Source organism: Burkholderia sp. NFPP32, assembly GCF_900119325.1.
GTDB lineage: Bacteria > Pseudomonadota > Gammaproteobacteria > Burkholderiales > Burkholderiaceae > Burkholderia > Burkholderia pyrrocinia_C.
Genome location: NZ_FPJP01000033.1, coordinates 1 through 56,082, shown reverse-complemented (window position 1 = coordinate 56,082; position 56,082 = coordinate 1). Strand labels below are relative to the sequence as shown.

Sequence of the window (56,082 nt, the reverse complement as noted above, 5' to 3'; positions counted from 1 at the left end):
GGCATCGACAAGGTCGCCGAAACGTTCGGCTCGGTCGACATCCTCGTGTCGAACGCGGGCATCCAGATCGTCAACCCGATCGAGAACTACGCGTTCTCCGACTGGAAGAAGATGCAGGCGATCCACGTCGACGGCGCATTCCTGACGACGAAGGCTGCGCTCAAGCACATGTACAAGGACGATCGCGGCGGCGTCGTGATCTACATGGGTTCGGTGCACTCGCACGAAGCGTCGCCGCTGAAGTCGGCATACGTGACGGCCAAGCACGGCCTGCTCGGCCTCGCACGCGTGCTCGCGAAGGAAGGCGCGAAGCACAACGTGCGCTCGCACGTCGTGTGTCCGGGCTTCGTGCGCACGCCGCTGGTCGACAAGCAGATTCCGGAGCAGGCGAAGGAGCTCGGGATCAGCGAAGAGGAAGTGGTGAAGAAGGTGATGCTCGGCAACACGGTCGACGGCGTGTTCACGACGGTGCAGGACGTCGCGCAGACGGTGCTGTTCCTGTCGGCGTTCCCGAGCGCTGCGTTGACGGGCCAGTCGTTCGTCGTCAGTCACGGCTGGTTCATGCAGTAACGTCCTCGCCTCCCTAAAGGGAGGCGATTCCCACACCTGGCGAAACACGTCCGCATCGGAACTTCCTGTTCCGCTTGAGCGTGTGCTTCCATGTGTCGTTGCAGAAGTTCCAGACGTAGTTCACCGCACGGCTCTGCTTGTTCAGGAGTCCGTTGAGCGACTTCACGCGATAGCGGTAGACAAGGATCATGCTGGTCATTCTAACGATGGAATGCCGTCTGTCGACGTCACTCCTTTCCTCTCCGCCATCGATGGCGGGATTTCTCGGAGCAACTGATGAAACCGCATGCCCGTACAGAAAAGCAGGCCGTCGATGAGACGGACCTGCACGAAGCCGGCGCGCCGACCGCTGCGCGGTCATTGCCGTACGAAACGATCGCGCTCGTCCTGCAGGGCGGCGGCGCGCTCGGCGCGTATCAGGCCGGCGTGTTCGAAGGGCTGCACGAGGCGGGCATTCCGCTCGACTGGATCGCGGGCATCTCGATCGGCGCGCTCAACACCGCGCTGATCGCCGGCAATGCGCCCGAGCATCGCGTCGAGCGGCTGCGCGAGTTCTGGGAAACGATCTGCCAGCCGGCGTTCTTTCCGGCGATTCCGGCCGCGTTCGAATTCGCGCTGTTCAACAGCATCGACCAGATCCGCACGTTCTTCACCGCGTCGCAGGCTGCAAGCGCGATGATGCAGGGCCAGCAGGGCTTCTTCTCGCCGCGCTTCCCGCCGCCGCTGCCGGGCGTATCCGACCATCCGGAAAAGATCAGCTGGTACGACACGTCGGCACTGCGCACGACGCTGCTGAAGCTATGCGACTTCGACCGGATCAATTCGGGCGAGACGCGCATATCGGTTGGCGCGGTCAATGTCGGCACCGGCAACTTCGTGTACTTCGACAACACGCGCATCCGTCTCGCGCCCGAGCATTTCATGGCGTCCGGCGCGCTGCCGCCCGCGTTCCCGCCGGTCGAGATCGACGGCGAGTATTACTGGGACGGCGGTGTCGTGTCGAACACGCCGCTGATGGAAGTGCTCCGCGCACGGCCGCGCAGCGACACGCTCGCGTTCCAGGTCGATCTGTGGAGCGCACGCGGGCCGCTGCCGCGCACGATGGCCGACGTCGCAGAACGCACGAAGGACGTGCAGTATTCGAGCCGCACGCGTTTCGTCACCGATACGCTGCAGCGCGAACAGCGCTACCGCAACGTGCTGCGCCACGTGCTCGAGCAGGTGCCGGAAGAGCAGCGCAAGAGCGACCCGTGGTGCGTCGAAGCCGACGCGATGTCGAGCGGGAAGAAGTACAACATCCAGCACCTGATCTATCAGCAGAAGGCGTACGAGCATCACTACAAGGACTATCAGTTCGGTCTGTCGACGATGCGCGACCACTGGTCCGCGGGCCTCGACGACATCCGCAAGACGCTCGCGGTGAAGGACGGCCTCGCGCTGCCCAACAACGACGCGGGCTTCGTGACGCACGACATTCACCGTCGCCGGTGATGCCGTGTGCGACGGATCGGTGCGTTGCATGCGCCGGTCCGTCCTCTTCTCCGATCTCCGATTCGACATGCCGATTTTCATCGCACTGTTCGCGCTCATCGCTATTGGATGGGGCGCGGTTCACCTGTTTCACGTCATCGCCGCGCAGTTCGGCCAGCCGGTCGCGATCGCGGCCGCCGTGCTCGCCGCCGCGGTCCTGATCGCGCTGGCCGCGTGGTGGATCAAGCGCCGCCGCGACATCGCTCCGAATACCAGGGAAGAAGGCTGGACGCATATCGTGCATCGCGCGTGGGGCGAGTTGCGCCTGTCCGCGACGCAAGGGCTGCTGTGGCTGTCGCACGACGGCGCGGACGGTCGTTATACGCTGTCGCAGCTCGAAGTCTGCCGGGTCGCGCCGATCGGCGGCCGCTGGCATCTCGTCGTGCGCGTGCGCGACGCGGTGCGCAGCGAATGGAAGCTGCCGATGACGGACAAGCGCGATGCGCAGCGCTGGGCGCGTGTGCTGACGCTGGCGAAGGACAACCGGCTCTGAAACGGCGCGCGGCGGATGCGCATGTGCGCCCGGCACGAACCGCCGCGCCGGCTATCCGCATTCCACGCGCTATCGCGCCTTCAGCGCCCACAGCGCATCGAGCACGTGCTGCGTCGCCCGCTCGACCGGTCCCGCCCGATGGGCGATCCCCAGTTCCCGCCACAACGCCGGTCGCAGCGCGCGCATGACGATGCGCGCATCCGGCAGCGGCGCTCCAGCCTCGTGCGGGAGTAGCGTCGCGCCATAACCTGCGGCGACCAGGCTCTTGATCGCATCGTTGTAGTTGAGTTCGATCCGCGGCTCGGGCCGATGGCCGCCGAGCGCAAACCATTCCGTCGTGAGTCGCGACAGGCGTGTGGTCGCATCGTTGAGAATCAGCGGACGCGCGGCCAGATAGGCCGGTGTCACGCGAGCCGGAAGCCGCCAGTCCGCGGGCAGGAAGGCCATCACCGGATCGCGCCGCCATGCGCGGATCGACAACCCCGCGACCGGCGCCTGCGGCAACGCGACCAGCCCGACGTCGAGCGTGCCCTGCGCAACGCGTGCCAGCGTGTCGTGCGACGTGAGCACCGCGATCTGGACGTCGATGTCCGGATGCTGTTCGCGCAGCCGCGCCACTGCCTGCGGCAACAGGTGCGCGATCGCCCCGGTCGATGCGCCGAGGCGCACCCGTCCGGTCAACCCCTGCACCTGTCGCTGCACGTCGTCCAGCGTGGATTCGACCTCGGCCAGCAGACTGCGCGCCCGCTCCACCAGCACTTCGCCAATAGCCGACGGCCGCACGTTTCCGCGCGTGCGGGACAGCAGCGGCGCACCGACGCGACTTTCCAGCTCGGCGACATGAAGACTGACGGTCGGCGGCGCGAGATGAAGCAATTGCGCCGCCGCCACAAAGGATCCCTGATCCGCGATCGCGACCAGCGTGCGCAGGCGGTCCAGACTGATCTCGCGCATCACACACCTCTCGTTCAGAAATGCTGAATCAGATGGTCAGTAAATTCAACTTTTCCTATTCTAGGCGTTCGATGGACGATACGGTTTTCCCCGACGACCGAGCGCAAGGAACGCGACCATCATGAGCTTCCCCACTGTCTACATCGACGGCGATCAAGGCACGACCGGACTGCAGATTCACGAGCGCCTGCGCGAGCGCACCGACTTGCGGCTCGTCACGCTGCCGGATGCCGAGCGCAAGGATCCGGTACGGCGCGCCGACGCAATCAACGCCTGCGATATCGCAATTCTGTGCCTGCCCGACGCGGCCGCGCGCGAAGCGGTCGGCTTCATCCGGAATCCCGAGGTACGCGTGATCGACGCGAGTTCGGCCCATCGCACGGAACCGGAATGGGTCTACGGCTTTCCCGAGATGGTCGATGGGCACGCGCAGAAAATTGCGCACGCGCGGCGCGTCACCAATCCGGGCTGCTACCCGACCGGTGCGATCGGCCTGTTGCGACCGCTGCAACAGGCCGGCCTGCTGCCGCGCGACTACCCGGTGAGTATCCATGCCGTCTCCGGTTACTCGGGCGGAGGGCGAACCGCCATCGACGCATTCGAATCGGACGGCGCCGCGCACACGAAGCCGCTGCAGGTCTATGGCCTCGCACTCGCGCACAAGCACGTGCCCGAAATCCAGCAGCATGCCGGTCTCGCGCACCGGCCGCTGTTCGTGCCGGCTTATGGCGCCTATCGGCAAGGCATCGTGCTGACCGTGCCGATCGAGCTGCGCCTGCTCCCGGCCGGCGTGACCGGTGAGCAGCTGCATGCGTGTCTCGCGCACCACTACGCCGGCGCGCGTCACGTCGACGTCACGCCGCTCGCGGACGCGCGCGCGATCACGCATCTCGATCCGCAAGCGCTGAACGGCACCAATGACCTGCGGCTCGGCGTGTTCGTCAATGCCGATCACGGTCAGGTGCTCCTGTCCGCCGTGTTCGACAATCTCGGCAAAGGGGCATCCGGCGCAGCCGTGCAGAATCTCGACCTGATGCTCGGTGCGTCGAGCGCGGCGTAAGCCTCCCGCGGGCACCGTCGAAGGCCTGCGCGGCAGGCCGATCAGCGTCGCGTGCGGCGATGCGTCGGTGCCTGCGCACGCCCCCGTAAAAGCTCACCTTTAGCCGAATTCAGGCCGCATCGTCACCCGCTGCGGCATTCAGGCCGGCCAGCGTCTCCACCAGAAAATCCACGCACACGCGCACTTTCGCCGACGCCGCGACGCGTTCCGGATAAACCGCCCAGATGTTCGCGGGCTGGATCGCGTCCGGCAGCACGCGGCACAACGCGCCGCGTTCGATCAGCGGCCCGGCTTCCCAGATCGAACGCAACACGATCCCGCGCCCGGCCAGCGCCCATTGCACGGCCACCTCGCCATGGTTCGTCGACAGCGCGCCGCCGACCTTCACCGTGGCCGTTTCTCCGCGCACGTTCAGCCGCCACACCCCGAACGGGTGATCGCGCTCCTTGATCGCGAGACAGTCGTGCGACGCGAGATCCGCGAGCGAACGCGGCGCGCCGCGTCGCGCGAGATAGTCGGGCGACGCGCACAGCACGCGGTAGTTCGCGGCGAGGCGGCGCGCGATCAGGTGATCGGAGATCTCGTCGCCGATGCGCACGTCGAGGTCATAGCCTTCGCCCGCGACGTCGACGAGCCGGTCGAACAGATCGAGCCGCACGTTCAGTTGCGGATAGCGTGCCGAGAAGTCGAGCAGCGCCGGCGCGACGACGTGCCGGCCGAAGCCGAAGCTGCTCGAAATGCGCAGCGTGCCGCGCGGCACCGTGCGCGTCGTCGACACGTCCTCGACGAGATGATCGACGTCGTCGAGAATCTTCTCGGCGCGCGCGAACACGCGTTCGCCGGCCTCCGTGACCGTCACGCGGCGCGTCGACCGATGCAGCAGGCGCGTGCCGAGTTGCGCCTCGAGCAGCGCGATGCGCTTGCTGACATAGGCGGGCGACACCGCAAGCTGCTCGGCGGCCGCGCTGAAGCTCGTCAGACGGACGACCAGGCTGAACACGCGCAGATCGTCGAGGTTCGGTGATTTATTCACGATTCGTGGAAAGTCGATTAACCTTTCGTGCGATTTTAATCCGAATGGAAATAAATAAAATGGCGTGACGTGCCACTGCATCCCCGGCAGCAGGCCGACCAGCCAAGGAGCTTTGCATGACCGACAGGACTTACAGAATTGCCGTGATCCCCGGCGACGGCATCGGCCGTGAAGTGATGCCCGAGGGCCTGCGCGCGCTCGACGCCGTGACCGCGCGCTTCGGCATCCGCTTCGATTTCGTGCAGATCGACTGGGCGAGCTGCGACTACTACGCGCAGCACGGCCAGATGATGCCGGACGACTGGAAGGCGCAACTGTCGGGCATGGACGCGATCCTGTTCGGCGCCGTCGGCTGGCCCGCAACGGTGCCCGATCACATTTCGCTATGGGGCTCGCTGCTGAAATTCCGCCGCGAGTTCGACCAGTACATCAACCTGCGGCCCGCGCGCCTGTTCGACGGCGTACCGTCGCCGCTCGCCGGCCGCCGCCCGGGCGACATCGATTTCATGATCGTGCGCGAGAACACCGAGGGCGAATATTCGTCGGTCGGCGGCACGATGTTCGAAGGCACCGACCGCGAAGTCGTGATGCAGCAGTCGATCTTCACGCGTCACGGCACCGAGCGCGTGCTGAAATTCGCGTTCGAGCTCGCGCAGCGGCGCGCGAAGCGTCTCACCGTCGCGACGAAGAGCAACGGCATCGCGATCAGCATGCCGTGGTGGGACGCGCGCGCGGCCGAGATGGCCGAACGCTATCCCGAAATCGCCGTCGACAAGCAGCACATCGACATCCTGTGCGCGCGCTTCGTGCTGCAGCCGGACCGCTTCGACGTCGTCGTCGCGTCGAACCTGTTCGGCGACATCCTGTCGGATCTCGGGCCGGCCTGTACGGGCACGATCGGCATCGCGCCGTCGGCGAACCTCAACCCGGACCGCACGTTTCCGTCGCTGTTCGAACCCGTGCACGGTTCCGCGCCCGACATCGCGGGGCAGTACATCGCAAATCCGGTCGCGATGATCTGGTCGGCGGCGATGATGCTCGACTTCCTCGGCAACGGCGCGGGCCGCGAACGCGAAGCGCACGACGCGATCGTCGCCGCGATCGAGGACGTACTGCGCGCCGGGCCGCATACGCGCGATCTCGGCGGCAACGCGGGGACGCAGGAAGTGGGCGAGGCGATCGCCGCGCGGATCGCAGGCTGACGGTCGGGCCCGGCGCGAGCGATCGCGCCTGGAAACGACTGCATGAATCAACTTGCGGTGAGCAACATACGATGCCGCCGCGCACCCGTGCAGGTTCCGATGCGTGCGCGGTGAATTCGAGCGGTGAGTAACGACACACCGCAGCGCGCACTGCTTGCAGTGTCTGTCGTCGAAATCGGTTCGATCGGTGAGTGGTATATCACGTTCACGCACACCGATCGCCAACCACTGTCGAAACAGTTCGATCGGTGAGATGCATCCCGTCGTGATGCACACCGTTGCGCGTCGATACGTGCATCAGGCGACATGTCCGTTTTGCGCGGGGGTGATGCCGCATCGTTCCGCGCGAAGCACACCGTTCGACGCGACATGTCACGTGGTCCCGAAAAATCTCACCTTCAGCGCATCGGCTCCCGAATTTCCTCACCATCGGACTCGGATGATACGTTCGCCGATCCGCTGAACAGGCCCGTCGAGAACTTCACAGCCCGAGATCGGACAACCCTGGATGATCGTCCGGACGGCGGCCGAGCGGCCAGTGATAAAGACGGTCCGCCTCGCGAATCGGCAGGTCGTTGATGCACGCGTGACGATGCGCCATCAGCCCGTTTTCATCGAACTCCCAGTTTTCGTTGCCGTACGAACGGAACCAGTTGCCTGCATCGTCATGCCATTCGTACGCAAAGCGCACCGCGATGCGATTGCCGCCGAATGCCCACAGCTCCTTGATCAACCGGTAGTCGAGCTCGCGCGTCCATTTCCGCTGCAGCAGCCCCACGATCTCGTCGCGGCCGGTCACGAATTCCGCGCGATTGCGCCATCGGCTTTGCGGCGTGTAGGCGAGCGACACGCGCTGCGGATCGCGCGTGTTCCACGCATCCTCGGCTGCACGCACCTTCTGGCGTGCCGATTCGAGCGTAAAGGGCGGAACGGGCGGACGGACTTCGGGGGAAGCGGACATGGATTTGCTCCTGTTCAGGGTTCTGGCCGCGGACACCCGCGGCCGGTTCGGATTCGCTGCATCGACTACCGCGAAACGGTGTCGAGCAGCAGTTCGGCCGTCGCGCGCGCATCGCGCGCGGCGTTGGCATCGCCGCTGACGAGCGCCACGCCGATCGCGCCGTCGATCAGCACGAGCCACTGACGCGCAAGGCGCGCGAGCCCGCGGCGCTCGATTCCCGTTGCGTCGGCGTACGCATCGAACCGCTCGCGCACGAATGCCAGCAAGCGCGCCTTGTGCATACGCGCGACGACGCGCACGGGATCGTCGGCGTCGGGAATCTCGCCCGACGCGTTCAGGAACGCGCAGCCATGAAAGTCGGGCTGCCCGAACCAGTCGCGCAGCACGTCGAACATGCCGAGCAACTGCGCGCGCGGCGCATTGCCGCGCGCATGGGTTGCATCGACGAACCAGCGCATCCAGCGCTCGTCGCGGCGTTCGAGCGCGGCGACCACCAGCGCCTCTTTCGATTCGAACTGCGAATAAAAGCTCTTTCGTGCCGCTCCGGACCGCTTCACGATCGCGTCGACCCCCGTTGCGTGGATGCCGCCCGAATAGATCAGCGCTTCGGCCGCATCGAGCAGTCGGTCGCGAACGCCCGGTTCGCCGGAAGTATCGTGTCGTGTGTTCATGCGTTTACGGTAGAACGATCGTTCTCCGTCGTCAACTCCTGCGTGAAATGGCCATATCGGCGAAAGGGCTGAATCGCGGCCTGGCCGCGCGACGCGGCCCGCCGCGTTTACGACATTTTTTCTTGAAGCGGATGCGTGACGCTCACTACACTTCGGTCACCCTGTCTGGGCGAAAGGACATCATGCAGCGACCGGAATCCGCGCGCCCCGCGCGCGCTTATGCGGCTTATGCCAAACGGCTCGACGGCCGCGTCGTCGTGCGGCGCTTCGATCCGCGCAGCGATTCGTACGACGCGCTGACCGCGCTGCTGCACCGCGCGTTCGCGGCGCTCGGCGCGCTGGGCTTCAACTGCCCGTGCGCCGATCAGCCGGCATCGGCGACACGCGAACGTGTGCTTACCGGCGAGTGTTTCGTCGCGCTCGGCAACGCACATCTGGTCGCGACGATGACGATGCATTCGCACGATCCCGATTCGCGCTGCGATCCGTATCGCAGCCGGCACGTCGCAACGCTCGGCCAGCTGGCCGTCGATCCCGTCTGGCAGCAACGCGGCATCGGCCGCTCGCTGCTCGCGTTCGCGCAACGGCGGGCGGCCGCGCGCGGCGCGACGCACCTCGCGCTCGACGCGCCGTACGCAGCGGTCCGGCTCATCGATTTCTATCGTCGCGAAGGATTTCAACCGGTCGACGTGATGCGTTTTCCGGGACACAACTACGACAGCGCGATCCTGTGCAAATCCGTCGGCGTCGCGAACGACCGCATGCGTGCCTGCGACACGGCGCAGATCGACGTTGCGCGGCAAGCCGGTGCGGCGTCATGAAACACGAAGTGCAGAAGCATGATGGCGATGACGATCGCGCGCAGTTCGCCGTCAGGCAGGCACGCGTGCGTGCGGCGCTGCGACTGCGCGGCGTGATGAAGCTGACGATCGTCACGATCGCGGCCGCGCATGCGCTGACGTTCGCGTTCGAAGGCCTGCTCGTCGCCGCCGGCTTCGCGCCGGAAGCTGCGACATTGCTGCTGTTCCGCTTCGTGACCTGTGCGCTCGTCAGCTTCTGGCTGCAAGCCGATGCGTTGCACGCCTGTCGGTACGCGGCGCAGCACGGGTTCGTCACGGTTTCCGGCACGCACGGCGATCTGATCGACGTTGCGCCGCAGTGCCCGAAGCGCTGGCTCGTCGTGTTGCATCTCCAGCTCGAACCGCGATGGTTAAAGGGTGAACAGAACAGGTAGCGATCCGCGCACCGCTCGATGCGGATTGCGTTGTGGATGAGTGAGTCGGAACGAGGTTCAGCAGCTCACGATTGACGTCCCGGTCCGGCACGGCATCGCACGCGGTGTGTAGCGAGCGATCGCCCGACAAGCGAAGCAGGGAAGCATGCGGAAGAGGAAAAACAGGCGCCGAATGGCGTGATGGGGGAAAGCGGTGTGAGGGCTGACAGGTGAAGCGAACGTGCAATTGCGATTCACCGATGTGCGATCGCGTCGCGATTCGACGCGCAAACACAGCTCCCGAATAATCTCACCTCAAGCCCGGATTCGCGCGTTCCGATCTCGACGACACACGTGCAAACGACAGCGGGGCAGGCGGCGAACGAGCCGCGCTGCCCCTTCGGCACTCAGGCCGTCCAGTCGAGAATCACCTTGCCGCTTTCGCCGGACAGCATCGCGGCGAAGCCTTTCTCGTAATCGTCGGCCGCAAAGCGATGCGTGATGATCGGCGACAGGTCGAGGCCGCTCTGCAGCATCGCGACCATCTTGTACCAGGTCTCGAACATCTCGCGGCCATAGATGCCCTTGATCTCGAGCCCCTTGAAGATCACCTGGTTCCAGTCGATCGCCGTCTGCGCGGGCGGGATGCCGAGCAGCGCGACCTTGCCGCCGTGATTCATCGCCTCGAGCATGCTCGTGAACGCGCTTGGCACGCCCGACATCTCGAGGCCGACGTCGAAGCCTTCGGTCATGTGCAGGTCGGCCATCACGTCGCGCAGCGACTCGCGTGCGACGTTGACCGCGCGCGTCGCGCCCATCTTGCGCGCGAGTTCCAGCCGGTAGTCGTTGATGTCGGTAATGACGACGTTGCGCGCGCCGACGTGCTTCGCGATCGCGACGGCCATGATGCCGATCGGGCCCGCGCCGGTGATCAGCACGTCTTCGCCGACGAGGTTGAACGACAGCGCCGTGTGCGTCGCGTTGCCGAACGGATCGAAGATCGACGCGAGATCGTCGGAGATCTCGGGCGGAATCTTGAACGCGTTGAACGCCGGAATCGCCAGATACTCGGCGAACGCGCCTTCGCGGTTCACGCCGACGCCGACCGTGTTGCGGCACAGATGCCGGCGCCCCGCGCGACAGTTGCGGCAGAAGCCGCACGTGATGTGGCCTTCGCCGGACACGCGATCGCCGATCGCGAAACCGCGCACTTCCTGCCCCATCTCGACGATCTCGCCGACATATTCGTGACCGACGTGCATCGGCACGGGAATCGTCTTCTGCGCCCAGTCGTCCCACTTCCAGATATGGATGTCGGTGCCGCAGATCGCCGTGCGGCGGATCTTGATCAGCACGTCGTTGTGGCCGACTTCGGGGCGCTTCACGCGCGTAAGCGTGAGGCCGGGGCCGCGCTCGAGCTTTGCCAGTGCTTTCATGGTCGCGCCTCCGTCAGACGATGCCGAGCGACTTGCCGACGCGCACGAACGCGGCAACCGCCTGGTCGATCTGTTCGGGCGTATGCGCGGCGCTCATCTGCGTGCGGATGCGTGCGCGGCCGCGCGGCACGACGGGGAACGAGAAGCCGATCACGTAGACGCCTTCGCCGAGCAGCTTGTCGGCCATGTTCGTCGCGAGCTGCGCGTCGCCGAGCATCACCGGGATGATCGGATGCGCACCGGGCACGAGCGTGAAGCCCGCTTCGGTCATCTGCTCGCGAAAACGCGCGCCGTTCTCGCGCACGCGCTCACGCAGCTTCGCGCCTTCGTCGCTGCCGAGCAGTTCCAGCACCTTCAGCGATGCCGCGGCGATGCTCGGCGTGAGCGTGTTCGAGAACAGATACGGGCGCGAGCGCTGGCGCAGCAGTTCGACGACCTCGCGGCGCGCGGCGACGTAGCCGCCCGATGCGCCGCCGAGCGCCTTGCCGAGCGTGCCCGTGATGATGTCGACGCGGCCTTCGACGCCGCAATGCTCGGGCGTGCCGCGGCCGTGCGCGCCGATGAAGCCGACCGCGTGGGAATCGTCGACCATCACGAGCGCGCCGTAACGATCGGCGAGATCGCAGATGCCTTTCAGGTCGGCGATGATGCCGTCCATCGAGAACACGCCGTCGGTCGCGATCAGCTTGTGGCGCGCGCCCGCCGCATCGGCTTCCTTGAGCTTCGCCTCGAGATCGGACAGGTCGTTGTTCCGGTAGCGGAAGCGCTTCGCCTTGCACAGGCGGATGCCGTCGATGATGCTCGCGTGGTTCAGCTCGTCGCTGATCACCGCGTCGTTCTCGTCGAGCAGCGTCTCGAACAGCCCGCCGTTCGCATCGAAACAGCTCGAATAGAGGATGCTGTCCTCGGTGCCGAGAAACGCGGCCAGCGCGCTTTCCAGTTGCTTGTGCACGGTTTGCGTGCCGCAGATGAAGCGCACCGATGCCATGCCGAAGCCGTCCTGGTCGAGGCCGGCTTTCGCCGCGTCGATCAGGCGCGGATCGTTCGCCAGACCCAGATAGTTGTTCGCACAGAAATTGAGCACGCCGGCACCGCCGGCAAGCCGCACGGCCGCCGCCTGGGGACTCGCGATCTCGCGCTCGGTCTTGTAAAAACCGTCCGCGCGGATCTGGTCGAGCGTCCCGCGCACCTGGGCGAGAAAGGCATCACGCATCGCAAAGCTCCTGACAGGGATTCGCATTCCGCGGCGCGTCGCTCGTGGCGGCGGCGCAACGGCCTGCTACTGTTATAGTCGGTCGTTCGGTTGACCGCATTTATCCGATATTCCGAACTGGAATTCGAAATACCGAACAACTCTAAGCGAACGGAATCCAAATGGCAAGTTCCTCCGGATCGCGGCGCCCGCCTGCCGGCGCCGCATCGCAGCCGCCGGCCGCCACGCCGCCGCGTGTTGGCGAGCAGATCCAGCGACTGCGCAACGAGCGCAAGCTGACGCTCGACGACCTGTCGCGCGCGGCCGGCGTATCGAAATCGATGCTCTCCGAGATCGAGCGCGACAAGGCCAACCCGACGATCGCCGTCGCCTGGCGGCTGACCAACGCGCTCGGCATCACGCTCGACGAGCTGTTCTCGCAGCCGAAGGCGCCGGAGACGATCCGTGTAGACGGCCCGCACGACATTCCGACGCTCGCCGGGCACGACGGCCGGTACCAGTTGCGTGTGTGGGGCCCGATCGATCTCGCCGGCAAGTTCGAGTGGTACGAGCTGACGCTGCCGGGCGGCGGCGCACTCGTATCGAACGCGCACGAACCCGGCACGCGCGAGCACCTCACCGTGCTGCAGGGCGCGATGGAAATCGAAGCCGCATCGGCCAGCCGACGCCTGAAGGCCGGCGACACCGCGCGCTACCCGGCCGACGAGCCGCACGCGATCCGCAATCCCGGCAAGGCCGAAGCGCGGGCACTGCTGATCGTGATACATCGCTGACGGCGCGTATAGCTGGCCAAAGAGCCAGTTGCGGAAAGTACTGTATGTTTGTACAGTATATGGACATTCCGCCATGCATGGGCCGGAGCCGGCGCACGGAGGCGCCCGCCCCGGTCGACAGGAGCCTGCGATGACAGAAGAACAAGATTTGGCCGCGCTCAGCTTCAAGGCTGCCGCACACGACCTCGAGCTGATCGTTCGCCATATTGCCGGGCGCTATATACGTCAGCGCGTCCCGCTGACGTGGCGCCTGCTGCACGCGATCGAAGCCGAGGCACTCGCCGATCTCGGCTTTGCCAGCCGGCACGAGGCCGGTATGCGCCAATTGTTCGAACGGCCGTCGGACATGGCGTTTCCCGAAACGGACGATCCGATCGACTTCGGGCGCTCGAATGCGCTGCCTGCCGTCTTTTCGTTCGCGGTTCTCGCATACGAAGCGGCGGCAACGTCGCATGACACGGCGCCCCGCGAGCGCGCTCATCGCCTGTCCAAGGCGTGGGGCGACTGACTGCCAACCCAGGCCGCCGCGCATGGCGGCCTGTCCAGCCTCTTGCTGCCCGAGACGTTGCGGAAAGGGCTACCATATACGCAACTAACGGAATGAATAACATGCCCCCTCCCACCTCTCCCGACACCCCGGCCCGCCCGGAAGAGAAGGATCTGTTCGACCGTGGCGCATCCGACTGGATCGTGTCACCCGAAGCCGCATTCGATGCGTGGCTGGCCATGCAGGACTATCGCCGCTCGTCGGCCGATGTCTATCGCGCACAATGGGGCGCGTTTCTCACGTGGATGCGCGCGCATCAGAAGAATCTGGCAACGGTCGATACGGCGACGATCGCGAACTTCGTCGGCGAATTGCCGATCCGGAAAACCCAGCGATTGCGCTATCTGCGGCTGATCGAGCGTGTACTCGACCACATCCGGCGCACCGAGTATGCGTCGACCAACCCGGCCCGTTTCATTGCTCAGGATGGCGAAGCGAACTGGCGCAAGGCGCGCGACAATGAGCCGACCGGTTTCCTGACGCCGGCCGAACGCGCGACGTTGCTCGCGTATCTGTTTTCGCCGATCGGCGTGTCCGGTTCCGCGTACTGGAAAGAGCGGCGCGACCGCGCGCTCGTGGCCGCGTTTCTCGGTGCCGGCATTAAAACCGGCGAAGCGCGTGCGCTTACGATTAGTTGCGTCAATACGAGCGGAACATCGCTGCAGATCCAGTCGGCGCATCCGGCTTACGCGCGCGAAACCCATCTGGCGTCATTCGCGATCGCGCTGCTCGAAGCGTGGCTCATAGAGCGCAAGCGCCAGGAAATTCCGGGCGAGCTCGTGTTCCCTGCGTCGCATGCCGGGCGACCGATGCACAAGGCGACGATGCTGCGCGCCATCGATGCGATCGTCGAATCGGCCGGGCTCACGTCGTCGCGCACCGCGCGCGCGAGCCCGCAGACGCTGCGCAATACCTACGCGGCCGAACTGTTCGAAAATGACGCGCCGCCCGAACGAGTCGGCAAATGGCTGGGCTTCATGCGGCCGATCTCGTCGAACCGCCTGCATCGCGCATGGAAAAACTGGCGCGATGGCCTGACCGACAGCAACGGCGACGGTGACGCGTCCGACAGCGACGAAACTCACTGATCCGGAAACGGCTGCTTCCGCGACACGATCCGTGAGCAGCCTTGCGCGGCGCAGCCTCACCGTTTCACAGCTCCCGAAAAACCTCACCTCAAGCGCCCCGGATCGTCTCACCTGTGCAGGTGCCGTCGATCTTCTGGTCAGGTGTGCGCAAAACGCGCGATAGCTTCAAATCGGGACGGCCATGCGCCCGAAGCGTGCTCGCATTCCGGGCATGCCACTTCAAAACCCTCATCGCTCTGCGACAGCTCCGGTTCGCCGTCGCAACGCGGGCACTGGGCCGGCACCGGAATCTCTTGATCCAGCGACGTACCGATCGCGGCAAACGCTTCCGCATCCAGTTGCCCCGCATCGGCCAGGCGCCGGATCAGCGCGGCAATTTCCGGATTCATCCCGCGGCTCGCGCGCAACGAACTCGCGTCGCGCGTCGCACGTTCCAGTTCGTCGCTCTGGCTGCGCAACTGTTCTTCGAGCCGGTCGGCGCGTGCCTTGGCCGAGCTCAGTTGCTGAAGGAAATCGAATTCCTTGCGCTGGACGTCGCGTAAACCGCTCTGGTAGGTCGACGCCATGCTGCGCAGCGAGTCCAGCTCGACCAGCATCGGCTTGACGCGGCGTTCTGCTTCGGCCACCGCGTCCTTGATTTGCTGGGCGTAGTGCTCGGTGCGCTGCTGCAATTCGGCTTGCAGCGCATCGATGCGGTCGCGCAGCACGGCGTTTTGCGCCTGTTCGGCGTCGACGCGGCCCGCGGCGACGGCCAATTCCTTCTCCAGTCGAGCGACTGTGGTGAGCAACGTCGCTTCGCTTGCCGAACCGTGCGTCGTCTGTGATGCGAGCTGAACCTCGAGTTCGGTCACGCGCGCCTGCAGTTGCTCGTTCCGGGCTTCGCCGCGCGCGAGCGCGCTTTCGAGCGTCTCATGGCGGACGGTTGCATCGCGCAACCGCTGTTCGGCATCGGCAATGCCGGCACGAACCTCCTCGCGGTCGCCATCGAGACTGTCGCGTGCCGCTTTCAACGCTTCTTCATAAAGCGCGCCGAGCAGCGCACCGGCTTTTTCCTCGACGGCCTTCGGAATTGCCGCACCGTCGAGCCTGATCTTCGACGCAGAACGGATACGCTCCCAGAAATGATCGATGTCTTTCGGGATGTCGCTGGCGCTGCCGGTTTGGGTGAGATCGCGGACGTTGGCGGCGGACGGCCGGATACCGAGATCGAAGAACAGGCGCTTGCACGCATGCAATGACAATTCCTGGCGCCGCGCACCGCTTGCACGCAGCGATTCCAGTTCGTCCCGAATGACTTGGCGCATTTCGTCCAGGGTCATGGCAGAGCTCGTAGACATTGAAATGTGGCAATCATAACGGAATACGTATCTATTGATACCTGTTTTAGGTCGACGTTGTTAATTTACGTCGCTTCGCACAGAAATCGGGTCTGTGAGCTTATCTGGACGAACGTGATCCAGAATTCCGTGAAACAAAGCGAAGAAAGTCAGCCAAGTCTTTGTAATGTCAGCGTTTTCCTGCAGACCCCGAAAATCGGCGTTTGTTTCACATGACGGCGGATACGATTCCCTGTGGGTGTTCAGGGTTTGGGGTCTCTGTGGAAAACTCGTCAGCCGATGTCTTGAGAGTATTAGAAGTAAACACCCTTGAACCCTTAGTTAAAAACGTTAACGCCATGGCACAGCCTTATGTAGCAAGGCTTCCCGGCCGACAAGGTGAAGTTTTACGGGAGCCAAGGTGACCTTCTGCGGGAGCTGACGTGATGGGGTTCAGGGAACTGCGTGAGCCGTTGCAGGAAAGGTCGTGAGCGGATTCGGGATCACAGTGAAACACGAGATTTCCCAAAGGTGAGGGTTTTCGGGGCCTCACAGCCACAGAACCCGCGCTGTGCCTGACTGCACAGTTTTCTGCCTGTGCAGACATAGGTGAGAATTTGCGGGATCCTCTTCGCGCCCCGATTCTGCCCATCTTTTAGGCAATTTTGGCAAAAGGTGAGGTTTCACGGGACTCCACGGGAATTTGGTGTGAGGATTTCCGGGAAACGAATGCCATTTTGCACAGCAAAAGTGCTCTCCGGGGCCTGTGATGCACTAAAGGTGAGGCTTTTCGGGAGGGAAATCCGGGTTTTCCTGCTCCGATCACGCTAAGGTGAGCTTTTTCGGGGCATGGATCACAGGCTGTGGTCGTGGTCACAGGTGAGCATTTTCGGGAACGGTATTTGCTCGAAAAATGGTCAAAGGTGAGGCTTTTCGGGACCAGTGAGCGGTCGGATTCGCCGAAAAGCCCGCCAGGACTGGAGGAAATCTCGTTTTTGCTGTGCCCCTTTTTGGCACAGGTGAGAATTTTCGGGGGCTGACATGCGGTTGTCGTATGAAGGACTCCCGTCGACAGGTGAGGCTTTTCGGGGGATGTCTGCCGGGCACAGCCAAATGCTTTCTGTGCATAAGTATCGGAAGGCATTGGAGTTTTTGATACCGCGACAGTTACGGTGAGGTTTTTCGGGAGTCGTTCCCGTGGCCGTTGCCGTGCCGCATTTTTTCAATGAGGTGAGCGTTTTCGGGACGCCCCGGTAGCCAATCCCGCGTGTGCCGGACATTCGGCGGCATCGAGACTAAAGGACAAGCTGTGCTCAAGGTGAGTATTTTCGGGACCTGACTCGATTTGGGCGCTGTACAATGCGCGCCCGGGCCGGCAAAGCAGGTCCGATCGGATGGTGCGGGCCGGTTTCGACGGCGCGTTTCCGGGTGCCGGATGCGATTATGGGCTCCCGACGAGCCGTGCCTGTACATGCATACAGCCCGATGCGGCGCGATCCGGGACGTTCCGTGAGGTGCGATCGCGACCCTGTGGCGAACTCACGGATGTGCAGTCGCAAAATTGCGACAAATCGAAAGGTGAGCCGATACGGGAGCGAGTTTCGCACGTGTCATGCACAGGGGAAATTCTGTGAATCGGCGCATCCCGCGGCACGTCTGGACGAGTCTGGAGCGCCGCAATTCCGGACCGGTGAGCGTTTTCGGGAGCGGTTGGGGTGAGTGCCATTTAGCACGCGCGCTTCACCGGCTATGGTGAGCATGTCGTTCTGGACGCACATCACCGCAGGCGCTATCCTTCCGGAAAACTTCTCCTCCGACCCGACGTATGGCCACGACGAAGCGCGCCAAGAAAACCGATGTGGATGTGGTGAGTGCCAGTTCGGCCGAGTTGCGCAAGGCCGTCGAGGCGATCGCAATTCAGCCGAAGAGCGGCAAGATCACACTCCTGACCCGCAAGCTGTTCAACGTCCTGCTGGCCGTCGCGCAGCAGGCCGACGATTCGGGCGATACGTATCGCGCGCTGCTGTCGGATATCGTCGCAAACTCCGCCTTCGATTCGAACGACACCGCGCTGGTGAAGGAACACCTGCGCCGCATGGTGTCGGTGCAGGTCGAATGGAGTACGGGGACGTCGAGCCAGAAGCCGGGCCGCAAGTGGGGGATCTCGACGCTGATCGCCGACGCGGAAATTCTCGAGGATCCGGCGACCCGCCGCGTGTGGGTCGAATTCTCGTTCGCGCCGAAGATCAAGAAAAAGCTGCTCGACCCGGTCCAGTATGCGCGCCTGAGCCTGCAGTTCCAGAGCCAGCTGCGCAGCAGTGCCGGCCTCGCGCTCTACGAGATCTGCGTGCGCTATCTGACGAATCCGAGCCACCTGACGATGCGCGAGCCGTGGGAATGGTGGCGGCCGATCCTGTCGGGCACGCCCGACACCGAAGCTGGCGACGAGGCGAAGCGCGAGTACAAGTACTTCAAGCGCGACTATCTGCGTCCGGCGATCGCGGAAGTCAACGCGGTCACCAACATCTTCGTCGAGCTGATCGAGCACCGTGAAGGGCGCCGGGTCGCGGAGATCCAGTTCCGCGTGACCGAGCGCAAGCAGCCGATGCTCGCGCTCGACGAACACCCGAACGTGTTCGACAGCACGCTGGTCGACCGGATGGTGAAACTCGGGATCCCGCTGAAGGAAGCGCAGACGCTCTACGCGGACAGCGAAGAGAACCGGATTCGCGCCGCACTGCAGATGACCGAGCAGCGGATGCGCAGCACGACGCTGCCGCCGGTGCGCAGCGCGCCGGCGCTGTTCAAGGACGCGCTGAAGAAGGGTTATGCGCCGCCGGTCGAGTCGGTCGACGCGCTGCCTGCCGGCACGCCGTCCGCGAAGGTTGCAGCGGCGCAGCCGGACGATCTGAAGGCGCGCCTGCTGAGCGAATTCTCGGCGTTCCGTCGCAAGGAAGCGAAGGTGCTGTACGAGGAGCAGGGGGACGCCGAACGCGAAGTGGCCCGCGAGTCGTTCGAGTCGGAGGCGCTGCCGACGATGGGCACGCATCTGCGCGACGACTGGCGCAAGCGCGGCCTCGATTCCAAGCTGGCCGAGACGGCCTTTTTCGACTGGCTGGCCCAGAAGACCTGGGGCGAGCCGACGGACGGCGACCTGCTGTCGTTCACGCTGAACCAGTCGCGGGCCGCCTGAGGCCCACTCAGGCCCGCTGACGGGCCGGCCGGCTGCTCGGCCGGACGGGCCCGGCGTCTTCACCAGGCCTTGCCGGCCGCTTCCATCACTCCGACAACAGCATCCGCTCGAGCTGCTCGAGGATCGCGTCGCGCTTGTCCTTCGGGAGGCCGCGCAGGCGCAATTCGATGCGGTCTTCGCCATACGACTTCAGGTCGCCGACCGACTTGCCGCCGAGCTTGATCTCGAGACGCTGCGCGTAGCGCTGACGGCCCGCGGCCTTCGGCGTTTCTTGCGCGGCGACGCGGCCCTTGACGATGTCCGACACCTGGCGCGTGCTGAGATCGTCCGACACGATCTTGTTGATCAGCCGCAGCGTGGCCTCGGTGCCGCGCGCATTGTGATAGCGGCCGACCTGATACGCCATGTTCGAACCGAAGCGATCGGGACGCGCGACCATTTCCTGCATGATGGCTTCCGGCAACTTGCCGATCGACAGCGCGACGGCCACCGTCGACTCGTCGAGGCCGAGATGCTCGGAGAGTTCCTTCTGGCTCTGGAAATGCTTGTCGTCGAGGAAGCGGCGCCACACGACGGCGTTGTCGAACACCGTCTGCGAATCGCGCTGGACGTTCAGATCGTAGCCGAGCTTGTAGCTCTGGATACCGATCGGCACGTCGATCACGATCGCCTTCACCGATTCCTTGTTTGCTTCCTTCAGCGCCCGCACGCGACGGCCGCCGTCGCTGACGAAATACGTGCCCGGATTGTCGTAATCCGGAATCACGTGGATCGCCTGCTGCTGCCCTTGCTTCGCGAGGTTGACCGCGAGTTCGGCAATCGACGACTTCAGATAGAAGTGCCGCGGATTGAACGGGCTATGCTTGATCGCCTTCAGCGACAGCTCGATCACCTGCCCCGGGGCATAGCGGTTCTCGAGGCGCCATGCGCGATATTGCTGCGATTCGTCGATCGACGGATCGAGCGTGAGTTCGGGAGCGGGCGGCAGCGCGATGTCTTTCTTCGCGGATTTGGTCGGTGCCGCGGCGGGCGTCTCGGACTTGACGATGCCGTCAATCGCATTGAGCCGATCGAGCGCCGTGCGCTTCTCGCTCGTCGTGATATCCGGGCGCGCTTGGAATCCTTTTGCAAATTGGGAAGGTTTCATGTGACTCCTTTGTGCGCATAAAGTCAGGGCAGCATGGCGACGATTTCGTCGGCACATGCGCGAATTTCGGCGGCGGCGAGCTTGCCGCCGCGATCGTTCATCTGCAGCACGGTCTGACCGAGCGCCATCGCCTGCTTGTACGCTTCCCGCGTCGGGATCTGCGTTTTCAGCAACGGGAAGCCGAGCTCTTCGAGCGCGCGCTTGAGCTCGCGGGTCAGCATGCGCTTCTCTTCGGTCTTGTTCAGCAGGAATACCGCGCGGAGGTCTTCGTTCATGACCTGTGCCTGCTGGATCAGCTTGACCAGCCCGACGCTCGACCAGTAATCGGCCGGCGACGACGAAGTCGGGATCACCGCAATCGATGCGGCCAGCAGGACAACGCCGGATACCTTCTCGGTGATCGACGGCGGACAGTCCACGACGATGATGTCGTAGTCGTTGATGAACTTCTTGATCTCGCGATGGATCTGGCCGTCGGCTTCGGCAAGGTTGACGACCGGAAACGGAATGCCGGTGTCGCTGTCGCCGGATGCACTCGACCAGTGAACCAGGGTGTTTTGACGGTCTGCGTCGATGACGAGGATGCGCTTCCCTTTCTCATGGAACGCGGCGCCGAGGTGCATGGCAATCGTGCTTTTGCCGACACCACCTTTTTGTTGAGTGACTGCAATGATTTCCGCGGCCAATTTTCACTCCTATTTTGGTCGTTGGAATTCTACAGGACGATATTTATATTTCAATGAAATTGTCGTTCGACAACTACGCGTTAGCCATTCGGGCTATCGGTTTATGCGCATAAACGAACCGGCGATGATCGGACGGCGTGGCTGATGTCCGCGGACGTCGATGAACCGCGCGATGGTTGCGTCGTCACAAAGTGCATCGTCGGTACGCGCAGCGGGTTGCCGGCGATATCGAAGTGGGCTGCCCTTTCGGGTGACGGTGGTGGATGGTCGCCTGCGGCCTGGCGAGTTTGTGCGCATAAACTCTGTCGCGACCGGGGAGGCCAACCATGTAGCAGGACAGTCGCTCATTGCCGAGCGCGGGCGTGATCCTATTCGCCCAGGCCAGATATGCAGCTCGGTAGGCGCGCCATTGAGCCTATGGGCATCGGCATCACGCCATACCGAGCCGCAACGTTTATGCGCATAAACCGCGGTCTATGGATGGCGAGTGCCGAGCGATCATGTGCCGACTCTGCATGAATTCGGCAAACGGGGATGCCCCGACACGGCAGCACATCGATGCGATGATCGCTTCGGTGCCGTGACTGTCGACGCTCGTCGGCGCGATGAATCGCCCGGTGCCCTGTCGAGCGATCGCTGGCTTTATGCGCATAAACCAATCGGCGTACCACGCTAGCGCCTGCGCTTTTCGCCACCCGTGCACGCATCACGATGCGTAGGCTCACGAATCCTTATCCTTGCCGCACGACTTTATGCGCATAAACACATCAGTCCTTTGAAGCGTATCCACGATACAACGCCTCTCCCGTGACCCGTGTCGCTGGCGGAGTCTTCCCGTCAACCGGCCTCCCCAAAACATCGAATCCGCGCACGGCTACCCCATCGCCGCCCCCACCGAAACACCCAATCCAGACTGGCTACAATACAGCCCTCTCCCATCCAGACCTGAATGATGATCACGATCTATCACAACCCCCGGTGCTCGAAATCACGCGAGACGCTTGCATTGGTCGAGACGCTGAACACGACCGCCACGCCGGTGAACGTCGTCGAATACCTGAAGACGCCGCCGACGGTCGAGGAACTGGAAGCGCTGCATCGGCAACTCGGCCGCCCGGTTCGCGACATGCTGCGCGACGGAGAGGAGCCGTACAAGACACTGGATCTGGCACGCGCGGATCTGACCGATGCGCAAGCCTACGAGGCGATTGCCGCTCATCCGGTTTTGCTGCAGCGTCCGATCGTCGTCTATCGCGGGAAGGCGGCCATCGGCCGGCCGCCCGAATCGGTGCAGGCGCTGTTCGAATAATTCTTGCCCGGCGTATTTTTCTTACTGCATCAGCCCGGCGTGCACGCCAGCAATCGAAGCCGGTGGGATCGCCGGGCAGCGCAAACCCACAGCCCGGACGACAGCGGCAACGCGGGCCGGATCTAGCCCGCCCCGGACGACGTGTCGTCGTCGCCCGGTTCCCGCCCCGCCGCCGCTTTCGCGGCCGTCCGCAGCAGTGCAATCTGCCCGCGATAGGCTCTGCAGCCACTGCAGGTCGGCAGGTGCACGCGCACCTGCAGGCGCTCATGCAGGGTCAGATGCCGGTCCAGCGCATCCGACAGCAGTCGCGTCACGTCAGTACATTTCCCCGGCAGCATCTTCGGTCGTCAGTCCTTTTTCGCTCAGGCAGGTTCGCAGGCGCGTGCGCGCCCGATACAGCAGCACGCTGCAATGATTCGTCGTCAGCGTCAATTCGCTGCAGATGTCCGTCATCTCGACGTCGAGGAATTCGCGCATCATGAACACGCGCCCGATCTGCTCCGGAAGATGGTCGAGGCAGACCTGGAACAGCGTCCAGAACTGCTGCTGCTGCAACAGCGTTTCGGGGCGCGGCCACGGCCGCGGCTTCGCATGCGCGGCCCAGTGCCCGTTTTCCTTGAACAGCTCGCGATCGAGCACGGATTCGCCGTCGAGCTCGGCGTCGAGCGCGGACAGGCTCACCGTCCGCTGCCGCGCACGCAGCACGTCGATCAGCTTGTTGCGCAGGATGCCGAACACCCAGGTCTTGTGGGCCGACAGCCCCGCGAAATCGCCCGCGTGCGACCACGCGGCGGTCAGCGCTTCCTGCACGGCGTCTTCGGCCGCGTCGGCATCGCGGAGCTGGAGTCGCGCGAAGCGCAGCAGGTCGCGCCGCAGTTGCGCGAGATAAACGGGGTCGTCGTATGCGGACGGCATGTCAGGGTGGCAGTGTCTCGAGGCGATCGCGCTTGCGTCACAGGGCGGGCGCATCGCGGTGCGAGCAGCTTACTGGGCGCGCTGCCGGCCTGCAACGTCTGTTCCGTCACGAATTCACGAAACCGGCGGGCGCGCTGCGCTATGCTTGCCGAAACCCGTATCGCGCACCGAAGGCGCCGCGCGGCGGGCAGTTTGTAACATCAGAACATAACGGTCGAGTTATCCACAATTTCTGTGGAAAACCTTGTGGAAAGTCGGCCGGACGGCCCCGTCGGGCGGTTCGCGGGCTGGCTTGCCTATAAACAGACCTTTGTCACCTGTTCGGAAGCAATCGATCCGATTCCTCACTCACCGGAAGGAGAACGTCATGTCCTATCGTATTGCGGTCGTCGTCGGCAGCCTGCGCCGCGCTTCGTCGAACCGCGCACTCGCGCACGCGTTGATCTCGCTCGCCCCCGCCGATTTTTCGTTCGAGTTCGTCGAGATCGGCGAACTGCCGCTGTACAGCCAGGACTACGACGCGGATTTCCCGGAAGTCGCGAAGCGCTTCAAGCAGTCGATCGAAGCCGCCGATGCGCTGTTGTTCGTCACGCCCGAGTACAACCGGTCGATTCCGGGCGTGCTGAAGAATGCGCTCGACTGGGGCTCGCGCCCGTGGGGTTCCAACTCGTGGTCGGGCAAGCCGGGCGCGGTGCTCGGCACGTCGCCGGGCGCGACGGGCACCGCGCTCGCACAGCAGCACCTGCGCAACGTGCTCGCGTACCTCGACGTGAAGACGCTCGGGCAGCCCGAGATGTTCATCAAGCACGACCCGGCGCGCATCGACGAGCAGGGCCAGATCGTCAGCGAGGACACCCGCAAGTTCCTGCAAGGCTTCGTCGATCGCTACGCGGGCTGGGTGCGCCTGCTGAAGGCGGCCTGACGACGCCGGCCTGATCGCGGCGGCCGTTCAGGCCGCCGACGTCGGCGCCGGCCCGCAGGCAGCGGGTTACGTGCCGGTGTGTCGCGCGTCGCGCGCTTCGCGGATGCCCAGCAGGATCTCGTCGAGCAGCGCGATGTCGAACGGCTTCGACAGCACGCGGACGTTGACGGTGCGCGTGCGGTCGAGCTCCTCCGCATAACCCGTGACGAGAATCACGGGCAGCTTCCCCGGCCGCTTCTCGACCGCTTCGGCGAGGTCGATGCCGTTCAGGCGGCCCGGCATGTGGATATCCGAAATCACGAGGTCGAACGCATCGTTCGCGGCCGCGCCTTCGATCAGGCGCAACGCGTCGTCGGCGGTGGGTGCATAGGTCACGCGGTGCCCGAGCAGCGAAAGCAGCGCTTCGGTGCCGGCCGCGACTTCGCTGTTGTCCTCGACGAGCAGCACGTGCAGTCCGGCGAGCGCGCTTGCGTCTTGCACGACGGCCTGCGGCCGCACGACGACGTCCTCGGCACGCGCGCGCGGCAGGTAGAGGCGCACCGACGTGCCGGCGCCGACCGCGCTGTCGATCGTCGCGAGGCCGCCCGAGCGTTCGCAGAACGCGAACACCTGCGGCAGCCCGAGCCCCGTCCCCATCCCCTGCGCCTTCGTCGTGAACAGCGGTTCGAACGCGCGCGCAAGCACGTCGGGCGCCATGCCCGAACCCGTATCGTCGAGCGAGATCTGCACGAAATCGCCGGTCAGCGGAAAGCCGTCCTCGCGGCGCAGCGTCACGTTGCGCGCGCCGACCGTGAAGCGGCCGCCGGTCGCCATCGCGTCGCGCGCATTGACCGCGAGGTTGATCACCGCGAGCTCGAGTTCCGCAACGTCGACGCGAATCGGCCAGACGCCGGGCTCGATCGCGACGACCAGCGACGATTTCGAACCGAGCGACGTCTTCAGCAGTTCGCGGCACGTGCCGACCCATTGCCCGATGTCGATCGTCTCGTTGTGCAGCGGCTGCTTGCGCGCGACGCCGAGGAGCTGGCGCGTGAGCGACTGCCCGTTCTTCAGCGCGCGTTCGATCGCGCCGAGTTCCTTGTCGAGATGCTGGACGCCGCGCCGCCGCGCGATCTGCACGTTGCTCGAGATGATCATCAGCAGGTTGTTGAAGTCGTGCGCGACGCTGCCGACGAGGTTGCCGAGCGCCTGCATCTTGCGCGACTGCCGGTACGCCGATTCGATCGAGCGCCGCATCGACGCCTCCGCCTGCCAGCGGTCCCACGCCTCCTCTTCCGCCTTCAGCCGCTTGAGCGACAGCCAGATCACGGACCACAGCGCGATCGACGGCGCGAACATCGAGATGAACAGCACGCTCAGGTGTTCGTACCATTCATGCCAGATCGCCGACGTGCGGTACGCGCACGACACATAGACGGGATAGCTGCCGACCTGGCGGTACGCGACGATCTCGCTGCTTGCGCCGTCGTGGCGCACGCGCACGACGCCCGCGCGCGGATCGTTGCGCGCGTCGCCGAACGTGGCCGTGCGATCGGTATGCGCGAGCGACGGCGGCGGCGGATACGATGCGATCACCGCGCCGTCCGAGCGCGCGAGCGCCATCGTCATCGGCGTGCTCGCGCCGCCGAGCAGGTCGCGGTAGAACGCGTTGAAATACGACGATTTCAGCGCGATCGACACCATCCCGGCGAACGAACCGTCGCTATGACGCCGCGCGACGCCCGTGTTGAATACGGGAATGTTCTCGAGCTTGAGCGGCCCCATCATCAGCCGCGAGATGTGTTCGATGACCTTGCCGTCGCGGATGCCGGCGAAGTCGTCGCGGTTCGCGATCGACGCATAGGGCGCCGGATAGTAGAGGCTGTTGGCGAGCAGCATCCCGCTCGCGCCGAAGATCGACACGGCGGCCACCTGCGGGTAGCCGCCGCCGATCGTGTTCAGCGCTTCGTGGATGTCGGATTCCCTGTTGCGTACGGTCGCGTCGTCCATGTCCTGCACGAGATCGACGATGCGCGCATCGAGGGTTTCGCTCAGGTCGAACACCTTGAGCGCGTGCTCTTCGGCGACGCGTACGGTGCGCATCGTCACGTCGCTCGCGGCGGCCTCGCGCGCCTTCAGGTCGTTGTACGCCATCACCACCACGTAGATGCACGGCAGCACGATCGCCGCGACGAGCAGCACGATCAGCGTCACGCGGCGGACCGCGAAATCGTGCTCGGGCGCACCGGCCGCATAGGTGCCGTCGTCCTGCCAGTCGTCGGCGGGAGCGGAGGCGGGGGCGTGGGAGTCGGCAGGCCGGTCGGACGTCATCGAAGCAGCGGGTGAGGCAGAGGTGCCTGCCATCATAAACGAGTTGCGACGGCCCGCCGCACCGCGCCGTACGAGCACGATCCCGTCGATTCCGACAGGGGGAAATTGTCGGATTGAAAACGCGACGAATCCGGCAGCGCAAACGTACACAAGGAAAAATTTTGCGTACTTATCTCGAAAATGGTCGGAGCTGTTTTCGGAATGACGCGCGATCGGATCGATTCTGTTCGAAATGGTGAAAATGGCGAGTTGCACCGACTTCGGTTTACTCCGAGAATCGCGCCTTGCTTTCCCTATGACAGATATATGCGCCCGCCGGCGTTCGCCGCGCGGTGCGTCGCGCGCACCTGCGTCGCGGCGCCCGAGCACGGCCGCCAGGCGGTTGCCTGCGCCCGAACGCATGGCGCCTCAAGAAGTGCGCCGCGCGGCCGTTAACGCGAGAGAGACCACTCCGTATACCGCATCGCCCCATGCCTTTGCCGATTGTAATTGCCGACGATTCGCTGCTCGCTCGCAAACTTCTGACAAAGGCGTTGCCGGGAGACTGGGACGTTGACGTCGCGTATGCAGCGAATGGTCGCGAGGCCCTGGCGCTCTATCGTGACGGCAAAGCTTCCGTGATGTTTCTGGACCTGACGATGCCCGACATGAGCGGATATCAGGTCCTGGAAACACTGCGCCACGAAGATCTGAACACGTTCGTGATCGTGGTATCCGCCGATATCCAGCCGCAGGCGCAAGCACGCGTGCGCGAATTGGGCGCGATCGCATTCGTTGCCAAGCCCGTGACGTCGGACGCATTGCTGCCCATTCTCAAGGAGTATGGGTTGTATGCCTGAATCGGTGTTCACGGCGGAGCAACGCGACGCGTTGCAGGAAATCGCCAACCTTGCAATGGGCCGCGCCGCCGCGCGGCTTGCGTTGCTGCTCGGGCGCTTCATCGAGCTGTCGGTGCCGCGCGTGCGCGTCGTGAAAGCGGCCGACGCGGGCGACGCGCTGCGCGAGATGACGGGCATTCACGACAACGTGACCGCCGTGCGCCAGGGCTTCCGTTCCGACATCAAGGGCGAGGCGATCGTGCTGTGCCGCAGCGCGGGCGTCGCGCGGCTCATGACGATCGTCGACCGCACGTTCGGCGACGGCGTGTACGGCGGGATGGCGACGCCGGACGAGCTCATGTTCGACGTCGCGAACGTGCTGATGGGCGCATGCGTCGCGTCGATCCTCGACGAGCTCGGCCGCAAGCCCGTGTTCTTTCCGCCGGGGCTGCTCGGTTCGAACGTGTCGTTCGACGACGTATTCCAGCCGCCCGAGCTCGCGTGGAGTGTCGCGCTGCTGCTCGAGGTGAACTTCGGGCTCGAGGATCATGCGTTCCGTGCCCACTTCGTGATGCTGATGGCCGAGGATTCGATCCGGCTGATGGGCGACGCGCTCGACGCGTTGCTGTCCGCGCTATGACGGCCGCCGCGCCGTCGCTGAGCGACCTCGTGATCGAGCGGGTGGGCTTCGGCCTGTTCGTGCTCGACCGTTCGATGTGCGTGCTGATGTGGAATCGCTTCATGCAGGACCACAGTGGCATCCCGGCCGCCGACGTGATCGGCCGCAACCTGTTCGACTGCTTTCCGGACCTGCCGCGCGCATGGCTGTCGCGCAAGCTCGAGAGCGTGTTCCAGCTCGGCAGCTTCGCGTTCAGCTCGTGGGAGCAGCGGCCCTACCTGTTCCGCTTCGAGCACGACCGGCCGATCACCGGCGGGGTCGACTACATGCAGCAGGACTGCACGTTCATGCCGCTCACGCGCGGCCGCGAGGTCGAGGCCGTGTGCGTGACGATTTCCGACGTCACGCATGTGAGCGTGATGCAGCGCGAGCGCGAGGAAGCGGTCGCGAAGCTGCGCGAACACGCGAATCGCGACGGCCTGACCGGCATCGCGAACCGGCGCTTCTTCGAGGCGCGGCTCGGCGACGAATTCGCGCGCTGGCAGCGCTACGGCGGCGACATGTCGGTGCTGCTGTTCGACCTCGACCACTTCAAGACGATCAACGACCGCTTCGGGCATGCGGCCGGCGACGCCGTGCTGCGCGAGACGGCGCGCCGCGTCGCGTCGATCGTGCGTGCGCAGGATACGTTCGGCCGTTTCGGCGGCGAGGAATTCGCGCTGCTGCTGCCGTGCACGAGTCTCGACGAGGCGATGCTGGTGGCCGACAAGGTGCGCGACGCGATCGGCAGCTCGCCGGTCGATGCCGAGGGCGTCAGCGTGCCGGTGACGGCGAGCGTCGGCGGCGCGTGCGCGAAAACGGGCGCGCCGACCTGCGACGTGCTCGTCAACGAGGCCGACGCCGCGCTCTATCGCGCAAAGCGGCTCGGGCGCGATCGTTCGGTCGCCTACGCGTAGGCGCGCCCGCCCCGCATCGCGCGAAGCGGCTTCGCCCCGCGCGTGCCGCGCTCAGCTTTTCGCGATGTCGGCCAGCACGCCGGCCAGCACGGCCGGTTCCGACACGAACGGCGAATGGCTGCTGTCGAGCTGGTGCACGTGGGTCGGGTTGCCGGGCGCGAACGCGTCGGCTTCGTCGATGAAGCGCTGCTGCAGCGCGGGCAGGATCACGCGATCCTGCAGGCACTTGATGTAGTGACGGTCGATCGCGCCCCAGCGCGCGGCGGTCGTCGGGATCGCGGTCGCGAACGGCGCGGCCGGCACGTCGCAGGTCATCAGGTTCGCGACGGCCTCGAAGTCGGCCTGCGGTGCGTCGTCGTACAGCGCGCGCTTCATCGTGTCGCGATACGCGGCGTCGCCGCTGCGCGGATCGATGCGCAGCGCACCGGCGACGCGCGGGCTCGCGAGCATCAGCGCGCCGAGCATCTCGCCCTTGTTCTCGGGCGCGCGCACGTAGTCGAGGCCCGGCACGCCCGACGCAGGCATGAACGCCGCGAGATAGACGATCTTCGCGATCTTTTCCGGCGCGCGTTCGGCGGCCGCCGTGATCGCGAGGCCGCCCATGCTGTGCCCGACCAGCACGACCTTGCCGCGGCCGAGCGCATACGCGTCGTCGACGGCCTGCATCACCTGCGTCGCGTAATCGTCGAGCGTCGTGTTCGCGACCGGCGACGGCTCGGCGCCGAACGCGTCCTTGTCGAGCGGCCGTTCGAGATAAGACGCGGGAAAGCGGGCGTTGATGCCGTGCGCGGGCAGGTCGCGCGCGATCGACAGGTAGCCGCGCGCGGCCAGCGCTGCAGCGACGTGCGCGTAGCACCACGCGCCGTGCCACGCGCCATGCACGAGCACGAACACGGGGTGGTCGGCCTGCTGGGGGGCGGTTATGTTCGTCTCCATGGGGTGTTCGTGTTTTTTCGGGAAAGCTGTCATCTTAGACGAACCCGTGCGCGTCCAAGCGCGAACGCACGGTGCGATCGCGTTATCGACAGCGGTCCGTCCCTCTTGTCTCGCGCAGGCCACATTTCGTCCGGATCCGATATGAATTTGAGCCGAAGCGCGCTAATTTGTTGCTTTGCTCGCGATTGCGCCCCATGAACGTCGACTATCTCTTCTACCGGAAGCCTGACAAACCCGGCCCCTATTCGCTCGACGACCTGGGCGACATTGCGCCGCCGATCGGCCCGGGCGACCTGGTGCGCGCGGGGATCGCGCGCGTGTTCGAGCAGATCGACTGGCAGGAGTCGCCCGACGTGCCGGGCGCGTGGTTCGGCACGGGCGGCGCGGTATTCCAGTTCACCGTGGAGCCCGACGGCCGCGTGACGAGCTTCATGGGCTCGCGCCTCGAACGCCGCTCGATGCTGCAGCTCACCCGCGAAATGGGGCTCATTGCGCTCGACCTGCAGCGCGATATCGTTTACGGCTGACGGGCCGCCGGCGCCCGCTGGTGTCGAGTGGCGCCCGTTCCCGCCGAGGCCGGCCGCGCCGGCCTGCCAACGGCCCCCGGCGCCCCGCCGGACATGGCGCGTGTCCGCCATCGAACTTCAAAGATTGCTATACTTTCGCCCAATTCCGGCTTCCGGCCGGTAATTTGTGCCTGTCTGCGTCGATCGTTCGCATATCTCGCACGCATTGACACCCTGACCATCCCAGCCGGGCATGGCTTCTTCAATCGCCCCGCGTGGGTGTCTCCGTGGAGCTTGTCTTGGCCGTTTCCAATTCCGTCGTGGACGAACAAGAAACCGACGCCGCTGCCGTCACATCGGGCAGTTCCTTCTATCTTGCGATGCGCATCCTGCCGGCCGTGCAGCGCGATGCGATGTTCCAGGTCTACGCGTTCTGCCGCGCGGTCGACGACATCGCCGACAGCGACCTGCCGCGCGCCGAGCGCACCGCGGGCCTCGATCGCTGGCGTGCGGACATCGACGCGTGCTTCGCGGGCCGCCCGCCGCGCCATCTGGCCGCGCTGGATCGCGAGATCCGCGCATTCAACCTGCAGCGCGACGATTTCCACGCGATGATCGACGGAATGGCGATGGACGCGGTAGAAGACATCTGCGCGCCCGACGAGCCGACGCTCGACCTCTTTTGCGATCGCGTGGCGAGCGCGGCCGGGCGGCTGTCGGTGAGGATATTCGGGATGCCGGAAGCCGAAGGGATCGAGCTGTCGCACCACCTCGGTCGTGCGCTGCAACTGACGAACATCCTGCGCGACATCGACGACGACGCGGCGATCAACCGCTGCTACCTGCCGCGCGAGCTGCTTGCGCGCGAAGGCATCGCGATCGCCGATCCGGCGACGATCGTGCGCGATCCGGCGCTGCCGCGCGTGTGCGCGACGCTCGTCGAGCGCTCGCTCGAGCACTTCCGCCAGGCCGACGCGGTGATGGATACCTGCCCGCGTGCGCAGGTGAAGGCGCCGCGCATCATGTCGGGCGCGTATCGCTGCATTCTCGAAGCCGCGATCGCACGCGGCTTTGCCGCCCCGCGCGCCCCGCTGCGCAAGCCGAAAGCGCGCATGCTGATGATCGCCGCGCGCTACGCGCTGTTCTGAGTCGACCGAGTCGATGCCCAGAACCGTCCACGTGATCGGTGCCGGACTCGCGGGCCTGTCGGCCGCGGTCGAGCTGCAACGCCGCGGGCGGCACATCGTGCTGCACGATGCGCACGCGCATGCGGGCGGCCGCTGCCGATCGTGGTTCGACGGGACGCTGAACACGACGCTCGACAGCGGGCTGCATGTGGTATTCGCGGGGCAGGCGGCAACGCAGCGCTACCTGCGCGCGATCGGCGCGGCCGATCAGCTGGTCGGGCCCGCGCTGCCTGAATTTCCGGTCGTCGACGTCGCGTCGCAGCAGCGCTGGACGCTGCGCTTCGGCAACGGGCGCTGGCCGTCGTGGCTGTTCGACGCCGCGTCGCGTGCGCCTGGCACGACGCCGCTCGACTACCTCGCGCTCGCCCCGCTCGCGTTCGCGCGCACGGGCCGCTCGCTCGCACAGACGATGCGATGCGACGGCGTGCTGTGGGATCGTTGGCTGCGGCCGTATTTGCTCGGGGTACTGAACGTCGAGCCGCGCCACGCGAGTGCCGAGCTCGCGCGCGCGGTGCTGTGCAGCACGTTTGCCGCGGGCGGCCCCGGCTGCCGTCCGCTCGTCGCGCGCCACGGGCTCGGCAGCGCATTCGTCGAACCGGCGCTGCGGATGCTGCAGCACGGCGGCGCGCAGATCCGGCTGAACTCGCGGGCTGACGCGTTCGAGTTCGGCGCGCACGGCAATGCGATCGATGCGGTCGCGATCGGCGGCGAGCGCGTCGATCTCGCGCCGGGCGACGCGGTCGTGCTGGCCGTGCCGCCCGAGGTCGCGTTGCCGCTCGTACCCGAACTCACCGCGCCGGATACATTCAGCGCGGTCGTGACCGCGTATTTCGCGGCCGAGCCGCCGGCCGGCAGCCCGTTGCAGACGACCGTCGTCAACGGCGTCGTCGATGCGGTGCGCGCCGGCGGCGGCCAGCTCGCGGCGACGATCCGCGATGCGGGCCGCTGGCTCGACATGCCGCACGACACGCTCGCGCGGCGGATCTGGGAAGACGTCGCGCGCGTGACCGGCGCGAAGCCGGAAACCATCCCCGCGTGGCAGCTCGTCGTCGAGCCGCGCGCGGGCTTTGCGGCGGTGCCGTCGCAGGAAATGAAACGTCCGGCCGTGCGTACGCGCTGGACCAATCTTGTGCTGGCGGGCGACTGGATTGCCACCGGCTTGCCCGCCACGATCGAGGGCGCGATCCGTTCCGGCCAATTGGCCGCGGACGTGCTCCAGACACAATAAGAGAGGGACCGATGAACGATCTCACCGAAATGGCTACCCTGTCCGCCGGCATCGCGCCGGCCGGCGTCGACGCGGCCGTCGCGCGTGCGACCGACGCGCTGCTGGCTGCGCAGAACGCGGACGGACACTGGGTCTACGAACTCGAAGCCGATTCGACGATTCCCGCCGAATACGTGCTGCTCGTCCACTATCTCGGCGAGACGCCGAACCTCGAGCTCGAACAGAAGATCGGCCGGTATCTGCGCCGCATCCAGCAGGCGGACGGCGGCTGGCCGCTGTTCACCGACGGCGCGCCGAACATCAGCGCGAGCGTGAAGGCGTATTTCGCGCTGAAGGTGATCGGCGACGACGAGAACGCCGAGCACATGCAGCGCGCGCGCCGTGCGATCCACGCGATGGGCGGCGCCGAGATGTCGAACGTGTTCACGCGCATCCAGCTCGCGCTGTACGGCGCGATTCCGTGGCGCGCGGTGCCGATGATGCCGGTCGAGATCATGCTGCTGCCGCAATGGTTCCCGTTCCACCTGTCGAAGGTGTCGTACTGGGCGCGTACCGTGATCGTGCCGCTGCTCGTGCTGAACGCGAAGCGCCCGCTCGCGAAGAACCCGCGCGGCGTGCGCATCGACGAGCTGTTCGTCGATCCGCCCGTCAACGCCGGGCTGCTGCCGCGCCAGGGTCACCAGAGCGCCGGCTGGTTCGCGTTCTTCCGTGTGGTCGACCATGCGCTGCGCGCGGTCGACGGCTTGTTCCCGAGCTATACGCGCGAACGCGCGATCCGCCAGGCCGTGTCGTTCGTCGACGAGCGCCTGAACGGCGAGGACGGCCTCGGCGCGATCTATCCGGCGATGGCCAACGCGGTGATGATGTACGACGTGCTCGGCTACGCGGAGGATCATCCGAACCGCGCGATCGCGCGCAAGGCGCTCGACAAGCTGCTCGTCGTGCAGGAGGACGAAGCGTATTGCCAGCCGTGCCTGTCGCCGGTGTGGGACACGTCGCTCGCGGCGCACGCGCTGCTCGAAACCGGCGATGCGCGCGCCGAGGAAGCCGTGCTGCGCGGCCTCGACTGGCTGCGTCCGCTGCAGATCCTCGACGTGCGCGGCGACTGGATCTCGCGCCGCCCGAACGTGCGGCCCGGCGGCTGGGCGTTCCAGTATGCGAACGCGCACTACCCGGACGTCGACGATACGGCCGTGGTCGTGATGGCGATGGACCGCGCGCAGAAGCTCAGGCAGTCGGACGCGTACCGCGAATCGATGGCGCGCGCACGCGAATGGGTCGTCGGCATGCAGAGCAGCGACGGCGGTTGGGGCGCGTTCGAACCGGAAAACACTCAGTACTACCTGAACAACATCCCGTTCTCCGATCACGGCGCGCTGCTCGATCCGCCGACGTCCGACGTGTCGGGCCGCTGCCTGTCGATGCTGTCGCAGCTCGGCGAGACGGCCGCGAACAGCGAGCCGGCCCGCCGCGCGCTCGACTACATGCTGAAGGAGCAGGAGCCGGACGGCAGCTGGTACGGCCGCTGGGGGATGAACTACGTGTACGGCACGTGGACCGCGCTGTGCTCGCTGAACGCGGCCGGCCTCGGGCCTGAAGACCCGTGCATGAAGCGCGGCGCGCAGTGGCTGCTGTCGATCCAGAACAAGGACGGCGGCTGGGGCGAGGACGGCGACAGCTACAAGCTGAACTACCGCGGGTTCGAGCAGGCGCCGAGCACGGCGTCGCAGACGGCCTGGGCGCTGCTCGGCCTGATGGCGGCCGGCGAGGTGAACAACCCGGCCGTTGCGCGCGGCGTCGATTACCTGATCGCCGAGCAGAACGAAGAGGGTCTGTGGGACGAGACGCGCTTCACGGCGACGGGCTTCCCGCGCGTGTTCTACCTCCGCTACCACGGCTATCGCAAGTTCTTCCCGCTGTGGGCGCTCGCGCGCTACCGCAACCTGAAGCGCGACAACGCGACGCGCGTCACGGTCGGGATGTAACGCGTGGGCGCATCACGGCACAACGGCGCATTGCCCGTCATCGCGGTGACGGGGATGGCGTTCGAGGCACGCATCGCGCGCGGCGACGGCGTCGAGGCCGTGTTCGCCGCGCGGGCCGACCGGCTCGAGCGCGCGCTGGCCGACGCGACCGCGCACGGTTGCGCGGGCATCGTGAGCTTCGGCACGGCGGGCGGGCTTGCGCCCGATCTGGAACCCGGCGCGCTCGTGATCGCGAACGCGATCGACGGGCCGTTCGGCCGCGTCGAGACCGATACGGGCTGGAGCGCGCGGCTCGTCGCCGCGCTGCACGACACGCCGGTATGGGCGCGCGTCACGCGCGGCACGATCGCGGCCGTCGGCGCGCCGGTCGTCAGCGAACAGGAAAAGGCGTCGCTGCACCACGCGAAGGGCGCGCTCGCCGTCGACATGGAGTCGCACATCGCGGCGGCCTTCGCGGCCGCGCGCGGCGTGCCGTTCGCGGTGTGCCGCGCGATCGTCGATCCGGCGTGGCGCACGCTGCCGCGCGCGGCGACGGCCGGCCTGCGCGACGACGGCAGCACGGCGATCCTGCCGATCCTGCGCGAATTGCTGAAGCAGCCGTCGCAGCTCGGCCCGCTGCTGCAGGTCGCCAGCGATGCGCGCGCGGCGCGCACGACGCTGATCCAGGCGCGGCACGCGTTCGAGCGTGCGGGTGCGATGCGGATCGTCTGAGCGGCGTTCGCCGCTTTCTGCTTTTCCCCTCCCCTTCTTTTTTCATTTTGCGTATGCGCAAAATGCGCGCTGCATCATGCGGCGCGCTTCGTCCATTCGAGACCAGTGCAATTAGCACAACGGTGTGGAGAATGAGATTCCTGAGATCTCCAAGCACGGAACGCCGACACTGAATTTCAGCGGTGGATCCTATTGCGGATGATCAGGATAACGACTCATATCTCAAAAAAGCTCACGGCTTAAGGCATGCGAATCCAGCCTATCAGTTCCGTCAGGTATTTTTTGAGACGGCCTTTGAGGCTAGCATTCAATGCATTGTCGACAGCGAGTCTGTCGGAGGTCTTGTACGGAATCCAGAATTATCTCTCGTCATGAACCCTCGTCTCCTTGATGCTTACAACCGGGAATTGCTCTATTTCAAGGAATTGATGGAGGAGTTCGCCCAGGCACATCCAAAAATAGCGCGTCGGCTCGGCATGCATGCCGGTGAGATCGCCGACCCCGTTGTCGAACGTCTGGTACAGGCAGCGAGTTTTTCAACCGCTCGGCTGCAATTGAAACTGGATGCAGAATTCCCCCTGCTGACCAGTCGACTGCTGGAAACCGTCTATCCGAATTACGTCGCACCGACGCCCTCGATTGCCGTTGCTTGCCTCCATCCCGATGATCAGGAAGGCAGTTTGCTCGAAGGGTTTTGCATACCTCGCGGCACGGAGTTCGCGAGCCGTGTGCCGGACGGCGAACGCACCTCCTGCACATTTCGTAGCGGTCTGGACGTGACGCTGTATCCGTTGGAGATCGTTTCTGCGAGGTTGACGGGGGTTCCACCTGATATTCCATCGATAGAACGATATGGCGTCGCACACAGGCCGATTCGCGGTGCGCTGCGTCTCAGGCTCCGTACTACGGGCGAAGCACGATTCAATGAGTTGCGCGGTCTGGATCGATTGCCCGTCTACCTGGCAGGTGACGAACGTGTGGCGTCACGGCTGTTCGAGTTGATCCACGCTGGCGCCGTGTCATCCGTGACGGGGGTGCCGAGCCGCTTTGCTGATCCCGATCAGGCACTCGGGATCGTCTTCGATCGGGCGGTCGACTACACGGGATTGACTACCGACGAAAGTTTGCTGCCACTGGCCGGGTCGAAGTTTCACGGTCATAACCTGCTGCACGAATATGCAGCGTGCCCCGCGCGTTTCTGGTTTTTCACGCTGACCGGTCTGAATGCGGGGCTGCGACACGTGACCGATCGTGAAGCCGAAATTGTCGTGTTGCTCGATCGCTTCGACAGTGCACTGGCCGAGCACGTCGACGCATCCCGGTTTGCACTCTTTTGTACACCGGTCATCAACCTGTTTCGTCGCAAAACCGATCCTGCCGAGATACCGCGCATGGGCGGCGAGATTCTGTTGCAACCTGACAAGCAGAACGGCTCGGACTACGAGGTGTTCGCGGTGGAAGCGTTGCATGGTCTTGTGAGCAAAGGCGCGGTGTCGCTTGAGTTTCGTCCCTTGTATCGAGCACTGGTGAACGACGAAACCAATCACGGGCGCCATTTCACGACGCGCCGCGAACATCGCATGACGGAGGCGTCATGTCGCCGTTACGGTGCTCGCGTCCCGTACACAGGTACCGATGTTTACGTTTCGCTGGTTGATCAGGACGAGGCACCCTATTCACAGGCAATGAAATATCTGTCGGTCGACGTCTGGTTGACGAACGGTGGTCTGCCAAGCTTGTTGATACCTGATGGCACGACGGACCTGACCGTTGGTATCAGTGCGCCGGTAAGCCGAACCAGACTGATTCGTGCGCCGAGCCCTGCGCGTGCGCCGCTTGCACAGGGGAGCGTGGCATGGCAGTTGATCGGTCAATTGAATCTCGGCTACGGCAAGTTGGAGGCTAAGGATGGAAGCGGACTGCGCGACATTCTCGCTTTGTTCGCTGCTGCCGACGATGTGCGCTTGCGCCGTCAGATCGACAGCCTGATCCATATCGATACGCGTCCCGTGACGAAGAAGCTGCCCGGGCAGAGCCAATTGCGGTTCGGTCGCGGCATCGAATGTGTGCTGACGGTGGATGAAACGGGCTTTGACGGCACGAGTCCGTATCTATTCGGGACGATCCTCGAATACTACGTAGCGCGTCACGTTTCGACACATTCCTTTACTCAGTCCGTGCTGCGCTCGCTGCAGCGCGGCGAGTTGATGCGCTGGCCGGTTCGAATGGGGACGCGCAGCGCACTCTGATTCACGGGGGAAATCGGCTCATGCAGTCGGTAACACAGAACAACAATCAAGCGAACGAGGGCCAGCACGCATGTTGAATTTCAAGACGAACCGGACGCTTTCGGTCAGCGGCCCTGCGCTGCCGGAGCTGGAAGGCATCGCATCGCTGCTGTATCTGAGCGCGATCCGCGGTGCGGAACGACTCTCCACGTTGTACGCCTATGAATTGTGGCTGACGACGCCCGCCGATCCGCTGCTGCCGGTCGACGTGCTGGCCAACCTGGATTTGAAGGCGATGCTCGGCAAGGAACTGACCGTCACGATTCAACTGGACGGGATGGGCAGCTTCGTCGCGGGAATGGCCGGGCAAGCGGGCGCCGTCAATCTGGGTGCCGGCACGCGAGAAATCAGCGGTGTCGTGACGGCGGCGAGTTACGTGGATCAGTTGAATCGTCAGTCGCGCTACCGGGTCGTCCTGGAACCCTGGTTCGCATTGGCGCGAGAACGAACCGACTACCGCATCTTTCAGCGCAAGAGCGTGCTGGACATTCTGCGCGAGGTGTTCAGTCTTTACCTTTACTCGTTCGAGATGCGCGTTGGCCGCACCTATAAGCCGCTACGCTATCAAGTGCAGTACGGCGAGTCCGATTTCGCATTCGCGCAGCGATTGATGGAAGAGCACGGCATCACGTGGTTCTTCGAACATTCGCAAGGCATCCACCGAATGGTACTGGTCGATGGTCCAGGTGCTTACCGGCGCGTGGAAAGCGTTGCGTACCAGACGCTTGCGTACTACCCGCCGGGCCAGAAGATCGATCGCGAGTATGTCGACCATTTCGAAGCAACCGAGCGTCTGCGCTCGGGGGGGTGGACCACGGACGATTTCGACTTCGAGAAGCCGGGTGCGACGCTGACCACGCAGAATAGCCTGCCGCGCGATACCGCGCACAATCAGCTCGAACGTTACGAATGGCCGGGTGACTACACGGAAACAGAGGACGGCCGCGTATTCGCGCAGGTACGCATGGAGGAGATTCACGCGCAGGGCGAGCGGGCGAAGGGCGAGGGCAACTTGCGCAACGTAGTGTGTGGCGCGACCTTTGTGCTGACTGGTCATCCGATGGCGATCGCCAATCGCGAATATCTTGTGATCGAGTCGGAACTGGACGTGAAGGAAACCGGACAGACCACCGGGTTTTCAGCCTACGCGATTCGCAGCAAGTTTATTGTTCAGCCGTCAACCACGGTATTCCGTCCGCCGCGCACGATCAGGAAACCGCGCACGCGCGGTCCGCAAACGGCGATCGTGACCGGGCCCGAGGGTGCGGAGATCTGGACCAACAAGAACGGCGAGGTGACGCTCAAGTTCCATTGGGACCGATCTAGCGTGAAGGACCAGAATTCATCGTGCTGGGTGCGGGTGTCGTATCCGTGGGCGGGCAGCAACTTCGGCGGAATCCATATTCCCCGAGTGGGCACCGAAGTTGTCGTCGATTTCGAGAACGGCGATCCGGATCGACCGATCGTGACCGGGCGCGTCTACAACGCGATGACGATGCCCCCGTGGACGTTGCCGGCCCATGCGACGCAAAGCGGGATCCTGACGCGCTCGACCAAGGGCGGCGGATACGGCAACGCCAATGCGATCCGCTTCGAGGACAAGAAGGGTGCGGAGCAGGTCTGGATTCAGGCCGAGCGCAATCTCGATGCGGTGATCGAAGCCGACGAAACACACACGGTGGGGCATGACCGCACGAAAAGGATCGGCCACGACGAGACGGACCATATCGGACGTCACTGGAAGTTGTCGACCGGCGGCTACAAGTTCGAGACGGTGACGCTCGCGTCGGTGAAGAGCGTGGGCATGGGCGCGATGCTCAACGTCGGGATGGCGTACAACGTCAACGTCGGCGGGCTGTACTTGCGTAACGTCGGATTGCACATGGCGAGCACGGTCGGCCAGAACCGGACCGATCGCGTCGTGCAGGACTGGACGGCGGATGTCGGACACACCTACACGCTGACCGTGCGCGGTAAGGCCGTTGGCGACGCGGTGAGCGCCGACCAGGCGAACCCGATCGAACCGTCGCCCGACTTCGCTCCGCAACTGCCGGTGCCGGTATCGAGCTCGAACGCAAACCAGCTGCGCATCGCGGATACCGGCGAAAGCAGCCTGTCGGGCGCGAAACAGGCGCAACTGACGGGCCCGGGCGGGACGGTCACCATCGACGAATCCGGTATTCACCTGAAAGGCACGGCGATTTACCTGCAAGCGCCGACGATCAGCATGACGAACGGCGATGCAGGCGGCCTGGTGCCGGTGACCGAAGCCGATTGCGCGGAGTGCGCGAAGAAGACCGTCAGCGGGAACCCGGTCGACCTTGCAACGGGACAGAAGGTGCTGTCGCATACGGACTTTACGTTGCCGGGGCGCGTCTCGATTCACTGGAGCAGGAGCTACCGAAGTGCGGACCAGCGCAGCGGTAGCCTGGGCGTGGCGTGGAAGTTGCCGTATGCGACCGAGGTGCGCACGAGTTCGGCGGGATTGGTCTACTTCGATGCGGACGGGCGGCAATTGCAGTTTCCGGCGCTGAGCCCCGGCGAAGAACACTTCCATCCGATCGAAAAGATCACGCTGACACGCGGTGACGACAACGCGTCGGGCGCCACCTACGGACTGCGCTTCGGCAACGGCGTCGAAGAGCATTACAGCCGTCACCCGGTCGACGAGACCCGCTGGCAGTTGCAGCGCGTCACGACACGCGACGGGCAGAGCCTGACGCTCGGCTATACGGCCCAGGGCTGGCTGGAAACAGTCCGCAACAATCGGCATACCGTGCGCTGCGAACTGGACGACGTCGGCCGGATCACAAACGTACTGCTCGATCAGGGTTTCGGAAGTGAGCCACTGCACCTGACGCGCTATGTGTACGACGCGCACGGTGATCTGATCGCGGCCACCGATCGCGAGAACCTGACGTGGCGGTACGGCTACGACAACCATCTACTGACGACCTATCGCACGCCGGCCGGCGCGACGCACGTATCGGAGTGGAGCGATGACACGCCGAGCGCGTACTGCCTGCGCACCTACGCCTATACCGAGAACGCCGATGGCCAGCGGGTCATCACGAGCGAGACGCGTTTCGATTACCTGCCGTCGTTGCGTGCGACACGGGTGACGGATGGCTTGGGGCACACGACCGAATACCACTACAACGGTTTGTGGGCGGTCGAGAGGATCGTGCATCCGGACGGCAGCATCGAGCAAACGCATTTCGACGAGACGGGAAGCGTGGCGGGCTACACGGACGGGCTTGGCCGCACGACGCGGATGGTGAACGATACGCGAGGCAATCCGACGTCGATCATCGATCCGGCGGGCCAGGTCACGCGCATCAGCTACAACGACCAGAACTTGCCGCAGCAGATCACGGACCCGGCTGGACAGGTCTGGCAGCGTAGCTACGACGGGCAAGGTCACCTGACGAACGAAACCGATCCGCTCGGGAATGTGACGCGTTACACATACGAAAACCGCTTGCCGGTCACGCGCACGGATGCGCTGGGCAACGTGACGAAGATGCAATGGGACGACGCGGGGCAGCTCATGGCGCGCACCGATTGCTCGGGGCAGACGACGGCCTATCAGTACGATCAATTCGGCCAGTTGATCGAGACCACGGATGCGTTGGGCCAGGTCAGCCGCCACAGCGGCAGCTTGTCTGCGCGCGTGACGGCGGTGCAGCCGGCCGGCATGGGTTGGTGGAAGATCGAATACGACGACGCAGGCAGGGCAATCGCGCATACGGATCCGCTCGAGCGTGTGACGCGGGTGGACTGGGATGGATACGGGCAGCGCACGCGAATCGTCGATCCTGCGGACGGTACGCAACAGTTCCGGTATGACGCGATTGGCCGTCTGACGACGCTGATCAATGCGAACCGGGAAGCGACGACGTTCCGCTACGACAGCCGAAACCGGTTGATCGAACAGACCGGCTTCGACGGCCGCCGGCAAAGCTACCGGTACAACGCGGCAGGGGAAATGGTCGAGCGCATCGATCACGGCCAGGACGGGCAGATCACTACGCATGTGACCTACGACGTGCTCGGGCGCCCGGTGGAGCGCAGATCGAGCGACGGCAGTCAGGCGAGTTATCGGTACGACGCGCGGGGGCTGCTGACGCAGGCACAGGCGATCTCTCCAGGCCGGGCGCCGGTTCAGGTCACTTACGAATACGACGCGGCAGGGCGCCGCACGGCAGAGGTGCAGGCGCATCACGGGCGCGTCTGGCGACTCACGCACGGGTTGGATGCGATCGGGAATCGCGACTGGACGCACGTGCCGGAAATCGGCTCGCTGGTGTGGCAGCGCTACGGTTCGGGCCATGTTCACGGGTTGCTGCTGGACGAGCATCCGCTGGCGAGCTTCGAGCGCGATGCGCTGCATCGCGAGATTCAGCGCACGCAAGGTCCTGCGTCACACCACTTCGGGTATGGTGCGAACGGCTTGCTGGCTGCGCATCGGTGGCAGAACCTCGATGAACGTGGGCGCTCGCTTGAACATCCGCGAGCCTGGCGCGCGTGGCAATACGACGCGGCCGGCCAGCTCACGACACTGGACGATGCGTGGCGGGACAAGAAGACGTACCAGTACGACGCGTTGTCGAGACTGACGCACGTGACGGCGGCAAGCGGCACGGAAGCGTTTCATTACGATCCGGCGGGGAACCTGCTGGGTGCTGCGCCGACCCTGAACGGCGTGCAGGCATGGAAGGCAAGCGGCGATCGGTTGCTGCGGTTTGCGCCGCAGACGCGCCCGGATCGGCCGGTGGATTTTACGTACGACGGGCACGGGAATCGCATTGCGCGGACGGTGCCGTTGCCGCCGAAGCCGGAGTTGAGCGAGACGGAACAGCGCAGCCAGCGCGGCGCGGACAACCTGCTGCGGGTGATGGAAGTGCTAACGGGCACGCCGAAGTACGAGGAGCCGACAGAAGAGCCGGAGGTGACGCGGTATCGATACGACGGGAGCCACCAGTTGATCGCGATAGAACACGCGGACGGTGCGAGGAGCGAGTACGAATACGACGCGCTCGGGCGGCGGGTGGCGAAGCATCACACGCAGGCGGGCGGCGTGCGACAGACGTCACTGTTCATGTGGGACGGGGACTGGATGATGCAGGAAGTGCGGACGGGGCGTACGGCGCACGACGATAACGCTGTGACGTACGTGCCGCATCCGGATCACGAAGGTCCGTTGACGCGGCTGGCGGATGGCGAGGCGTGGCATTACGTGACGGATCACCTCGGGACGCCACAGGAGTTGTATGACGAACAACGCGAGGTGGTGTGGGCGGCAGACCTGAGTGCGTATGGGCGCACGAACCGACGGATCGCGCATGTCGTTGACAATCCGATACGGTTTCCGGGGCAGTACTTTGATGCGGAATCCGGGCTGCACTACAACAGATTGCGGTACTACGATGCGGAAATTGGACGTTACATTAACCAAGATCCAATTGGATTGCTGGGTGGATCGAATCACTATTCCTACGCCGACCGAGATCCTGTCAATAGAATCGATCCAAGTGGGGCATTCGCGTTTCTTATACCGGTAGCGCTCTTTGTTGGGAGAGCCCTGGGCGGAGCTGCTGTTGATGCTGGTATTCAACTTGCAAAGCAAAGGGTTCTCACGGGAAAAGTAAATTGGAAGTGTCTGGACGTGGCTGATATGGCAATTTCTGGCGCGTTTTCTGCAATTCTACCGGGGCTGGGTGCTTCCGCAGGGAAGGCAATCAAGTCCGCGAAGGCGGCACGGACTCTGTCTGGGCAACTGAAGACTGCGCGTAGTACTTCCAAAGTTGCGAAACTTAGTAAGAGGATTGATGCGCACAAGTCGGAAATTTTGAACCAAGTGAAACTTCAAGGGGCAATCCAAGGTGGAAAAGCAGTTATGAAAGGGGCTGCGGGATGTCCTGTATCAGACGATTGCGATGAGGAGGTAGATTGAAGTTCGATAGAAAATTCAGTAAGGTGAATATTTATTGTGTTTTGGTGTTTTTGGGGGTTTTGCCATATTGGTGGTTGAAATCCAGGTTGGGTGCAATTTATTTTGTGGGAATTTACGTATTGTACGCGCTAGCTATAAGACTGGTGGCTGAGAGATTTGGGAAAGAGGACTGAATTTCCGTCTTCTCATCAACGGTCCCGTCGGCAGTGCGTAACAGCCTGAATTTTTGCCTGAGAGCGTGTCGGGTACATAGAGATAGTTGTCTGAAGGGGTTTTGAATGTCAGCTTTTGTCGCAACGCTTGGCACGTTGACTACCCATAGCGGCGAAGTTACGTCAGCCAGCGCGGGTGTCACGATCAGTGGCCGTCCTGCAGCATGCGTAGGCGATTCCGTGTCGTGCCCATTGCACGGCCCGGGCGTCATTACGAACGGCGGTTTCGGCACGATCAATGGCCGCCAAATTGCTCATCACGGCAGCAGCACGAGTTGCGACGCGACTCTGGTGGTGTCTGATGGCGGCCCAACAGTTTGATCTTGCTTGCGTTGAGCACGATGAACCGAATTCTGAATTTCCGCCGGCATGGCTCAGTCCGTTAGCGCACCCAAAACCGTATCGGCTCGACGCGTGCCCACACCACCGCGACGACCGAACAGCACCTTTCTCTCTGGCAAGAACACGAGGCAGCGATCCAACTCGCGCCACAGTCGTCCATCGGGATCGATTTCGCCGCCTGAAGACGAGCAGACGAGACTGGCTGCGGTACGTGGTCACCGCAATGCCTTGCTGGAGGCGAGCAGAGTGCTGCTTCGAGCGTTTGTGGATATGCCCGCGTTAATCGGCCTCGGCCATGACGAACGCTTGCGCGACCTGCTGATGGACGAAGTTCGCGTATTCGAGCGCCTGTGTGTGCGGGCCAATATCCGCGACGAACATGTGATCGGTGCACGATATTGCCTATGTACCGCGCTGGACGAAGTTGCAATGCGCGAACTTGTCGCGCGAGGCGACACGTCCGGGAGTGTCGCATGGGCTTCCGGTGCGTTAACCCAACGCATTGGGGAGGACAACCAGGGCGGCTCGAAGATCTACGCGTTGTCGCTGCGCTTGTTGAAAGACGAAGCTGACCACTGGCCGTTGCTCGAAGTGATCTACCGGATTTTCAGCTTGGGGTTTGAAGGTCGGTATCCGCATGGCAAGACGTTCGGCGTGCACGACCGGGTACGAGAGCGGATTTGCAACGCGATTGCCGTGCACCTCCCACCTGTTCCTGATGCGCTTTCGCCCCACGCGCAATCTACCGCAACGGCTCGCCGGACATTCCATTTCGAAATCCCGGTCTGGATGTCGGTGGCCTTGCTGTCAGTGGCGCTTTGCGCGCTGTATGCCTTTTGCCGCGCCGAGTTGGACGCGCAAGCGGACGATGTGCATCGACAGCTCTCCAACATTGCGCGTGTAGCTTCAGGCAGTGCGATCGACCCGGCCGTGGTCAGCCCGGCACGGTAGTGCCAGGGGGACGCCATTCCCCGTACACATGAAGAAGATTCTCTCGTTTCTGCGCTCGCGCCATCTGTGGGCCATTGTGACGGTGATTGCCGCTATGGCCGTGATCTGGTTTGCCGGCCCGCTGGTGAGTTTCGGTGGGCTGCACCCACTCGCGTCGGTCGGCATTCGGCTGACCTTGATCGCGTTGGTCCTGTCCGCATGGATCTTGTGGCTGATCGATTGGTCGACGAGCATCGTAATCGTCGCGCTGCTCTGTCTCGCGATCTGGCATACCTTCCCGCTTCTGACGTTGGCCGGCAAACCGCTGTTTGCGTCGGTGATGGTCCGCGTTCTGGCAATGGCCGGCGTTGTGCTCGTATATGCCGTGTCGATGTCGCTCAGATGGTGGGGGCGCATGCGCCGGCATCCGAGCGAACTCAGACGTTTGCTTCGACTCGGCAAGCGTGGCGCTCGGCCGTTGGCCGCATCGCGCCTGACGACGATCGAAGACATGGCCCGTGCAGCGATCACGCAGTTGAAAGCCCGGCGCGGTGGTACCCATGGTTTGGCGCGGCTGTTTCAATGGCCTGCGTATCTCTACGACGTGCCGTGGTATGTCGTGCTGGGTTCGAAGGGCTCAGGCAAGACCACGGCGCTGCTTAATGCGGGTCTGGTATTCCCGCTCGATGCGCAACTTCAGCATTCGCTTGCGCCCGATGACGCCCGGGCTTTGCCGGGTTGGCGGTTGACAAATGAGGCGGTGCTGATCGATACAGCGGGCCATTACGTACAGCACGGCACGTCGCGCTACTCGCTAACAACGGAGCCGCCAGAAGCATCGAATGACGGGCAACCGGAAAAGCGGCCGACCGACAGCGGCGGGCTTCGCAGAGACTCCGACGCTGCAGAGTGGAAGGGATTTCTCCGGCTACTTCGCCGTATCCGCCCTCGCCTGCCGCTGAATGGCGTGCTGTTGACGATCGATGTCGCCGCGTTGACGCACACGGACCTCGACGTGCGTACGGCAGAGAGCCGTGCATTGCGGGCACGTCTCGAAGAGATGGAAACGGAGTTCGGGATCGGATTCCCCGTCTGGCTCATTGTCACGAAAATGGACCGGCTTCCGGGCTTCACCGGCTATTTCGCTTCGCTTGGCGAGCGGCAGCGTGCGCAGATATGGGGCGTGACATTGCAGTTCGACCCGGAGGCGCGGATGGACGATGTGACCAGGACTGAATTGAACCTGCTGGCAACGCGTCTTGCTGATGGTGTGAGTGGTCTGCTTCGCAACGAAACCGACCTGGCTCGTCGTCGCCAGTTGGCGATGCTGCCAGAGGCATTCACGGCACTGACGGAGCCGCTGGCCGATCTGATCGGGCAAGTGTTTGCCGCAGCCGACGACGGTGCGCAAACAGTACCGCATGCGCTGTTCCGAGGTGTTTACCTGACGAGCGCGGGCCAGACCGGCCAGCCGGTCGCTGCGGAGCATCAAACGCTGTTGCAACGCATGACGGGCGCATCCGGCTCGCAATGGCCCCGCCCGCGAGGAGAGCGTAGTGAAACCAGCTATTTCCTGCGCGATTTGTTGCCCGGGGTCGTATTTCGAGAGGGGCATCTCGCCCGCCCGAATCGGAACCGGGAGCATCGTGTGCGCTTACAGCGGTGGCTGGGGCATTCCCTCGTGTGGGTGATCGCCGCAGGGTTGTGCACGAGTCTTTGGAACAGCTTTGTTGCGGAACGTGCGTCCCTGGGCACACTAGCGCACAAGACACGTACGCTGGCAGCCTTGCTGGCACGAAGTGACCTTTCCGCCAATCCTGAGCGTGTGCCGATGATGCTGGACAGTGCAAACGCACTGTTGCGCGACACAACGCATCTTGCCAACGATTCCGAGGTCGCGTTTCGCCTCGGAACGGACCGCCTCAATATGATCGAGTCCGACAGCCGCCATGTGTACGAGGCGCTGTCGGAGCAGGTTGTGTTGCCGCAAATCGTTCGCCGGATGGAGGAGATGATCAAAAGTGCCGCGGCGAGCGGTGATGCCAAGGCCGCTTACGACGCATTGCGCGTGTACTTGATGCTACACGACCGGGCAAGATTCAACGCGAACGACGTCAGGATGTGGGTGCTGGATGATTGGGCGCGGCACGACAGTGCAGCGATGTTCGGTGGGCGCGCGACAATGATCGGCCACGTACAGCGACTGTTTTCCGAAGAACATGTCGTGCAGTCGCCACTGTCCCGCAACGAAGGAATGATCCAGCGGGCGCGCGCATTTCTCGACGGCAGCAATCCGACCGATCGTCTTTATCAGCGCGCCATGGCGTCGATGTCGAAAGACGCACCCCGCGAATTTTCGCTGCTGCATGTCGTCGGGCCACAAGCAGGTGCGGTATTTACGCGCGCCAGTGGAGCGCCGTTATCCAGCGGTGTGCCGGGAATCTATACGCTGGAGGGGTATCGGGCGGTGTTCAGCAAACGCCTGCCAGAATTCCTTCAGGTGGCAAGCGAAGACGATGCCTGGGTAATGGGACGCCGGACGCTCGATGATTTCGCAAAAAATCCAGTTGGCGCGTCAAACGTATCGAACCGGAATGGCGACGCGCTGTTGACCGCGATCACGCGTCAATACCTGAGCGAATACGCTCAACAATGGGACGCGTTTCTTGACGACATTCGCGTCGTGAGCGGAACGAGTCTTGCCTTCAACTTGACGGTACTGCGAGCCCTCGCTGCGCCCGATTCGCCGCTGACTCGTCTAGCGCGGGCGGCGGCAAACGAAACGACGCTGACCCGTCCGATGGCGAAACCGGACGGCTCCTTTCTGGAAAAAGCGACCGAGGCTGTCAACCAACAGGCCGAGAGGATACTGGGGCCGCGTGCATCGGAGCAGGTTGAGCGCGAGTTGGTAGATAACCGCTTCGCGGCATTGCGTGAAGTGGTGACGGGCCATGCCGATGCGCGATCGGAGACGCAGTTGGCCGGGGCGTCGGTGAGCAAAACGGGCCTGGACGGCGTTACCGGTCTGTTGAACGACTACTACAAGACGCTCACGATTTCCGACAATGCGCTGTTGAACAACAGCATGCCTCCGGTGAGTGAGAACGCTGCGAAGCTCAAGATGACGGCTGACACGATGCCTGCGCCGGTTCGAGCAGTCTTGCATCAACTTGCTGTCGATGGCTCGCGTGGGGTGAACCAGGGTATCGGCCAACTACTGTCGCGCCAGATGCAGGCAGCCGTTGCAGACACCTGTCGCATGACGATCGAAGGCAATTATCCGTTTGCGCCTGATAGCACGCGTGACGTCGGTATCGACGATTTCACGCGCATGTTCGCGCAGGGCGGCGTGATCGATGACTTTTTCATGAAGACGCTCGCACCGTTCGTCGACACTGCTGCGAAGCCGTGGCGCTACGGAACGCTGCCGGGCGCGACCGAACCCGTTCAGGGCCCGGACCTCGAGCCATTTGAGCATGCGAAGGCGATCCGCGACATTTTCTTCTCCGATCCTGATCGTAAGAATCCGAGTTGGAAGGCTGATATCCGATTCCCTGAGCTCGACCCAACGATCATGAGCCTGTCGCTCGACATCGACGGACAGGTGACGCTCTATCGACATGGTCCGGTCACGCCATTCACGGTTACATGGCCGGGACCGCGTGGCGGCTTCCGTGCTCAGATCTCGGCGAGTCCGCGCATCCGGCCGGACACTTCCACGATCGCGGCGGACGGGCCGTGGGCGCTGATGCGGTTGCTCCGGAAAGGTCATGTGGTCGAGGCTGCCACACCGGGCCTCACGCGAGTTGCGTTCAGTTTTGATGGTCGTCAGGCAGTACTCGACATTGCGAGCGCGGGAACTGTTGCGAACCCGCTGACAAGCGATGTGCTGACGACGTTCCGGTGTCCTGGGACGATGGCGGTGTTCAACCTGCCAGATAGCGGCCCGCCGCCGGGATTGCCCCGGGGCGGACTACCGGTAGCAAACAAGGGCGGGCTTTGAGCGAACGATGAGCAGCCTGAAACCGATTCGCCGACGTTGTTCCGGTTGAAGTCGTCGGCCCGATCCTGGACGGCTGGCGTGTTGCCCCTCGGATCAGAGGCTGCCGCCGTTACTGCGCGGCCGGACTGCTCGCCGGCACGGTCGGTATCGCCGGGGCGATCGGCGCACCGTTGGCGGCCGGCGCCGTCGTGGCGCCTGCCGATGCTGCCGCCGGCGCACTCGCCGGCATCGCATTGTCCGCACCCGGATCGTCGTACTGCGGCAACCCCGGCGCGGCCGGCGCGTTGTTCGGCGCGGCGCCCGATGCGCCGCCCGACTCGCCCGGATCCTCGTAGTTCGGCAGCCCCGGCACGGCCGGCGTCGCGGCCGGCACGGCGCCCGATTCGCCCGGCTCGCTGTAGTTCGGCAGCGCGGTCGACGACGACTGGCTGCGATACGTCAGCGACTTGCGCTGCTGCAGGTACGCGTCGCGCACGAACGAATACGGATCGAGCGCGGCCTGCTTCAGCAGGTCGGTCGCGCCGAGCAGGTCCGAACGCGCGCTGATGAACTGCGCGATGTACATCGGGTTGCGCGCGGCCGGCTCGATGTAGTTGAGCAGGTTGAAGCGCACGTCCACCGCACGGCCGACGCCGTCGCGGACCGTGCTCGGCCCGAACACGGGCAGCACGAGATACGGGCCGGACGGCACGCCCCAGCGCGCGAGCGTCAGGCCGAAATCCTGGTGATGCTTCGGCAGCCCGGCCGGCGTCGCGATGTCGATCAGGCCTGCGACGCCGAACAGCGAGTTCATCGTCACGCGCATCAGATCCTGCGTCGCATCGGTGATGCGCAACTGCAGCAGGTTGTTCGCCATGTTGCCGAGATCGCCGAGGTTCGAGAAGAAGTTGCTGATCGCGGTGCGCACGGGCGTCGGCGTGATCTTCTGGTAACCCTTCGCGATCGGCACGGCGATGTTCGAATCGACGGCGTCGTTGATCTTGTACATCGTCCGGTTCATCGGCTCGAGCGGGTCGTTGGGATTGCGGTTCGGTCCCGTCGCGCAGCCGGTCAGCATCGCGCTGGCGGCGACGGTCGCCGCAATGATTCGCACCTTATTCATTGATTCCTTGCGATTGGTTCTTGGCGCGTTTGACGCGCGGTTTGCCCATCAGGACGGGCTGGAACACCACGGCGCCGATCAGCGTGCAGGTCAGTGCCAGCGCGAGCAGCTTGCCCATGCTCGACGTGCCCGGGTGGTGCGACAGCCACAGGCTGCCGAATGCGGTCGCCGTCGTCGCCGCGCTGAACAGCACCGCGTGCGTGAGGCTCGAATGCAGCAATCCCGTCTGCCCCGCGCGCCACGCCATCACGAAATACACCTTGAACGCGACGCCGACGCCGAGCATCAGCGGCAGCGCGATGATGTTCGCGAAGTTGAGCGGCATGCCGAGCACGACGCACATCTCGAGCGTCACGACGCCCGACACGAGCAGCGGCACCAGCGTGCGCAGCACGTCGCCGAAGCGGCGCAGCGTGACCCACAGCAGGATCGTGATCGAAATGATCGACCACCCCCCCGCATGCAGGAACGCGTTGATGATCGTGTCGGCCGAATGCAGGATCGAGATCGGCCCGCCGGTCGCGCCCGGTTCCGCGGCCTTCACGGTCTGCGCGAAACGGCGCAGCATCGTGTCGTCGTTCGGGTCGACGCCCTTCGGCACCTTCGGCGAGATCTGCACGAGCGCGTGGCCGTCCGGCGCGACCCAGTCGCGCACGAGCGGCGGCGGCAGCGATGCGCGCGTGATGTCCTGCGGCTGCAGCAGCGCGGCGAGCTGGTTCAGTGCGATGCGCAGCGTATCCGAGAACGCGCGCTCGGCGCGGTCGCGCGTCGCGCTGTCGGCGGCGGCGAGCTTCGCGAGCGACGCGGACAGGTGTTGCGCGGCGGCCGCGCCCGGGCCCGGGTGATCTTCCGCCGCGTAGCCGAGCAGATCCGACACGCGCTTGAGCGCGGCGACGCGCTGTGCGTCGGTCGCGGGCGGCGCGGCCGGCTGCGTCAACGCGGGCAGCAGGTCGCTCGCGGCCGCGGCGATCGCCGTGCGCTTGGCCGGCTGGTCGGCGGGGATGAAGGTCGACAGGGTGGTCGTGCGGCCGACTTCGGGCAGCGCGTCGAGACGCTTCGCGGCCGCATCGGCTTCGGCGAGCGACGGCGCGAGCAGCGTGACGTCGTTGACGGCCGCTTCGGGCGAATCCTTCAGCGCGAGCAGCGTCGCCATCGATTCGCTGTTCGGATCCTTCAGGTGCAGCGGGTTGAAGTCGAAGCGCAGGAACGCGAGCAGCGGCAGCGCGCCGATCACGACCGCGAGCGTGCCGATCAGGATCGGCTTGCGATGGCGATCGAGGAAATCGTCGACCGGCGCGAGCCACGGGAAGCCCGGCGTCTTCGATTCGCCCGGCGGCGCGAACAGGCGCAGCAGCGCGGGCAGCAGCGTGAGCGTGGTCAGCAGTGCGACGAACATCCCGACACCCGCGATCAGGCCGAGTTCGGACACGCCGCGATAGGCGGTGGGGATGAACGAGAAGAAGCTCGCCGCGACGGCCGCCGTGGCCAGCGCGAGCGGCATGCCCATCGAGTGCGCGGCGCCGATCAGCGCGTGATCGATGCGCTGGTCGCGGAAGCGTTCCTCGCGGTACTTCACGCCGTACTGGATCGAGAAATCGACGCCGAGGCCGACGAACAGCACCATGAACGCGACCGAGATCATGTTCAGCGAGCCGACCATCGCGAGGCCGAGCGCGGCGGTCACGACGAGGCCGACGAACAGCGTGACGAGCACCGAGCCGATCATCCGCTTCGAGCGCAGCGCAAGCCACAGGATGACGAGCACGGCGAGCAGCGTGAGCGCGCCGTTGAGCGCCGCGCCGTCCTCGACCGATGCGAATTCATCGTCGGCGAGCGGCTGTTCGCCGGTCAGGTGCACGGCCGCGCCGTAGCGCTTTTCGAGGTCGAGCGAACGGGCAGCGTCGCGAATCACCTGGCTGGTTTCCGCGCCGGCCTTCAGCGCGCCGTAGTTGACCACGGGCTGCACGGTGACGAATGCGCGCGCGGGCTGCCGCGCGGCATCGCTGTCGACCAGCGCGCGCCACGAGAACGCGGCCGGCTTGCCGGCCAGCACGTCGTCGACCGTCGCGGCGCTGCGCGCGAGCAGCTTCGCCATCGCCGGCAGTTTCACCTGGCCGGTCAGGAGCGGCTGGCCGAGCGTGGTGGCCAGCGTCGTCGCGAGCCCGGTCAGGCTCGGGTTCTTCGCGAGTTCGTTGACGAGCGGGCGCGCGCTCGCGAGCTGAGTCGTCGTATCGGAGACTTCCTGCGGCGACAGGAACAGCAGCCCGTTGTGCTCGAAGAACGGCCCGCCGCCGGGCTCGGCGACCTGGCCGATGCGACCAGCTTCGGCCTGCTTCTGCAGCGCTCCGGTCAGCGCATGCGCGGCGGCATTCGCGAATTCGGGCGCGGGCGCCTCGACGACCGCGAGGATCGTGCCGTTGCGTTGCGGGAACGCTTTATCGACGGCCTGGCCGAGCGCAGCCCATTGCGGTTCCGCATCGACGAGCTTGCTGATGTCGGTATTGATCTTGAAATGCTGCGCGACGTAGACACCGCTGAGGGCAGCGATGACGAGCGACAGGACGACGACCCAGACGGGACGGCGCACCGACCACGCAACGAGTCGGACGATGAGAGATGTCACCATGTGGCGGTGGGGAGCGGCTGGCAAGGGCAAAGTAGCCAAGTATACCGGCGCGGCGTGGCGACTGACGTGACGTTGCGGGTTTCGGGGCGGGAAGGAGATTTGTTCGCGGCGGCGGAATCGATACCGGTGGCCGGCTGTTTTGTAAGGGGATATTTACATAATCGGAGCTGAGCTCAGCTGCGCCATCGTGCCGTCACTCGCGCCTGTGACAAATGAAGCTGAAAGGTAACAGTCGGTCACGGCGCGGCAACCGGGCGTCGGGCCCGGTATACTTTGCCCCACCGGCCGATGCAAGGAGCCGGTCGTTTTTTCCCATTGAGCGCGAATATTCGTATGAAACGTCATCTGTTTGCTTTCGTCGCGGCCGCCGCCGTGTCGGTTTCCGCTTTCGCGCAGAGCGCGCCGGTCGACATCGTCCGCAATGCGGTCGAGGGCACCGTCACCGCGATGAAGGCCGATCCGGCCGCACGCGGCGGCGACATGGCGAAGGTCACGCAGGTCGTCGAGCAGCGCTTCCTGCCCGCGACCAACTTCGAGCGCACGACCCGCATCGCCGTCGGCGACGCGTGGAAGCAGGCGACGCCGCAACAGCAGCAGGAGCTGTACAAGCAGTTCAGGCTGCTGATGACGCGCACCTACGCCGCGTCGCTCGCGCAGCTCGGCAGCCAGGACGCGAAGTTCTCGTTCAAGGCCGGCGGCGCATCGGGCGCCGACGCGCTCGTGCAATCGACGGTGACGACGCCGGGCGACAGCCAGTCGGTCGGCTATCGGCTCGGCAAGGTCGGCAACGACTGGAAGATCTACGACATCGACATGTCGGGCGCGTGGCTGATCCAGGTCTACCAGGGCCAGTTCAAGAGCCAGCTCGCGTCGGGCGGGATCGACGGGCTGATCGCGTATCTGCAGAAGCACAATTCGCGGACGAACTGACGGCCGCTGCGCGGCTCGCGGTCCGGATGCATGAAGGGCGCCCTCGGGCGCCCTTTTTCGTTGCGGATCGCGGTGTCGCGCTACCCTACCTACGCCGATGCTCGACCGCGAACTTGATCAGCTCGGCCTGCCCTTCGATCTCGAGCTTGCGCTTCAGGTTGAGCCGGTGCGTTTCGACCGTGCGCACCGACAGCCCCGTCTGCTGCGCGATCTGCTTGCTCGACAACCCCTCGGCCAGCGCATCGAGAATGTCGCGTTCGCGCGGCGTCAGGCGATCGAGCGGCGACGCGGTCGCGCTCGCGTGGATCATTCGCGCGGCGAGCCCTTCGCTGAAGAACGTCTGCCCGGCCAGCACCGCGCCGATCGCGCGGACGATCTCGCTCGCGGGCGAATCCTTCAGCAGATAGCCGCTCGCGCCGGCACGCACGGCCTGCGTCACGTATTCCAGGTTGTCGTGCATCGACAGCATCAGCACGCGGATGCCGGGGAAGCGCTCGTGGAATACGCCCGCGAGCATGATGCCGTTCATCCCGTTCATGCCGACGTCCATCAGCGCGAGATCGGGTTCGAGCGACGCGGCGAGCGCGAGCGCCTCGTCGGCGTTGCCGGCCTCGCCGACCACGGACAGGTCGGCCGCTTCGAGCCGCATCCGCAAGCCGTCGCGCACGAGCGGGTGATCGTCGACGAGCAGCAATCGGGCGGCGGGCCGGGCGGTGTCGGGGGCGCTCATGCGAAAGGTCTCCTGTTATGGGGCGTGTCTTCACGCGGCGCTGCGCAGCGGCACGCGCGCGGCGACGATCGTGTGGCCGACCTGCGACGTGATCGTCAGCATGCCGCCGAGCGCGTCGAGGCGTTCGCGCATGTTGCGCAGGCCGATGCCGCGGCGCGCGTCGGCCTGCGAGCGTTCGGCGTCGAAGCCGCAGCCGTTGTCGGCGATGGTCAGCGTGACGGATTGGGCGCCGATGTCGAGCGTGACGGCCGCGCGCGACGCCTGCGCATGATGCACGATGTTGCTGAGCGCTTCCTGCGCGATCCGGAACAGCGCGGTGTTGACGGCCTCGGGCAGCGGCCGCGTGCCGCTGTGCGCGACCTGCGTATAGCCGATGTCGATGCCGCTTTCGGCGCCGAGTTCGCGGACCAGCTGCTCGAGCGCGGCCGCGAGGCCGAGATCGTCGAGCATCGACGGACGCAGCGCATGCGAGATGCGCCGCACTTCGCGCAGCGTTTCGCCGAGCCGCCCGACGCCCGACACGAGCGCCTGCTCGGCCTCGGGCACGCGCGACGTGCCGCGTTCGAAGCGCGCGAGCGCGGATTCGAGCATCAGCTTCGCGGACACCATCATCTGGCTGATCCCGTCGTGCAGTTCGCGCGACAGCCGCGCGCGTTCCTGCTCCTGCGATTCGACGACGCGCTGCGCGAGCAGCTTGAGCTTCGCGTCGGCGCTGCGCGACTCGCTGACGTTCAGCACCAGCGCGCACACGGCGATCGCCGCCGCGCCGGTGAGCGCGATCGCGGTGAGCCAGCTCATCGTGCGCTCGATGTTCGCGGACGCGCGCGCGTCGATGCGCTGCAGCGCGGTGTCGACGTCGTCGAGATAGATGCCCGTGCCGACCATCCAGCCCCAGCGTTCGAGCGCGACGACGTAGCCGAGCTTCGGCGCGACGCGGCCCGTCGACGGCCGCTGCCATGCGTAGCGCACGTAGCCGCCGCCGTGCGACGCCGCGCCGATCAGCTTCTGGATCGTCAGCGCGCCCTGCGGGTCGCGCATCGACCAGAAGTTGTGACCGACGCGCTCAGGCTCGCGCGGATGCATCAGCGAATTGCCGTGCAGGTCGTACACGAAGAAGTAGTCGACCATGAACAATCGTGAGCGCCTTATGTGGCGTGGTTCTGAACGCCAAATGAGGTTGTGAGAATTGCAGGGTACGGGCATATTGACGCGTGAACCCTGCAAATTTCGACGAGGTGCGGATGGGTCCGAAGACGCCTGTGACGGAGGGAGATTTCTTCCGGCACCCGTTGCGTGAACAGATCAACTTGAAGCATCCACTGGTCAGTTTGGCCGATCTGATCAACTGGGATCGGTTGGGTGCATCGATGAGCGAGAGCTTCGTTTCACGCAAGGGCCGGCCGGCCACCTCGCCAAGGCTGATCGCCGGCCTGCTGTATCTCCAACACGCGTTCGACCTGTCCGACGAAGAAGTC

General features: G+C 64.7%; 43 protein-coding genes and 3 pseudogenes. 28 read left to right on the top strand and 18 right to left on the bottom strand.

The window, feature by feature from the left end; all coding sequences use genetic code 11:
* On the top strand, positions 1-570 hold a 570-nt coding region (locus BT264_RS34310), incomplete at its 5' end, for a 3-hydroxybutyrate dehydrogenase (RefSeq protein ID WP_072445378.1).
* Positions 571-619: 49 nt separating this feature from the next.
* Here the strand turns inward: BT264_RS34310 and BT264_RS34305 are convergent.
* Positions 620-760: pseudogene (locus BT264_RS34305) on the bottom strand (RNA-guided endonuclease TnpB family protein); the annotation flags it as partial.
* An 86-nt stretch (positions 761-846) separates the two neighbouring features.
* Here BT264_RS34305 and BT264_RS34300 point away from each other — a divergent pair.
* A complete protein-coding gene (locus BT264_RS34300) occupies positions 847-2,061 on the top strand; it encodes a patatin-like phospholipase family protein (RefSeq protein WP_072444994.1) in 1,215 nt (404 codons plus the stop codon).
* Positions 2,062-2,128: 67 nt separating this feature from the next.
* Positions 2,129-2,593, top strand: coding sequence for a hypothetical protein (locus BT264_RS34295; RefSeq protein ID WP_072444992.1), 465 nt, complete (start codon positions 2,129-2,131; stop codon positions 2,591-2,593).
* Between the two features lie 69 nt (positions 2,594-2,662).
* On the opposite strand, the gene BT264_RS34290 is transcribed toward BT264_RS34295, so the two are convergent.
* Positions 2,663-3,547 carry a LysR family transcriptional regulator gene (locus BT264_RS34290; protein ID WP_072444990.1) on the bottom strand — a complete coding sequence of 295 codons (885 nt, stop codon included), beginning with the start codon at positions 3,545-3,547 and terminating at the stop codon, positions 2,663-2,665.
* Between the two features lie 121 nt (positions 3,548-3,668).
* On the opposite strand from BT264_RS34290, the gene argC reads away from it, so the two are divergent.
* On the top strand, positions 3,669-4,607 hold the full coding sequence (argC, locus tag BT264_RS34285) for an N-acetyl-gamma-glutamyl-phosphate reductase (RefSeq protein WP_072444988.1): 939 nt from the start codon (positions 3,669-3,671) through the stop codon (positions 4,605-4,607).
* A gap of 109 nt (positions 4,608-4,716) precedes the next feature.
* On the opposite strand, the gene BT264_RS34280 is transcribed toward argC, so the two are convergent.
* Positions 4,717-5,640: a LysR substrate-binding domain-containing protein gene (locus BT264_RS34280; RefSeq protein WP_072444986.1), complete on the bottom strand. Its 924-nt coding sequence runs from the start codon at positions 5,638-5,640 to the stop codon at positions 4,717-4,719.
* Between the two features lie 116 nt (positions 5,641-5,756).
* Between BT264_RS34280 and BT264_RS34275 the strand changes: the two genes are divergently transcribed.
* Positions 5,757-6,842 carry a tartrate dehydrogenase gene (locus BT264_RS34275; RefSeq protein WP_072444984.1) on the top strand — a complete coding sequence of 362 codons (1,086 nt, stop codon included), beginning with the start codon at positions 5,757-5,759 and terminating at the stop codon, positions 6,840-6,842.
* 481 nt (positions 6,843-7,323) lie between these two features.
* Here BT264_RS34275 and BT264_RS34270 read toward each other — a convergent pair whose 3' ends face one another.
* Together BT264_RS34270 and BT264_RS34265 are read right to left on the bottom strand one after the other, a co-directional pair.
* A complete protein-coding gene (locus BT264_RS34270) occupies positions 7,324-7,803 on the bottom strand; it encodes a nuclear transport factor 2 family protein (protein ID WP_072444982.1) in 480 nt (159 codons plus the stop codon).
* A 65-nt stretch (positions 7,804-7,868) separates the two neighbouring features.
* Positions 7,869-8,474 (bottom strand): TetR/AcrR family transcriptional regulator, encoded by a 606-nt coding sequence (locus BT264_RS34265; protein WP_072444980.1) that lies wholly within the window; start codon positions 8,472-8,474, stop codon positions 7,869-7,871.
* A 182-nt stretch (positions 8,475-8,656) separates the two neighbouring features.
* Between BT264_RS34265 and BT264_RS34260 the strand changes: the two genes are divergently transcribed.
* Positions 8,657-9,295 carry a GNAT family N-acetyltransferase gene (locus BT264_RS34260; protein ID WP_072444978.1) on the top strand — a complete coding sequence of 213 codons (639 nt, stop codon included), beginning with the start codon at positions 8,657-8,659 and terminating at the stop codon, positions 9,293-9,295.
* Positions 9,292-9,708 carry a hypothetical protein gene (locus tag BT264_RS34255; protein ID WP_072444976.1) on the top strand — a complete coding sequence of 139 codons (417 nt, stop codon included), beginning with the start codon at positions 9,292-9,294 and terminating at the stop codon, positions 9,706-9,708. The genes BT264_RS34260 and BT264_RS34255 overlap by 4 nt, the downstream gene beginning before the upstream one ends.
* Positions 9,709-10,094: 386 nt before the next feature.
* On the opposite strand, the gene tdh is transcribed toward BT264_RS34255, so the two are convergent.
* Complete coding sequence (tdh, locus tag BT264_RS34250; protein WP_047902093.1) at positions 10,095-11,123, bottom strand: L-threonine 3-dehydrogenase; 1,029 nt, start codon at positions 11,121-11,123, stop codon at positions 10,095-10,097.
* Between the two features lie 13 nt (positions 11,124-11,136).
* Positions 11,137-12,336, bottom strand: a complete 1,200-nt coding sequence (locus BT264_RS34245; protein WP_072444974.1) for a glycine C-acetyltransferase — start codon at positions 12,334-12,336, stop codon at positions 11,137-11,139.
* A 161-nt stretch (positions 12,337-12,497) separates the two neighbouring features.
* On the opposite strand from BT264_RS34245, the gene BT264_RS34240 reads away from it, so the two are divergent.
* From BT264_RS34240 to BT264_RS34230, 3 genes are all read left to right on the top strand, one after another.
* Positions 12,498-13,109 (top strand): helix-turn-helix domain-containing protein, encoded by a 612-nt coding sequence (locus tag BT264_RS34240; RefSeq protein WP_072444972.1) that lies wholly within the window; start codon positions 12,498-12,500, stop codon positions 13,107-13,109.
* Positions 13,110-13,239: 130 nt separating this feature from the next.
* Positions 13,240-13,617 (top strand): DUF2471 family protein, encoded by a 378-nt coding sequence (locus tag BT264_RS34235; RefSeq protein ID WP_072444970.1) that lies wholly within the window; start codon positions 13,240-13,242, stop codon positions 13,615-13,617.
* Positions 13,618-13,718: 101 nt separating this feature from the next.
* Positions 13,719-14,744, top strand: a complete 1,026-nt coding sequence (locus BT264_RS34230) for a tyrosine-type recombinase/integrase (protein WP_072444968.1) — start codon at positions 13,719-13,721, stop codon at positions 14,742-14,744.
* Between the two features lie 137 nt (positions 14,745-14,881).
* On the opposite strand, the gene BT264_RS34225 is transcribed toward BT264_RS34230, so the two are convergent.
* Positions 14,882-16,063: a DNA-binding protein gene (locus tag BT264_RS34225; protein WP_072444966.1), complete on the bottom strand. Its 1,182-nt coding sequence runs from the start codon at positions 16,061-16,063 to the stop codon at positions 14,882-14,884.
* Between the two features lie 1,822 nt (positions 16,064-17,885).
* Here BT264_RS34225 and BT264_RS34215 point away from each other — a divergent pair.
* Positions 17,886-19,253, top strand: coding sequence for a replication initiation protein (locus tag BT264_RS34215; RefSeq protein ID WP_072444964.1), 1,368 nt, complete (start codon positions 17,886-17,888; stop codon positions 19,251-19,253).
* A gap of 85 nt (positions 19,254-19,338) precedes the next feature.
* Here the strand turns inward: BT264_RS34215 and BT264_RS34210 are convergent, their stop codons facing one another.
* The gene (locus BT264_RS34210; RefSeq protein ID WP_072444962.1) at positions 19,339-20,400 is read right to left on the bottom strand and encodes a ParB/RepB/Spo0J family partition protein; all 1,062 of its coding nucleotides are present in this window, start codon (positions 20,398-20,400) and stop codon (positions 19,339-19,341) included.
* 23 nt (positions 20,401-20,423) lie between these two features.
* Positions 20,424-21,086 (bottom strand): ParA family partition ATPase, encoded by a 663-nt coding sequence (parA, locus tag BT264_RS34205; protein ID WP_034181507.1) that lies wholly within the window; start codon positions 21,084-21,086, stop codon positions 20,424-20,426.
* 949 nt (positions 21,087-22,035) lie between these two features.
* Between parA and arsC the strand changes: the two genes are divergently transcribed.
* Entirely contained in the window at positions 22,036-22,395 is a 360-nt protein-coding gene (gene arsC, locus BT264_RS34200; RefSeq protein WP_072444960.1) for an arsenate reductase (glutaredoxin), read from the top strand.
* Positions 22,396-22,517: 122 nt separating this feature from the next.
* On the opposite strand, the gene BT264_RS34195 is transcribed toward arsC, so the two are convergent.
* Both BT264_RS34195 and BT264_RS34190 read right to left on the bottom strand, forming a co-directional pair.
* Positions 22,518-22,733: a zf-HC2 domain-containing protein gene (locus BT264_RS34195; RefSeq protein WP_034181509.1), complete on the bottom strand. Its 216-nt coding sequence runs from the start codon at positions 22,731-22,733 to the stop codon at positions 22,518-22,520.
* Positions 22,711-23,310 carry an RNA polymerase factor sigma-70 gene (locus BT264_RS34190; protein ID WP_072444958.1) on the bottom strand — a complete coding sequence of 200 codons (600 nt, stop codon included), beginning with the start codon at positions 23,308-23,310 and terminating at the stop codon, positions 22,711-22,713. The genes BT264_RS34195 and BT264_RS34190 overlap by 23 nt, the downstream gene beginning before the upstream one ends.
* A 367-nt stretch (positions 23,311-23,677) precedes the next feature.
* On the opposite strand from BT264_RS34190, the gene BT264_RS34185 reads away from it, so the two are divergent.
* Positions 23,678-24,232 carry an NADPH-dependent FMN reductase gene (locus BT264_RS34185; RefSeq protein ID WP_072444956.1) on the top strand — a complete coding sequence of 185 codons (555 nt, stop codon included), beginning with the start codon at positions 23,678-23,680 and terminating at the stop codon, positions 24,230-24,232.
* Between the two features lie 66 nt (positions 24,233-24,298).
* On the opposite strand, the gene BT264_RS34180 is transcribed toward BT264_RS34185, so the two are convergent.
* On the bottom strand, positions 24,299-26,542 hold the full coding sequence (locus tag BT264_RS34180) for a hybrid sensor histidine kinase/response regulator (RefSeq protein ID WP_072444954.1): 2,244 nt from the start codon (positions 26,540-26,542) through the stop codon (positions 24,299-24,301).
* Positions 26,543-27,012: 470 nt separating this feature from the next.
* Here BT264_RS34180 and BT264_RS34170 point away from each other — a divergent pair, with 470 nt between their 5' ends.
* From BT264_RS34170 to BT264_RS34160, 3 genes are read left to right on the top strand one after another with little or no spacing between them, the layout of a single operon-like run.
* Positions 27,013-27,381: a response regulator gene (locus tag BT264_RS34170; RefSeq protein ID WP_034181513.1), complete on the top strand. Its 369-nt coding sequence runs from the start codon at positions 27,013-27,015 to the stop codon at positions 27,379-27,381.
* A complete protein-coding gene (locus BT264_RS34165; RefSeq protein WP_034181514.1) occupies positions 27,374-28,000 on the top strand; it encodes a chemotaxis protein CheC in 627 nt (208 codons plus the stop codon). Before BT264_RS34170 ends, BT264_RS34165 begins: the two co-directional genes overlap by 8 nt.
* The gene (locus tag BT264_RS34160) at positions 27,997-28,935 is read left to right on the top strand and encodes a GGDEF domain-containing protein (RefSeq protein ID WP_072444950.1); all 939 of its coding nucleotides are present in this window, start codon (positions 27,997-27,999) and stop codon (positions 28,933-28,935) included. The genes BT264_RS34165 and BT264_RS34160 overlap by 4 nt, the downstream gene beginning before the upstream one ends.
* 51 nt (positions 28,936-28,986) lie before the next feature.
* On the opposite strand, the gene BT264_RS34155 is transcribed toward BT264_RS34160, so the two are convergent.
* Positions 28,987-29,871 carry an alpha/beta fold hydrolase gene (locus tag BT264_RS34155; RefSeq protein WP_072444948.1) on the bottom strand — a complete coding sequence of 295 codons (885 nt, stop codon included), beginning with the start codon at positions 29,869-29,871 and terminating at the stop codon, positions 28,987-28,989.
* A gap of 194 nt (positions 29,872-30,065) precedes the next feature.
* Here BT264_RS34155 and BT264_RS34150 point away from each other — a divergent pair, with 194 nt between their 5' ends.
* The 10 genes from BT264_RS34150 (at position 30,066) to tssM (ending at position 49,219) form a co-directional block, all read left to right on the top strand.
* Positions 30,066-30,398 carry a hypothetical protein gene (locus BT264_RS34150; RefSeq protein ID WP_034181517.1) on the top strand — a complete coding sequence of 111 codons (333 nt, stop codon included), beginning with the start codon at positions 30,066-30,068 and terminating at the stop codon, positions 30,396-30,398.
* 278 nt (positions 30,399-30,676) lie between these two features.
* Positions 30,677-31,525 carry a presqualene diphosphate synthase HpnD gene (hpnD, locus tag BT264_RS34140; protein WP_072444946.1) on the top strand — a complete coding sequence of 283 codons (849 nt, stop codon included), beginning with the start codon at positions 30,677-30,679 and terminating at the stop codon, positions 31,523-31,525.
* 13 nt (positions 31,526-31,538) lie between these two features.
* A complete protein-coding gene (hpnE, locus tag BT264_RS34135; protein WP_072444944.1) occupies positions 31,539-32,792 on the top strand; it encodes a hydroxysqualene dehydroxylase HpnE in 1,254 nt (417 codons plus the stop codon).
* Positions 32,793-32,803: 11 nt separating this feature from the next.
* The gene (gene shc, locus BT264_RS34130) at positions 32,804-34,777 is read left to right on the top strand and encodes a squalene--hopene cyclase (protein ID WP_072444942.1); all 1,974 of its coding nucleotides are present in this window, start codon (positions 32,804-32,806) and stop codon (positions 34,775-34,777) included.
* A 54-nt stretch (positions 34,778-34,831) separates the two neighbouring features.
* Positions 34,832-35,488, top strand: coding sequence for a phosphorylase (locus BT264_RS34125; protein WP_371287138.1), 657 nt, complete (start codon positions 34,832-34,834; stop codon positions 35,486-35,488).
* Between the two features lie 371 nt (positions 35,489-35,859).
* Positions 35,860-37,737 carry a type VI secretion system baseplate subunit TssF gene (tssF, locus tag BT264_RS34120; RefSeq protein ID WP_072444938.1) on the top strand — a complete coding sequence of 626 codons (1,878 nt, stop codon included), beginning with the start codon at positions 35,860-35,862 and terminating at the stop codon, positions 37,735-37,737.
* A gap of 70 nt (positions 37,738-37,807) precedes the next feature.
* Positions 37,808-43,732, top strand: coding sequence for a type VI secretion system tip protein TssI/VgrG (gene tssI, locus BT264_RS34115; RefSeq protein WP_072444936.1), 5,925 nt, complete (start codon positions 37,808-37,810; stop codon positions 43,730-43,732).
* A 278-nt stretch (positions 43,733-44,010) separates the two neighbouring features.
* Positions 44,011-44,265, top strand: a complete 255-nt coding sequence (locus BT264_RS34110) for a PAAR domain-containing protein (protein ID WP_072444934.1) — start codon at positions 44,011-44,013, stop codon at positions 44,263-44,265.
* A 48-nt stretch (positions 44,266-44,313) separates the two neighbouring features.
* Complete coding sequence (icmH, locus tag BT264_RS34105) at positions 44,314-45,237, top strand: type IVB secretion system protein IcmH/DotU (RefSeq protein ID WP_072444932.1); 924 nt, start codon at positions 44,314-44,316, stop codon at positions 45,235-45,237.
* 28 nt (positions 45,238-45,265) lie between these two features.
* Positions 45,266-49,219, top strand: a complete 3,954-nt coding sequence (gene tssM, locus BT264_RS34100; RefSeq protein WP_072444930.1) for a type VI secretion system membrane subunit TssM — start codon at positions 45,266-45,268, stop codon at positions 49,217-49,219.
* Between the two features lie 109 nt (positions 49,220-49,328).
* On the opposite strand, the gene BT264_RS34095 is transcribed toward tssM, so the two are convergent.
* Positions 49,329-50,321, bottom strand: coding sequence for an MlaA family lipoprotein (locus tag BT264_RS34095; protein ID WP_072444928.1), 993 nt, complete (start codon positions 50,319-50,321; stop codon positions 49,329-49,331).
* Positions 50,314-52,947 carry a hopanoid transporter HpnN gene (locus BT264_RS34090; protein WP_072444926.1) on the bottom strand — a complete coding sequence of 878 codons (2,634 nt, stop codon included), beginning with the start codon at positions 52,945-52,947 and terminating at the stop codon, positions 50,314-50,316. The genes BT264_RS34095 and BT264_RS34090 overlap by 8 nt, the downstream gene beginning before the upstream one ends.
* Positions 52,948-53,280: 333 nt before the next feature.
* On the opposite strand from BT264_RS34090, the gene BT264_RS34085 reads away from it, so the two are divergent.
* Positions 53,281-53,877: an MlaC/ttg2D family ABC transporter substrate-binding protein gene (locus BT264_RS34085; RefSeq protein ID WP_034181524.1), complete on the top strand. Its 597-nt coding sequence runs from the start codon at positions 53,281-53,283 to the stop codon at positions 53,875-53,877.
* A gap of 85 nt (positions 53,878-53,962) precedes the next feature.
* Here the strand turns inward: BT264_RS34085 and BT264_RS34080 are convergent, their stop codons facing one another.
* Together BT264_RS34080 and BT264_RS34075 are read right to left on the bottom strand one after the other, a co-directional pair.
* On the bottom strand, positions 53,963-54,607 hold the full coding sequence (locus BT264_RS34080; RefSeq protein ID WP_072444924.1) for a response regulator: 645 nt from the start codon (positions 54,605-54,607) through the stop codon (positions 53,963-53,965).
* A 30-nt stretch (positions 54,608-54,637) separates the two neighbouring features.
* Positions 54,638-55,726, bottom strand: a pseudogene (locus tag BT264_RS34075) (cache domain-containing protein); the annotation flags it as partial.
* A 122-nt stretch (positions 55,727-55,848) separates the two neighbouring features.
* On the opposite strand from BT264_RS34075, the pseudogene BT264_RS34070 reads away from it, so the two are divergent.
* Positions 55,849-56,082: pseudogene (locus BT264_RS34070) on the top strand (IS5/IS1182 family transposase); the annotation flags it as partial.

Excerpts from the sequence above, each read along its gene's own strand:
- BT264_RS34300 (WP_072444994.1), top strand. The coding sequence starts at position 847 with ATGAAACCGCATGCCCGTACAGAAAAGCAGGCCGTCGATGAGACGGAC.
- BT264_RS34295 (WP_072444992.1), top strand. The coding sequence starts at position 2,129 with ATGCCGATTTTCATCGCACTGTTCGCGCTCATCGCTATTGGATGGGGC.
- BT264_RS34290 (WP_072444990.1), bottom strand. The coding sequence starts at position 3,547 with ATGCGCGAGATCAGTCTGGACCGCCTGCGCACGCTGGTCGCGATCGCG.
- argC (WP_072444988.1), top strand. The coding sequence starts at position 3,669 with ATGAGCTTCCCCACTGTCTACATCGACGGCGATCAAGGCACGACCGGA.
- BT264_RS34275 (WP_072444984.1), top strand. The coding sequence starts at position 5,757 with ATGACCGACAGGACTTACAGAATTGCCGTGATCCCCGGCGACGGCATC.
- BT264_RS34270 (WP_072444982.1), bottom strand. The coding sequence starts at position 7,803 with ATGTCCGCTTCCCCCGAAGTCCGTCCGCCCGTTCCGCCCTTTACGCTC.
- BT264_RS34265 (WP_072444980.1), bottom strand. The coding sequence starts at position 8,474 with ATGAACACACGACACGATACTTCCGGCGAACCGGGCGTTCGCGACCGA.
- BT264_RS34260 (WP_072444978.1), top strand. The coding sequence starts at position 8,657 with ATGCAGCGACCGGAATCCGCGCGCCCCGCGCGCGCTTATGCGGCTTAT.
- BT264_RS34255 (WP_072444976.1), top strand. The coding sequence starts at position 9,292 with ATGAAACACGAAGTGCAGAAGCATGATGGCGATGACGATCGCGCGCAG.
- tdh (WP_047902093.1), bottom strand. The coding sequence starts at position 11,123 with ATGAAAGCACTGGCAAAGCTCGAGCGCGGCCCCGGCCTCACGCTTACG.
- BT264_RS34245 (WP_072444974.1), bottom strand. The coding sequence starts at position 12,336 with ATGCGTGATGCCTTTCTCGCCCAGGTGCGCGGGACGCTCGACCAGATC.
- BT264_RS34240 (WP_072444972.1), top strand. The coding sequence starts at position 12,498 with ATGGCAAGTTCCTCCGGATCGCGGCGCCCGCCTGCCGGCGCCGCATCG.
- BT264_RS34235 (WP_072444970.1), top strand. The coding sequence starts at position 13,240 with ATGACAGAAGAACAAGATTTGGCCGCGCTCAGCTTCAAGGCTGCCGCA.
- BT264_RS34230 (WP_072444968.1), top strand. The coding sequence starts at position 13,719 with ATGCCCCCTCCCACCTCTCCCGACACCCCGGCCCGCCCGGAAGAGAAG.
- BT264_RS34225 (WP_072444966.1), bottom strand. The coding sequence starts at position 16,063 with ATGACCCTGGACGAAATGCGCCAAGTCATTCGGGACGAACTGGAATCG.
- BT264_RS34215 (WP_072444964.1), top strand. The coding sequence starts at position 17,886 with ATGGCCACGACGAAGCGCGCCAAGAAAACCGATGTGGATGTGGTGAGT.
- BT264_RS34210 (WP_072444962.1), bottom strand. The coding sequence starts at position 20,400 with ATGAAACCTTCCCAATTTGCAAAAGGATTCCAAGCGCGCCCGGATATC.
- arsC (WP_072444960.1), top strand. The coding sequence starts at position 22,036 with ATGATGATCACGATCTATCACAACCCCCGGTGCTCGAAATCACGCGAG.
- BT264_RS34195 (WP_034181509.1), bottom strand. The coding sequence starts at position 22,733 with ATGCTGCCGGGGAAATGTACTGACGTGACGCGACTGCTGTCGGATGCG.
- BT264_RS34190 (WP_072444958.1), bottom strand. The coding sequence starts at position 23,310 with ATGCCGTCCGCATACGACGACCCCGTTTATCTCGCGCAACTGCGGCGC.
- BT264_RS34185 (WP_072444956.1), top strand. The coding sequence starts at position 23,678 with ATGTCCTATCGTATTGCGGTCGTCGTCGGCAGCCTGCGCCGCGCTTCG.
- BT264_RS34180 (WP_072444954.1), bottom strand. The coding sequence starts at position 26,542 with ATGACGTCCGACCGGCCTGCCGACTCCCACGCCCCCGCCTCCGCTCCC.
- BT264_RS34170 (WP_034181513.1), top strand. The coding sequence starts at position 27,013 with ATGCCTTTGCCGATTGTAATTGCCGACGATTCGCTGCTCGCTCGCAAA.
- BT264_RS34165 (WP_034181514.1), top strand. The coding sequence starts at position 27,374 with ATGCCTGAATCGGTGTTCACGGCGGAGCAACGCGACGCGTTGCAGGAA.
- BT264_RS34160 (WP_072444950.1), top strand. The coding sequence starts at position 27,997 with ATGACGGCCGCCGCGCCGTCGCTGAGCGACCTCGTGATCGAGCGGGTG.
- BT264_RS34155 (WP_072444948.1), bottom strand. The coding sequence starts at position 29,871 with ATGGAGACGAACATAACCGCCCCCCAGCAGGCCGACCACCCCGTGTTC.
- BT264_RS34150 (WP_034181517.1), top strand. The coding sequence starts at position 30,066 with ATGAACGTCGACTATCTCTTCTACCGGAAGCCTGACAAACCCGGCCCC.
- hpnE (WP_072444944.1), top strand. The coding sequence starts at position 31,539 with ATGCCCAGAACCGTCCACGTGATCGGTGCCGGACTCGCGGGCCTGTCG.
- shc (WP_072444942.1), top strand. The coding sequence starts at position 32,804 with ATGAACGATCTCACCGAAATGGCTACCCTGTCCGCCGGCATCGCGCCG.
- BT264_RS34125 (WP_371287138.1), top strand. The coding sequence starts at position 34,832 with ATGGCGTTCGAGGCACGCATCGCGCGCGGCGACGGCGTCGAGGCCGTG.
- tssF (WP_072444938.1), top strand. The coding sequence starts at position 35,860 with ATGAACCCTCGTCTCCTTGATGCTTACAACCGGGAATTGCTCTATTTC.
- tssI (WP_072444936.1), top strand. The coding sequence starts at position 37,808 with ATGTTGAATTTCAAGACGAACCGGACGCTTTCGGTCAGCGGCCCTGCG.
- BT264_RS34110 (WP_072444934.1), top strand. The coding sequence starts at position 44,011 with ATGTCAGCTTTTGTCGCAACGCTTGGCACGTTGACTACCCATAGCGGC.
- icmH (WP_072444932.1), top strand. The coding sequence starts at position 44,314 with ATGGCTCAGTCCGTTAGCGCACCCAAAACCGTATCGGCTCGACGCGTG.
- tssM (WP_072444930.1), top strand. The coding sequence starts at position 45,266 with ATGAAGAAGATTCTCTCGTTTCTGCGCTCGCGCCATCTGTGGGCCATT.
- BT264_RS34095 (WP_072444928.1), bottom strand. The coding sequence starts at position 50,321 with ATGAATAAGGTGCGAATCATTGCGGCGACCGTCGCCGCCAGCGCGATG.
- BT264_RS34090 (WP_072444926.1), bottom strand. The coding sequence starts at position 52,947 with ATGGTGACATCTCTCATCGTCCGACTCGTTGCGTGGTCGGTGCGCCGT.
- BT264_RS34085 (WP_034181524.1), top strand. The coding sequence starts at position 53,281 with ATGAAACGTCATCTGTTTGCTTTCGTCGCGGCCGCCGCCGTGTCGGTT.
- BT264_RS34080 (WP_072444924.1), bottom strand. The coding sequence starts at position 54,607 with ATGAGCGCCCCCGACACCGCCCGGCCCGCCGCCCGATTGCTGCTCGTC.